Source organism: Rheinheimera sp., assembly GCF_037442525.1.
In the GTDB taxonomy this organism is placed as follows: domain Bacteria; phylum Pseudomonadota; class Gammaproteobacteria; order Enterobacterales; family Alteromonadaceae; genus Pararheinheimera.
Genome location: NZ_JBBIQD010000019.1, coordinates 1 through 46,690, shown reverse-complemented (window position 1 = coordinate 46,690; position 46,690 = coordinate 1). Strand labels below are relative to the sequence as shown.

Sequence of the window (46,690 nt, the reverse complement as noted above, 5' to 3'; positions counted from 1 at the left end):
ACGTTACCCCGTACTAATTTAATACGTATTAAATTAGTACGGGGTAACGTTACCATTTGTCTAACCTGGCTAGTGCTTAGTTGCGCGGTAACGTTTGGCTGTAACAATCCGGCTTTGTTGGTGGTTGCTTCTGTGGTAACATTTTTAATTGGTTAACTTGTCCGCCTGTTCTGGCTGTTGTGATATGAAGTTGTTGTGTGGTCTGCTTTTGTGGGTTACCTGGTTAAATATTGTTAGTTCCGGCAGCACTGCCCTGGTTAGATAAACCCTTATTTATAAAGGCTTGCAAAGGCGGAACCAGCCGGAACCAGCAAAAACACATGTCAGAATAAGGATAATGGGAGGGGATAAGGCTGCGGGGCCACATGCGTTGCCCCGCGCTTTTCTTCCCCCTCTTGGCTAGTCTTGTTTAATTTTTTATTGCTTTTTTCCGTTATTATATTAAAGTGCTTACAGCCTCAAGGCTTAGCAAAGGTAAATTAATATGAAATTACATGAAGACTTAGCCCAGTGTGTCAGCGCTGGCCTAAAAATATTTGACGACGTGGCCCAGCGCCAGTTCGGTGACTTGTCAGTTACTGCCAGGAAGGTGCAACGCACCTGGGGGCTGTTACAGACGGCAGAGCTGGCAGGCGTTAGCCATACAGCCATTATCAACGCAGAGAAAGAAGGCAAGCTGCCTTACCCGCAAATGACGGCACTAGGTCGGCGCGTTGGTTATACCATTTATGAAATTGACCGCATCCGGCAGCACTTTAAAAGCTACCCAGGGAAAGGCGGCGATATTTGCCCGGTCATTTCTCTGACTGGCGGCAAAGGCGGGTCTAAAAAAACATCGACCGCGGTACACCTGGCGCAAACAATGGCCATCAGGGGCTATAAAACGCTGTTGGTGGATATTGACCAGCAGGGCCATGCTTCCATGTATATGGGCTATATACCGAACAAGGATATATCCGACGACGAAACGGTGCTGCCCTGGATGCTGGGGAAAGCGCAAGACCTGCGCTATGCAATCAAGCCGACGGTATGGCCAGGCCTGGACGTCATACCGGCCAGCCTGGGCCTGCAGCGCCTTGAACGTGAAATGCCAGACGCTGATCTGCCTTTTGACGATCACATGATGCTGCGGGCGGGCCTGGAAACCGTCATGGCTGATTATGACTGTATCTTTGTTGACTGCCACCCTGACTTAGGCCTGGCCACTATCAACGTGATGGCCGCCAGCGACTTGATCATGGTGACCACGCCAACAGCTCTTTATGATTTTATGTCGTCTATCCAATTCATGGGCGCGGCCTCTGACCTGTTCCGCGAACTGGATATGGACGATTACGAACCAGTGGTGAAAATTCTTTTGACGATGGTTGTTCAACGGGAGGCCAGCCAGAATATTGTCGCAAAACTGCGGGATGGTTACGGCGCCAGGGTGATGGAATCCGAAGTGCTGGAAACTGACGAAGTGCGAAAAGGTCAGGAAAAAATGCGAACCATTTTTGAGCAGTCGAAGGACGAACGCAGCAGCCCGGCAACGCATAAAAGGGCTGCCACCATGTACGAAAGCCTTGCCGATGAAATTATGGCACTGACAGGAATTTAAGGGGGAACGATGAACAATAACACCGAAGCGCTGACCAGTTCTGTGACTATGGCAAGCGTCCGCCGCCGTGTCGAACAAAAAGCAGACGCCCTTTTTGTGGTCGTAGCAGGCAAGAAAATCCCAGCCAGGCGGGTGGTTATTCCACACGCTGAAATTGAAGAAAAGACCTTTGTCTTTAATGACAACGAACGGATCCAGCGTTTTTTAAACCCTAAAGCCGTGGCCGACATACTGCCAAGCATAACAGAAAGCGGGATTGACAAAGACGCGACCGCCAGGGAAAACAACGGGCGCTTTGAAGTGGCCGACGGTTCCAGGCGGCGTTATACCGCCATCCTGGCGGGCCAGGATTACCCCATGCTGGTGGCTGACCTGACGGACGAACAGATGCTGCAGGCGTCCAGGACTGGCAACAACTACAAGACAACAAGCGAATACGAAAAGGGCCACACGCACCAGACCGAACTGCTGACCATGAACGTGTCCCAGTGCGCGGAAAAAAACAACGTCCACCGGAACATTATCACCAGGCGCGTTAAAACCGCGTCACTGCCGGACAACCTGGTGGCCTGCTTCCCAACGCTTAACGACTTAAGCGCCAGAATGGGCGCTGATATTTATGATCTGATATTTGCGGACAAAGACGTGCTGCGCCCTGGTGCGACCGCGGCCATTGCCAAAGTTGAAGCGGAAAAGCAGGAACGGGAGCTGGAGCCGGACGACGTGCTGGCCATCATTAAAGACGCAATGACACAGCCGAAGCCAGGCGGCAAAGTCGAGCCAGAAGCCATTACCCCGAACGTGAAAATAAAGCACGACGCCGACAAAGGGACCGCCACTTTTCAGATGAAAAATGCAGACCCTGGGCTGGTGGAGGAAATAAAAAAACTGGTGCTTTCCTGGGAAGGGAAACAATAAAAAAAGGGGCCGACTGGCCCCTTTTTACATTTTTACAAAGTGGATTTCTTTGCGGGTTGACTGCAGGGTCAGCGTGAACAGCACGACCAGCAGCACGTTATTTAAAAACATCTTGATCCCGGTGAAGTTGTTAAACACCCACCGCGCATTCTCGTAAAAATACTGGATCACGTCCTGGGGTATCTCAACCAGGAAACTGAACATTTCCAGGTGACGCAGCACATGTTCGATAAAACCAGCCGCGGCCAGTATCGCCCCCAGCACAAAAATAGCCGACGCGATAAAGTCCTGCATTGTGTACTTAGCGGACGCTATACCCAGGCGGTTTCTGAACACCGGCACCCGAAAAAGCAGGGCTGCAGCGGTGGCGGTATCAATGGCCATATAATAAAAAAATGCAAAGTATGCGTTTAAATACGTGGCCTTTTGCGCCCATATATCGACCAGGTGAAACAGTAAAATCAGGGCGCAGATGCCCACGGTATTGGGCGAACGGTAGCTGACCAGGGCCGTGTAACAGATGGCCGCAATTACCAGGGCATGTTCACCGGCTGGGCTAAGTTCTGGCCAGAAAATACGCGCTGAAATAAACAGCGCGTACACCAGGAAATTGACCAGGGTCATGCCTTAATCGGCAGGTTGCCGCCTGACTGCAGGCTGGCTTCTTCGGTCAGCGGCTTAATAGGCAAATTGCCACCTGATAACGGCTGAACCACTGCAGTGTCGCCCACCACAGGATCAACTGGCAGATTGCCACCTGATAACGGTTGCACAGTGTCTTCGGCCAGCTTCGCAGTGGCTTCCTGGCTAATCGTTACCTGGTCGGAAGTGGTGGCCAGGCTGGCGCCTGCTGGCTCGGTCTTTTGCACTGCTGGCGCCTGGTTAATTGGGGCCTGAATAGCTGGGGTCTTTGTATCAATTTTCATCGTGTTTTACCTCGTATTTGTTGGGCGCTAATGATACCTTAAAACGGCACAATCAGCGACGCAAAAAGGCAAGCAAAAGCTATAATAATCAAAGTTTTGCAGACTTTTCCTTTGCTACGCCCCCACCTAGCTTTTTTATTGTTTTTGTTATCTGTTTTGTAACAAAATCAAGGCTGATTTTTCCCTTAAATACCCCTATGCAGATCATTATGTACTGTTCGTAATCAGGCGAACCACCGCGCCCATTTTTCCAGCGCCCGTAAGTGTCCTCACTGACCCCGGCCCAGGTGGCCATCTGTTTGTCTGACGCATTGGCTTGCGCCTGCAGCTCTATCAATATATCCGGCGTAATGAGCGGATCTCGTTTTGTTCTCACTAATATCAATCCCGAAAGTTAACTGCACACAGGCCGGGCGCCGGTCATGCGGTTTTACCGTCTTCTTACCAGCTGGCCTTGTTGTGTGCGAATAAAGCGACGTGGCTTGTAAGACATATCTCACAAACTGTAACTTTTTGTAAGTCCTGATTATTCGCGCTGTTCCTGGCGAAAAAAAACACGGCATTTTTGCCGGTCCGATGTGTGCATAATCGGGGCAAGCTGATTGTACAAGGAATAGGAAATGGATATAAAGCGACAAATTTTGATCGGTCAGATCGAAATGTTAGTAAATGGATTACAGCCGGGTGAAGTGATTAGCACCGAACTGGCAATGGCGGCAGCCGATGTTCTATCAAGGGCGTGTAATGAATTGAAAATGGAACAGCCAGCCAGCGGATTGCTTACCCTGGTTTCAAAGTCAAGTTAAAACCCCGGCAGTGTCAGACCACCGGGGGGCCACAACTAATAAGCAAAGGTAATTCAGCGCGGCCAGCATTAAGTTTACCACCCACAGCCGCCAAAAAGTAAGCCTGCACCTAGCGGGCTTTTTTTTGCTTAAACGGTAAATAATTGCTTTACTTTGGTAATCTATTGGTTTACTATAGCTGCATGTTTAAGGTTGAACTATCTAAACAGGCAGACAAGGCACTGCGGAAAATGCCAAGGCCAGAGGCCGAAAGGATAGCCAAAAGGCTTTACCAGTTAGCGGAAAACCCCGACACCGCAACAGACGTTAAAGCACTATCCGGTCGAACTGGGGAATACAGGTTAAGGGTTGGGGATTGGAGAATAATTTACAGAATAGTCAGGGATAAGCTTCAAATTCAAATCGTAAAAATAGGCCCACGGGGCGACGTCTACAAACACTAAACAAGCCGGGGAAACCCGGCTAAGGAATGCAGAAAATGACAACTAGCGCGACCGTAACCATTCCACTGCAGGAACTGGACGCCATGCGCGGCCAAATAGCCCAGCTGGAAAAGCAGCTGGAAGGCGAAGTATACCTGCCCCTGGAAGTGACCATGGCCAGGGTGTCCGGCGCGGGCTGCCTGGCGGCCTGGATCGAGTACAAGAATATTAACAACGTCGAGCTGGCCAGCCGCACCGGCTTTACAAAGCAATACATTGGCACCCTTAGCAAAATGCAATCACTGAACGACCTGAAATATTCGACGGTGGTTACCCTGGCAAAAGGCCTGGGCGTGAAGCCTGCCGCCCTGCTGGACGACGACGAAGACGAAACGGAATAAGGCGGAAAAGATGAACGACGACCAGCTGCGAAAAGCATTAGCGGAAGGGATAGCCAAGGCAAACGCCAATAAGGCTTTATGGATCGCCAAGGTGCCAGGCGGTTACGTGGGAAGACATATCAGGACGGTGAAAAGCAGGCAATCAGCCTTAAGGATGGTTACAGACGACCTGGAAATGTGGGCAAAATCGACCCTGGTCGAGCGGGCCAGCATCGAGCTGGTGCAAGTGCGGAAAGCCAGCTAAACGGGGCCGCCTGGCCCCGCCTCTTTGCTCCTATCAAGCGGCGGTTATATTCATCGAATAGCCGCGGTCGTTTAAGTTGTGTTGCACCCGTTTGCAGATATAGCGCCCGTCAATTTCAGGGTGTAACGCCTGGACAACCAGCGGGCGTTCTGCGAACACGTCCGCCGAACCAGGCATGGTTAACGTCAGTTCCCTGCCCTGGCGCTGCAGCCTGGACAGCTCCGCTTTTGCCGCGGCCCTGGCTTCGGCTTCGGTCGGGAACGGGGTGTGCAGTGTTTTCCCTGGCAAAGTGTCGTCACCTTCCAGGACTTCCACCCGCTTGGCCTCTGCATCTTTGCGCCAGTACGCTTTAACGTGGCCAAATTCGCTACGCTCTGCAGCCCCATAGCGATAATTGGTTATTTCATTACCCTGCACCACCTTTTCCGGCAATTCCTTCCCTGTGGCCGTTCTGGCTGCGCTCTGCAGGGTAAAAAGCAGGTCGTTTGCCACTGGCTTGGCCACAGCGTCATATTGACGGGCCAGCCGGGTTAAAAAGTGCAGATCGCTTTCGTCGGTCTGGTCAATGTGTTTGATCGCCTGCTTTCCCAGGCTTTCGTCCATGTGCAGCGTCAGACCGTGGTCGCCTGCAATGATGCCCACAATGTCGCCCAGCGTCTTACCGGAAAAGCTGCGCGTCTTATACCCCTTAAGCGACGCGGTAAAGTCTGCAGCCCTGCCGGTAACCTCTACCTGGTGCGGTGGCCCTGAATAACAAACGTCGTCCACTACAAACCGCCCGACGTCGTGCAGTTCTGGACGCTGGCCTGGCTTCTGATAGCCAAGCCGGACCCGTAGCTTTACCCCCTTTTTAATGTTCGTGATCTGCTTCTTAGCGTCCGCAAGCGTGATCCGAACCGTGTCGGATTTCTCGCCCGCTTCATCTGTGACCGTCAGGGAATTGAACCCGGTCATAAACCTGTCGGTCACGTCCTGGCCGTCTGCTTCTATGGCAAAAATGGGTTTCATCAGTCAAACAACGTAATAGTGACCGGCGCTTTGACCGGCGCCGGTGGCAGGTTAATAATAATCCCGGACGGGAAAACCGGACCTTTTGACGACAGGCCACGGTTAGCCTGCAGTACAAATTCGGTCAGGCCTTCCCGCCCGTAGTGGTTAAAACAAATTTCGTCCAGGACGTCGCCCTGCTTCGTTCTGTATTCCGTCAAAATAACCCCCCTATGGTGTCCACTAGCTGGTCGGCCAGGCCTGCATAATCTTTTCCGACCCCCAGCTGGTTGGCCAGGGTTTGGAACACGTCACCAAAGCCAGCGCTGGCCGCTTGCGTGGCCGCGTCGTTACCTAACAGCTGCTGTATAAGCGTGATCTGTGAACTGGTGTCGAAGTTCTTAGACACGCTTTTTATGTCGCCCAGCAGGTTGGCCATAGGCCGCAGGTTTCCGGTGCCGTCGTAAAGGTCAATGCCAAGCGATTTAAAGGCGTTTTCAATTCCCGCCTGGGGAAGTTCCAGCCGGTTGGTGATCAGCTTCAGCGTGGACGTTATGGCATTCGTTCCGCCGTTTAACTGGTTGGCAATGTCCGGGCTAATCGTCGCCGTTTCAGCCGGGCCGTAATAGCTAAGCTTTAGGCTAAATTCGATTTTCCGGGGCGCTCCATTGCCCAGGAAAATGCTGCCGGTTTCGCTGATAGACTCGATCACCCACAGGCCCAAAATTGAGCCGGTGCCGGTGACCAGCAGCAAGGGTTCCCCCTTGCCTGCCTCGTCTTCCATTTTTTTCATCTGGTCAAAGCCGCCCTTATATCGGGGGTAAATAACCCCCGGCAGGGTAATTTCCTTTGAACCAGGCCCCACATACTGCAGCTGGGCATGTTGGCCAATCCGTTGCTGGCTTGGCCACAAGTAAGCTGTCGTTTTCTGGAATTGCTGATAAGCCGCCGTTTCCAGGGAAAAGCGATATTTCCCCAGGCCCAGCATTACTTTAGAAGTCATAAAGCATTCCGTTTTGATTGCGTTGTGATTCAGCCATTAAGCTTTCCAGCTGGCGCCGGACCTCCTGGCCTATGTCCTGGGTTGATTGTCCTGGCGCAGCCTGGACCGTGATCTGAACCCCGCCCATATCAACCACCGACTGACGGCTGACCGGGGCCAGCTGCGAACCTAAGCCCACAGGGGCCAGGCTTGCCGGTTGGCTGCTGTCGCTTCGCGGGCTACCTGACGCAGGCACCAGGCCGGTGTCAGCGGCTATCTGGTTCACGTCATTGGACACCCTGGAAAGCTCTGCCAGCGCAGGGGCTTCCGGCGGCTGGAAAGCAAGCGGGGTTACAGGTGCAGCGGGTAGCTTCGGATCCGCAAGCAAAGACGGCGGTTTAACCTGGCTAACACCTGGCGGCGTTGCCTGGCGCGTCACCGTTTCCACCTTGTTGACCTGGGCTGTCACTTCGGCTTCGTCTTCACCGAACAAACTGTGCCAGACCTCCCGCGCTTTGCTCAGGCCTCCAATAAGCTGGCGAACCGGCCACAGCAAAGCATTAATTGCCTTGCCTATGACTTCGCCCACCTTGTAACCAGTGCCACTTAAGGCGGCCAGTTCTTCGCTGGTGGACGTGACCGGCGTCAGAAACGCGCTGAACACTTCGGCAATTTTCGACCCCACCCAGCTGAACATGTCCCAGATCCCTGAAACGATAGGCTTTAACGGGGCCAGCGCTTCAAATACCGGCGCCAGGCCCGCCACGAATCCGTCCCAGAATCCAATCATTAACGCTTTGAGCGGTTCAAAGTATTTGTAAATCAGGATCCCCAGGACCGCGATTAGCGCCAGGACTGCAGCCACGATCAACACAATGGGGTTAGCCAGCAAGGCCATATTCAGGCCCATGGTGGCGCCCCTGGTGGCGGCCAGTTTTATGCTTAGCAGCTCAGCTGCAGCGGAAAACTTCGTAAACCCGAAACTGCTGATCGCTATCAGGGAATTAAACCCGGCAATGGTGAACATCAGCGGCACCATGATGGCCGCTATGACGCCAAGGCCAGCCCCGGCCATCATCAGCGTTTTTGCAAGCTCTGGGTTTCGCTTCGTCCAGTCTTCCACCCGCCGGGTAATATCCGTTGCTTTTCGCCCCAGCTCGACCAGGGTCGGCAGCAACAGGTTGCCCATGGTGATCTGCAGACTTTCGACGGTTGACTGGAATTCTTTGTAACCCCCGCTGGCGTTGTCGCCCATCTGCTTGGCCACGCGGGCGGCCTCGCCTGACGACTCCTTTAAAATCTTGGTAAATTGCGTTATACCGGCAGCGCCTTGCTGTTTGACCAGCTCCGCAACACCTGCCGCGGGTTCTTCTCCGAAAATATCCTTAAAGGCCCCTAGCCGGTCACTGGATCCCATCTTTTCAGACGCCAGGGCAACGTCTTCCAAAATCTCCAGGACGCCGCGCATATTCCCGGCGCTGTCCTTGGTTTCAATGCCCAGGTTTTTAAGCTGCTTCGCTGCCGCGCCAGTTGGTGACGCAAGCCGCTGAACAACAGCCCTTAACGTTGTACCGGCCTGACTGGCCTTAATACCGACGTTAGACAGTAAGCCCGCCATGGCTGCAGTCTCCTGCAGTGACAAGCCAGCTTCCCGACCGATAGGCGCTACATATTTCATGGTATCGCCCAGCATCACCAGGTTAGTGTTTGCCCTGGTGGTGACGGCGGTCAGGACGTCGGCCACTTCCTGCATTCTGTCGGGGCTTAATCCAAACCCGCTTAAAATGTCGCTGGAAATGTCTGCCGTGGCGCCCAAGTCCGTGGCGGTGGCTTTGGCCAGGTCTAAGACGCCAGGCATGGCCGCCATGATCTGATTAACCTGAAAGCCAGCCATTGCCAGGTACTGCATACCCTGGCCCGCTTCGCTGGCGCTAAACTGAGTCCTGGCGCCAAGCTCCCGCGCCTGGGCTGTCAGCATGGCCTGCTGTTCGGTTGTCGCTCTCGATACAGCGCCCACCTTGTCCATTTGTTCTTCAAACGACGCAGCCACCGCTATGGGGCCAGTAAACGCCTGCTTGATATTCTGCGCCGCCTGGCTGGCTCCGAAGCCGACAACGGTCGCAGAGGCTGAAAGCTGCATTCTGTCCTGGTAACGCTGCCTGGCGTCACTTACCGACTTTTCAGCCGCAGCCACCCGTTTAAGCATGGCTGTCTGTTGGTCCAGCGCCTGGTTAAGCTGTTCGGTCTTCCGGCGGGTTTCGGCTTGCTTCTCTCCCATGTTCTGGGTCGAATTACCAGTGGCCGTTAAGCTCTGCCGCAGCTGCTGCAGTTCGTCCCGTTCCTTGGTCTGGGCCGCTTCCAGTTGGTTGGTTTGCGCCGTCGTCCTGGCCAGCTCCCGCGTCAGGTTTCGCTGCTCAGTGGCGGCGCCCCTGGATTCCCTGCCCAGGCGGTTGGCCTCGGCTTGGGCCTCTTTAAAGGCCAGCTTTAACGACTCGCTGGAACCGTCCGCCTTGTCCATTTCTAAGGCCAGTTGCATGACCTTTAACTGGGCGTCTTTGTGGGCCTGGCCTAAGCTCTTGGTCTTTTGCTTCGCCTGCTCTATCTCACCCGACAGGCTGGCCGCTTTGGCCTGTTGCTCCTGCAGGGCTGCAGCTGTCTTTTTACTCTGGGCGGTCAGGTCACGAAAAGCGGTAAACTGGTTCCCCTGGGCGTCCAGCTGTTTAAGCTGGCGCTGGGTGGCTTCGATTTTTTCCAGCAGTGGCGTGGCGGCCCCAGCTATGTTTTTTAGCGGTTTGGTTACCCGCTCAATGGCCGTTATGCGGGCCTGTAACGATAACTGCTTGTTCACGAAAACCCCTAAAACGAAAAAAGCCCGCTAGGTGCGGGCTTCTGAGTTCAGTTTTTTGTGCCGGTCGATGGCGATTGAATGCCAGCGAACCAGGTCTGGGATCGACATGTTGGCCATTTCAGACGGGGGCCAGTGGAAGACTGCGGCAATGTCGCCCCAGACTTCCATCACGTCGTCCACCTGCAGTTCGCCTACAGCGCGAAAAAACCCGACACCTGCAGGCCGATGCTAAACATGTCTTTAGGCTCCAGGTTCAAAAAGTCATGCTTAGTAAAGCCATTCATAGCAATGCGAGGCACCACCAGTTCCAGGCTTACCGTGTCCATGTTGATCAGGTCCAGCAGCTTAATGCCGCGCAGGTCTGACGCTGACGGGTGGCGCAGCGGAATGTGATCCATGCCGCGCACCGGCTTGCTTAAATCGACCACAGCAGCGGCACCCTGGGCCATCAGACGGTCCAGGCGTGTTTCCGCTGCTTCTTTCAGGTCTTCTTTTACTTCTGTTGCTACTTCATTAGCCATTCTGTTTTACCTTCGCTTTTGTTTCGGTTGTCTTTGCGATTTTGCCACCGGCCAGCAAGTGGGCCGCGGCGCGTTCTGTCAGGCTGACCGTTCCGTCAGCCACCATTTTTCCGTCCAGGGGGAACGGCTTTAACACTTTGTAATCCTGCTTAACAGGTTGCTTTTGCTTCGTGCTCATTAGCCGATAATCCTTGCAACGTCTGATAAAACATCTTCCCCGTTAATGCGACGGGTCAGGGCTTCAATGTCAACGTGGATCGCTTCGTCGCCGTCAATGGTCAGCGTGTAACGCTTCATTGAAATGCTGATCGAAATCTCCGCCAGGCTGCCGCTTTTCGCGGTGCCCTGATCAATTTCCTTCCAGGTGCCCGTCATGTTATGCACGACCGGGATCACCTTGCCGTCGTCCTGGTAAGCGCCGCGCACCGAAACGGTGATCTGCTTACCTGGTGCCAGGCCAAAATGCCGCAACAGGTCTTTATCAAACCGGCTGACTTTAAAGCTGGCTTCCAGCTTTTCCATGCCGGTTTCCAGCTCTATGGGCGCATCCATACCGCCGCCCCGGTAATCTTCCGTTTGCAGGGCGATTTTAGGCGGTGAAAACTCGGTGATTTCGTTCACGTAACGGTTACCGTCCGCGAACAGGGACATGGCCCGTAATGCTTGAGCTAATGACATTAAACAATCTCCGCTAAGTAGTTATTGACCAGGTGGGCGCGGAACTGCAGCTTTTGGGCTGGGCTGAATGCGCTGAAATCGTAATCAATGTAAACGTTACCGGCCTGGATCTCGCTGGCTGTGTTCAGCTCAGGGTCTGCCCATGCCTGACCGCCCGCGATTACGCCCTGGGCTTTTAAAGTGGCAATAAAGTTGTTAACGCTGCCCACAACGTCTTCCAGGTAAGTGCTGGTAATGTTGCGGTCAATCGCCCACATGTGCGCGTCCACGATGCTGGCCGCTATGATGTCGTTAATAATCACGACGTTTTTAAACTTCCACTTGGGATCGTCCGACAGGGTTTCATTACCCCAGACCCGGAAGCCGTTGCGGCGAATGGTCGTGGTGACCTGGCCACCGTTCAGCACTTCGGCGTCGGTCGCAGGGTTGCCCAGCTCAAAACTAACCGGGCGGGTTGTGCCCACGATGCCGCGGATCTCCTGGTTAGAGTTGGAATGATGCGGGCCTTTCTCGTTGTGAATTCGGGCCATTACGCCAGCCATTCGGGACGATGGCGCCACAACAATGTCCTGGGCGGTTTCGACGTCGAACACCACATGCCAAGGGTCGCAAACTTCGCCGCGCCGGCTGCCGAATTCTCCGCGGTATGCCAGGGCCGCCGCGTTGGTCGTGTCCGGGCCATCCAGGAAGAAATAACCGCCCATCTTGTCCGCTGCAGCGGCCAGGGCGTCGCCAACTGATTTCTGGTTAGAGAAAGCCGGGGCAATCAAAATGCGCGGTTTCAGGCCGGTGATAGACTCCGAGGCGCGCAGCGCTTCCAGGCCTGTGGGGATGCCATCAACGCCCACTTTGCCAATGACGTTGGCCATGGTTTCTTCTGGTGTTGCGCCTTCGGCCACAACAACAACGATCACCAGGGCGCCGAACTGGTCCAGAATGCCGTCCATTGCCGTGGGCAACGTGCCGGTGGTGCCAAGCGCTGCAGCTGCCGTTCTGGAACCCAGAATGGCCACCGGCGTGTTTAAGGGAAATTTGGTGGCGTCTGCCTCCGGGGCGGTGCCCACCAGGCCGATAATGCCAGTTGTTGCCATTTGAACCGGGCGGGTGCCTCCGTCAATTTCAACAAATTCAATGCCGTGTTTAATCATTTTTTCCTTTCTCAGAAATGAAAAAGCCCCGCACAAGGCAGGGCTTTCAGGTGGTTAAAGTGGTTAGATTAAGCGGCTGGCCGCTTGGCTTTAAACTCCAGGCCAGAAAATGCAAAACGGTTTTCTGGCTCGGCTATGTGCATGTTTACCTGGTCTTTATCAATCCGCCACACGCCAGGCGTCGGAAAGGTCACTTCTGCAGTGGCTTTGCCTTCGACAAAAACCACGTCGATAACTTCCATTGACGTGCCGAACAGGCCAGGAATGGGCAGCGTGTAAGTTTGGTTTAACGGGGTCAAACCGCCTTCACCGTCCGGGATATGCGTCAACAGGTTGCCCCTGCCGTCCTGCACTTCCACGTCCACTTCCAGGGCTTCCCCAAAGTTGAACGTTAACAGGTTGAACGGCGCCTGGATTTCTACCGCTTCACCGCTGGCCTTTAGCCTGGCGGCGGTAGCAACAAGCGTTAACTGAAACGCCTTTTCTGGCTCAGTCGGCAGAGTGGCGATAAAGGCCGCGGCTTCTTCTTCGCCTTCCCACGGCTCCCCAGTGTTCGGGTTAATTGGGTTTAACGCGCCGCCAAAAAAGACGGCGTTCTGACCAGCATCGTAATAGGGTAATCGCATAATTTATTCCTTACGGTCCCATGTATTTTTTAAGCGAATCGGCAAAGGATTCCAAACGACAAACCCCTGTGTAATATGCGTCGCCAACATAAGCAGCTTGCGCCTGATACCACACGCCATCGAATGGGTTGTAATACGGGATCCCCGCAGTAATCACCCCACGGCTTGATCCTTCTTCACGCACCTGTAAAAGCTGCTGCGCTTCGGCCAGCTTTTCCTTGGTAACCAGGTTCGTTAACACCGTTCTTTGTTTAATCGCTGTCCAGTAGGACAAAGTGGTGACAGTTGCGTTGTAATCACGCAATTGACCGGGCACCACCTCGTAAAATGACTCACGATAAACCGGTGCCAGCTTTCTGGTCGCAACGTCCCATAAATACTGCTGCGAAACTGCATAACCGCTTGACGTACCATAATTGACGTGCGGGTCAACCGTGCCCCAGATGCTGCAAAGGTGACCGACTGGCGAACTGCCGGTGGTCGTGGATGATCCCGCCGCTTGCGACGGTCGGCTGCGGGCTTGCATGTTACCGGCTAAGGTGTCGTAACTGTTTTCAGTGCTTGATTTAGCCTTGTTCGGTCCGTCCGTATCAGAGCGCATAGGCGAATAAAGCGTGTCGCCTGTCATGCTCAGGAACGGGACTAAAAACATGTCTGGCTGTGCATCGACCCAGGTCTGGGCCTGGGCGTCCGTGCCAAAGGTTGGCACCCCAGGACTGACCCAGCCATTGCTGTACAGCTCCCACACGTTACCGTCCTGGATCACCACCAGACAGTTTTTCACGTTGTTGTAAAAAGCACACTCAAAGTAATTGTAACTGGTCCGGTAATCGATCCCCAGGGTCGAGGCTTTGCGCCCGTATTTGTCTTTGACATTGGCGTTATGATAGTGGCCGGTGACCACCCCATAAGTGCTGTCATAAAACAGGCCGATACCTCGGAACTTATCCGCCGCAATAGTTGCCGACGAAAAATCACTAATCAACGGGCAAAATTTAATGTCAGCTGGATTTAAAGAGCTGGCCAAAGGTAAAAACGCCCCTGCTGGATCCGCCGCAAAACGCTGGCTCCATAATGTGCGGGGCGTGTCAGTGCTGAAAAAGCAATAATTAAGCCGGGTAAAAAGGCCTGTTTTCGGGTCTACATTGGCCGCCTTGCTGTAAAAATTGTGGCACTGATTAAGATTGCCACTTGAACCAGACGCCCGGCCAATCGGCACTGTATGCGCGTACACGTCGCCGTTACTGCAAAAAATCATGTTAGTGACCGGCGGCGCTGTGGTGTATGAGCTATCTTCGAGCATTTCAGCTTCGGGGATAATCATCAGCAAATCCGACATGCTGCCGATCAGGCCGTCTTTGTTCTTCGCGTAGCCGTTTAACGCCGCAGGCACTGACGCCGCAATGTCTAACTGCGCCGCCTTTGCCAATAACGACGCCTCGGCGGTGGTCATGGCATTGACGCCCGCCAGGGTGGAAGCGGCCAGCTGGTCTTTGGCTGCAGCCAGGGCTGTGGTGCCAGTGTCCAGGTGTTCTTCCACCACGGCAACCACGGCTTTTTCCCATGTTTCATTGTCCTGTAAGGCGGACAGGGCCTTTGCTATAAGCAGCTGTTCTTCCGGTGTAAACGGTGTGCCTGACGTCATTTTGTCGGTCAAGTTTTTAACCATGGCTTGAACAGCGGTTGCAATAGTTGGCATTGCATGTTCCCTAAATCAAAAGGGGCCGCAGCCCCTGGTTGTTAAAGTGGCAGCAGGTCTTCGCCCAGCAGAGCGTTTAACCTGGCTTTTCGCAATTTCTCAGCATGGGCGGCCAGCGCGGTGTCCGTCTGCTGATTGTGGTTTTGTGCGGACTCACCGGCGGCGGCCATGTCAGCGTCGATTTTTTCAAACGCTTCTGTAACTCTGCCCAGGTCGTCGGCAAGGTTACCCACGGGCAGCGGGTAACCCTTATTTGCCGTTACCGGGTTGGCCATCAGGTCGTCACTGCCCGCAGGCGGCGAATTCTGGGCCTGGCGGCGGCTGTGCCGGTCAATGTCAGGCGAACCCTTACCGTGGCACTGGTAAAGTCTGCAAGGCTGTAACGACGCTCTAAGCGGCCATTATCCACCGGGGTGCTGCTGTCCAGCTGCAGTTCCGTCCAGGCGCCGTTAACTTGCGCTTCGACTTTGACGCTGGAAAGTGACGGCAGCAGGGCTTCAAACGTCACGGACAAGCTGGCGTTGTTGCCACCAGGGAAAGCATTAGTAACATAAGTTCCGCTGATTGCCTGGTTACCGCTGACCAACTGGACGCCCTGGTGCAGGACTGGACTTAACCAGCTGGTCCCCCGCAGCCGGGCTTTGACTGTCACGTCATTGCTGACGGCAGACGCCAGGTTAAGCGGCAAGTCTTCCTGTGTGACGTACTCTTTGCCCGCCGCATCCGTGACAATAAATTGCACGTCGGTTTCCGCGCTCGGACGCTCTACGCCCGCCATCGGCAGCAGGTCCGTGGCACTGCCCAGGCTGACCACTCCCAGGGGGACGTCTTTCTGGGTTTGCGTGAACTTGGCCGCGAACAGGCGAAAGCGCAAATCTTTGTCCTGGTGCGGTGTCCAGGTCACAGCATTGGACGACGACAGCAGGACGCCCACCTGGTACGGTTGGCGGGTCTGCCATTGGCTTGTATCAGCCGAATACTTGCCCAGCTCCGCAATGGCCAGCTCGTGCGTGGCGTCGTCGGTCAGGAATACCAGGGCATATTCGCGCCCGGCTTCCAGCGCCACCGGCGAAAACGAAAAGCGCGTGGCCGTCGGGGCCAGCTTTAATTCGTCGGCCCGCAGCTCCGATTCGGCAATGATCACCTGGTTAGGAATGCCCAGCGTCGTTTCACGAATTTGACAGCGCAGCGGCTCCACGCCTTTGGTTTTAACCCAGACGTCAACCGCAGCTATCAGCCTGGATTGCTCCAGGGTGAACGTTTGCGCCAGGGGGTCGTAACGCTGCTCGGTGACCGTAGTCACCCGGCGCAGCAATTCGGTGCGGATAGTGTGGCTACCCGTATAGCTGGCTTGCCCGCGGCTGCCGCCTTCACCTTGGAAAATAACGGACTTAGTGCCCGCCGGTACGCCCGCCGGGATGTTAAACACCCCGCGGACAACACCATTTTGATCTGCAACTGCAGCCATGTAATTACGCTCCGTTTACCGGCAAAACTTCGCCGTCAAAAACAACACTGTTCAGCACTTCACCCGGACCGAAACCGGCCAGCGTGAACTGCACCGCCCTGGGCCGCAACGTGCCGCCCGTTCGGCTAGAAACCACCTGGGATTCGATGCTGACCGACTCTGTGGTGGTGGTACGAAGACCGGACCCGACCAACAACAGGCGGGTGGTGTCGCTTTGCCAGATGCTGTTCGTTTGCACCCAGTTGTCCACTGCAGGCGACAGGGTGACTTTTGCCGGTACAGGTTCAAATGCCTGGTATGGGTTCACCTTCATAGCGCCGGTGGACGCCATCTGTTCCACAATGGGTTCCAGCTCATAGTCCAGCGTGGCGTTAGCATCCAGCAACAGGTCATGCACTGACGCCGCAATGTTTAACATCAGTTCGCCGTTAACCACTGCCGCGGTTTGCTCTATGCCTGCATCCCGTTTGCTGTCGTCCAGGAACGGGTCAACCAACACGCCCAATTTTGCGCCCTGGGTTTCCGTGTTCACACTGTTGCTTAATTGCTGCAGTGCCAGCAGCTGGTACAGGTCGCTGATCTGGTTTCGCATCCGGCCCAGCTCCGACATGGTGACCGCCCGAATGGCTTGATCCACAATCTGCGGCACTTCACCCAGGCGCCAGTTTTGCGTCACGGTGGCCAGGACCAGCTGATTACTTGGTGCAGCTGGAGCCTGTGGCCGGTACGGTTGGCTGACGCCTTTAATTTTCCGCACAGTGCCGTCCACTTCCAGGGTCACCAAATCGACCCGCGGCAGCTTCCACTGATAATCCAGGAACACGTCAGAGCCAGGAACCGCGCCAGAAATCACCAGGCCGTCTTCGTCCTGGGACTCCGGGGCAATGGCTTTGCGGTGGCGATAAGTCACGTTGTAACTGGAACCTGGCGCAGGCTCAGCGCCTGGCAGTGACCAGTCCACGTTATTGCCGGTCAGCTTAAAGTCCACGCCGTTGTTGTACGTGGTGCCGCCCTGGGTAATGCTGACAATAGACACCACCGACGTGTCCGGCAGTGGGTCCAGCGCTCCGGCATAGGCGCCATGGTTCAGCGTTTTGGTTGTCTCTGCCGCAATGTCGATTTTGCGTATGTCGTGGATCGGGCTAAAGTCGGTTTCAATCCGCATCTTGCCGTTACCGTCCGGGGTAAAAACATTCGGCTCCGATTCAATCAGCTGCAGGTCCGGGTCCAGCGCAAATTCCTTGCGTAACGACGCGGGCAGCTCAATTTCAAAGCCTTCAATGTGCGCCTTGCCTTCGGTGATGTTGAACACCTGCAGGCCGCCGCCTTCGCCCCTGAAAAGCACTTCTAAGCCATGCACCAGGTAACTGCCGCCGTTTGCTTCGCGGTCATAGCGGGCAATGGCTGCCGTCACCGCGTTAAGCTGCGGCGGTGGCTCGTTGATAATCTGAACACCCTGATCAACACGGTGGACCGGGTAAAAGTTGCCTGGCGAATTGTCCGTGGACAAACCCCAGCTGGCCGTCACTTCACGGCGACCGGCGCCGGGTTCGTCGTATGACTCCGCGCCCTCTGCTGGGTCGCGCAGGCCTGGGTCTTCCAGCTCGGTAATAACCCGGTCAACCAGCCAAATGCCCAGCACCTGAACGCTATCAGTGGCCAGCACCAGGTTGGCTTCGGCCACGTTATGCACCAGGCCGCGAATGTACACCTTAGCCGCGCTAACCGTCGTTGCTCCGGTGTCCCGGTCGATATTGACCAGGCCGCCGTCTGTCACGTCGCCGTCTTTCATAATGGCGTCGCCGGTGCGGGCCAGCAGGTCCAGGAACATGGCCTGCAGGTCGTTTAATTCACGCCCCTGCAGGTGGTTGCCCACACGAAACATAATTTCTTGATAGCGTTTCGCGGGGTCGTAAGTCTTGTAATAGTTATCCAGGCTCATAGCGAAATCACATATTCATAAGTTGATCGGGTGCCCACGGCTCGTTCGCGGGGGCCAAAGTTCTGCAGCAATGCAGCACGGCCCAGGCTTTCGATTTCATCCGGGACAAAATACTTTTGACCAGGTGGCAGGCCTTCTTTTACCTGGGTTCCGATATACACCATTGTTTCCCGCAGGGTTTCGCCCTGGCCGTCTGCAAAGTCGTAACGAAACTCAACATAAAGATGGTTTGTCGGCTCGGCTGAAATGGTCCATTTCCCGGACGACAAAACAATTTCGCCGTCAGGGTCTGGGACCACAAACTGGCTACGGGCGACCTGGCGAAAGCCCACCGGGTCAATTAACACCTTGCGGCCCCGTTCTTCCGGTGGCGGCTCGGTCCACGCGCCATCCCCCCGGCCCCAGGCCAGGAAGACAGGCTGCGCTTTTATGGCTTCGGCCATAAACGTGCGAATGTCATCAACTACTACTGTCACTGTGAATAGTTCCTATGGTGATATGATCAAAAGTATTCCAGGCCCGGTTATCCCAGGGGCCAATCCACTGCAGGCCTAACGACCGGACGGACAGCGACGCGCTACTAATTAGCGTCTGGCCGTCGTCAGTGTCGTGGTCAGCAGTAACCTGAACCGCGCTTGCCAGGGCGTAACCGTCCATTGCCTGCATGGCCTCGGTATAAGCCGCGGCGCCGGTGCTGGTTTCGGTGTACACAATGAAGATCGGGCGGTAACGGATGCGATAAGGCGCACCCAGGCGGGTGGCACCCAGGCGCATTGCTTCGCCGGACTCGACCGGGGTTCTTAACCCCAGATAAGACCGGTCACTGCTCAGCTTGCCGCCGGATAGCGTCATGTGGCTGAAAGCAAAGCGGCGGTGTACCGCGGCGCTGACGGCTGGGTCAATCGACGCATGATTGCCATGCAGATCAAAGACACCGGCGCCGCTTCTCACCTGGGCTTTATCACCCAGTTTAAAGCTGCCTAAAAGCATCAGATGCGGGTTGTACTTGGCCGCGAACGTAACGTGATCTTGCACTGCAAAATCGGTTTGCGCGTCAGGCGCAGCGGCATGGTCGCTGAACCTCTCCCCGAAACTTAATTTAACGCCGTTATGGCGCACCCCGCTGGCGTCAGAAAGCAGCGCCTGGCCTAGACGATGCTTAGACAAAATCAGCGCCCGCACGTCATAGCCGTGCCAGACTCGCCACAGTCTTGTCGCCACTGGGGCAGACAAATTACATACGCTGATCAGGTCTTCAATCTCTGCGCTTCGCGGGATGCGCCCGGCTTGAACCATGTAACGCGGGGAATTCACCCCAGGGCCGAACTGCTCAAATTCGGCATCATCAAACCCGACCCAGCCCAGGGCCATCAGCAGAGAACGGGGAGTGCCCCGGATCCGCATCCAGTATTTGCCTGTTCTGATGGCTTCGCGTTTGTCCTTGATATAGGGCGCGATTTCTTCCAGGCCGTAACCCCAGATCAGCCAATCCAGGAAAGCGTCAGGCGGGTTTTGTTTTAACGTGGCCAGGGCATTAATGCCCTGCTCCAGGTCGTCGTCCACCTGGTTGGCGTCCACCAGGTCACGGGACAGCTGGGACGCATTAGGCGGTAATAGCTTGCTGCTCATTCACGGCGCCCCACCAGGTTTAAGGTGATGTTGCCGGGGACAATGTGCTGGTTTTTAGTGGCCACCACATTGGCCAGCGGCAGCTTAATGTCCACGTCATAAACGCCGACTTTGTGCAGCCTGCTATCGAGCCAGGACAACGCCATGTCCCAGCCCAAACCGGCGGCAGCTTTCCAGGCTGCAATAAGGCCCGGTTTAAGCTCGTCAAAAATGACCTGGGGCGTGTCAGGCAACAAGGAAACATCTGCCACTACGTCCACCACAATGGCTTCGGCAGGGACCGCTGTCACCGTCTGGCCAATACAAAAAACGTCGTCCGCGGTGACCTTTGCCCGCACCTTGCTGACAATTTCGGCCACGTCGTAGCCATCCCGAACCAGGACCGACACCCGGACCGCGCCCTGCTTTGGACTGTCCACCGCAACGTCCCGGATGGCGATAGGGTCCACAGATATGGCCTTACTGCGATAATGCGCTGCAGGGCCAGCCGTAGACGACGCCATAAGGTCTTGACGAATTCGCAGCCGATAGCTGTCGTTGCTCTCGCCTTCGGCCCGGTACACCCTGGGTTCGCCTATCGCGTCCAGGTCGCTGTCAGTGGCAAAGGCCAGCAATTGAGCCAGGGCCACGTCATTGACCCGCTGGCGGTCATGTAACTGCTGGTAAGCCTCCACCTGAAAGGCCTGCACTATCGGGTCGCTGTCCAGGGCTATAACGTCGGCATAGCTCGGATTAAGCTGCAGCAGCCGGTCTTTTCTGTCCTGGATCAGTTGTTCCAGGCTCAGGTTTTCAAATATCTTCGGTAACGGATAATCCGGTATTGTTGTTGCTGCCATCTATAACGATCCCGTCAATGGTTAACGGCTGCCCGCCTGGCAGGTATTCGCCGCTGATGTTCAAAATAATGCGCCCTGGCTCCGGCTGGTTTAGCTTTACCGACTCCAGTCTAAAGCGCGGCTCCCAGCGCAGCAGGGCTTCGGCGGTGGCTGCTACCACCTCCAGCGCCCAGGCCTCGGTTACTGGCTGGTCTATCAGGTCGAACAACGCCGACCCGAACAAGCGGCGGCCCACACGGCTGCCGATAGGCGTCGATAAGATGATCTGAATTGATTGCCTGACATGGCCGACCCCTGACAAGGGGCGCCCTGTCTGGTGGTCCATGCCCGCCATAGGTTTATTCCGGTTGTAGTGTCTTTTTGTCGCCTGGGGTAACACCCAGGTGAACATGACTTTTTAGTGAAACGCTGCCCGCCTTTACGTCGGCGTCGCTGCTGATGTTCTGGGTTGCTGACACGGTGCCGTCCACGCTGGTGGCGCCCACAATCTCGGTTTTACCGTTAATTTTAACTTCGCCATTTATGGTGACCGGGCCGTTAATTGTTGCCCCGCCGGACACCTCAATAAGGATCGTTCCGTCTTTGGCGATTGCTATGTGCAGCTTGCTGGCTTCGCGGTCGTAACTGAACACGCTGCCGTCTTTGTAGCGCCGCGCTGTCACCTCCAAGCTTGTGCTGGGCGGTGCAAAAGCGGACTGGTACAGGCTGCCGATAATCACGCCCTGGGCAAAGTCGCCGGACGGGCACAGGACAACCACATAGGCGCCCACGTCAAGCGGTCGCCAGTCGATGTTCTCCGCGGCGTCGCCCTGCAGTGTCGAAAGCCAGGTGCTGGCCAGCTGGCCGTCGGTTACCTTAACCTTGCCCTGGTTTTCTTCGGTGCCCACTTCTGACACCTGACAAAAGCGGATCAGTCCCGCCAGGCGCCGTGTGATCTCGGCCATTTCAAAGCTATATTGCTTGTTCATGCTCTTGCTTTGGCTCCGTCGTTCCGTCCGTTGACCTGGCAACGAATACGCGCTGCGGCCTCACGGTCGAGCCATCCCAATGCGACGGCCCCAGGTGCAGCACCTGTTCAAAAAGGACCATCCAAGAGTCATAACCCGTATTCGGGCGGCTACTGAAATAGCCAGGGATGGCATAAATATCTGTCGGCGGGTCCGTCATGCGCTGACCTGGCAACCAGGATCCATTCTTGCGGACATGCGACAGCACGGCGGCAGACATGGCCCTGATCTCTATCGCCAGGTTTGGCGTTTCGTTTCCCAGGATGCAATGCAGAGCAAAGCGGCCCTGGATGCTGTCGCGGTCGTCGTTGTCGCCGGTCGCTGGCATCTGCTCCAGGTTTATCAAAATGGCCGGGGTCTGCAGGTCGCCGTTGTTGTTGCCCTGCTCGTCCGGGCTGGCCGGGTTGAACAGGTCCACATGACACAACGGGAACTTTGCCTGCAGCGACGCTTTGATGGCCTCCAGGACGCGCACCAGGCCATCGGCTGTATCTGTCATAGGTTCGGCTGGGTTAGTCATTAAAAAGGCTCACAAAGCGCAGCTCTTGCTGCAATTTCTTCATCAATTCGGCTTCCACCCTGGCGTAATATCGTTTAAAGATTTCTTCCGCTTCGGTGGCTATATCCAGCCGAACTTTTTTAATCGGCAGTTGGGTCCATTGACCATCCGGGCGTTTTTCATGCGGTCGGTTAGTAACGCCCTTTTGGCGCTCCCAGACACTGCTATGGCCGGACGGCATGGTGGCAAGAAAGGCACCATCAAACATTCGTTTGCGAATGGTTACCCCTTGCTTTGTTTGGCGACCTTTGCCCAGGTGTCTGGCTTCGACCGGGTTAATACCCAGCCAAATATTGACCGCTCGGCTTTGGTCCCTACTGGTGAAACGGTGACGGAATCGCACAGTTAACACCTTGCGCGGAAACTGCAGCGCCTGCCCCAGCTCCCTGGTGGTGGCCACTTCAAACCACTTCGCCGTCTTTTCGACAGCGCGGCGGACCGCGTTCTGGATTTTTGGCAGTGACGCTTCGATTTCCTGCTGGAATTCCCGCAGCTCACTGGTCAGGTCAATTTCAAGCCCTAACATGCCCTTATCTCCAGCCGGTGGTTTTTGCTTCCGGTTTTAAATGTATGTGCATCATTCCGTCACGGCTTCCCTGGAAGTCCGTCACGTAGCGCTTACCTTCTACGGTAACCGCCTGGCCGGTTTTGCCCTTTACGTCGCTATCCAGCACCACCAGCGTGGCCTGGCCTACGTTCAGCGGCAGACGCCCGGACCGTGGATTGTTTTCATTAAAGGCATTGATCCTGGAGTCCAGGACGGAAGCAAGGCCCCTGCCTGGCAAATCCCCTTCCGGGGTATGCCAAACAAAATCCTTGCCAACCCTGTCCACAATGTCTTTAAACGCCCTGTTTACCAGGGCGCCGCCAGACTCAGCCATTACGGCTTCGCGCCCATGTTGCATTCAATCAGAATGCCAGGACGGGCACACATTGGCAGGACGTTCGATTGCGTGTGAATGTCATAGCCGCGGTCAAACTTGCGCGGTGCCATTTTCGCATAATACTCCAGGCCCAGCGTGTTGGCCGTTTCGTTAAAATCGGCTGGCGCTACTGCAGTGAAGAACGACGACATGGTGCCTTCCGGGTACGCGTGGCCCTTGCCTTCGGCCACAAATCGCACCGGATCACCCTCTGCAGGGTAGTGCTTGCCGTTATTTTCACGGAACACCACAGAGCCAATCACCAGGCGTTCGCGTGGGTCGCCGCCGGTAATTTCAGCCGCTTTGACGGTGGCCGCGAAAATCTCTTTTACAGACTTGTGCTTGATCAGCGCGTCCATGAATTCCGGGCTAACGTCCACCACCACTTCGCGCATGATTTCACCGCGCAGGTTTTCTTCAATCTGGCGCTTTAACTGGCGGCAGGTCGTCGGAACGTCAGCGTTTGCGTTAGCCAGGTCAAAATACACCACCTGTTTAGTGATATTGAACTCCTGGTACAGGTCGTAAAGCACAGTGCCGTCCGCGTCCAGAATTAAGCCCTTTTTCGCACCCATACGCAGATATTCGTGGGTAATATCATGCGACGCTTTGAGCGTTTCCAGGCGGGACGTCACCAGCTCAGCGCGGGCCTGCAGGGCTGTGGTGCCAAAGCCGCGAATGCCGTCGTAATCAGACGGCAGCAGCACGTCGTCCAGTGGGAAATGTGGGATAACAAAGCTGCGGACCTTGCGCTTTCCTTTCTTCGCCTGGTTCGCTGGGCCGCCCAGGTCTTGCGACTGGATCAGCGTTAAAATGCCGTTGCGTTCTTCCACAATAATGGTCCGCACACGTTCGCGTTTGATATTGCTAAACAGTGGACGGCTTGAACCGTAAGCGTTTGGCAGGTGATTAATGGCGGCAGTCAGGGACGCGACTTTAAACGAATTGCCGCCAAACGGATCGATAGTTTCCAATGGTATTACCTCAAAAACAAAAACACCGGCGCGGGCCGGTGTCTTATAGGGTTAAACAGAATGATTTAGCGGGCTTTAACGCCCTTGGCGGCCAACTTGGCCAGATAGCCGTCTTTGTTGGCTTGGTTCACTGTTGCGAACCAGACCAGCTGATCTTTGGCGACAATCGCATGGTAATCCACCACCATGTTAGGGCCGACCAGGACGCCTGCCACTTCGTCGGTGCCGTCCACTTTGACTTTTTCACCGGCTGGGTTTAACACTGTGCCCAGGACGGTTTCGGCAGTCGTCAGCGCGGTGCGACTAATGGCGTTTTCGCCTTCAAACAAAAGGACGTCTGACAGCGCCTTGCCTTCGGTTAATACTGGCATGGCTCCCCCTTACGCTTTCATTGACTGGTGACGGGCAGCAACGGCTTTTACCGCTGCCATCATGGCGTTGCCGTTATCGCCGTCTGGCGCATCAACATGGTTGCCGCCTTGGCTGGTAAAAATGTTTTCCACATTCGACGCTGCAGCAAACAGTTTTGTTTTTGCGTCTTCCAGGCTGGCGCCGCTGGCAATCAGCTGCAGGCCCATGTCCGCGTTGCCCAGCTCTTTGGCTGCATTGGCAATACCCTTCTGGCGCGTCAGCTCGGCCTGTGCCCATTTGTCTTTCTCAGCGGCCAGGGTTTCAGCAAAGGCAGTTTCTGCCTGCTGTACCAGACTGGCCTGCTGGGCAGCCAGGGCCTGTTCGTGTTCGGCTTTGGTCACGGTGTCACCCGAACCGCCAAAAAGTGATGGCTTTTTAAACATGTCGTTAATCTCGGTTGTTTTCAGATATTGATAAAACTGGTCTTGTGACATCAGCTTGTCAGCAAGTCCGGCGGTAATGGCCGACTGGCCGGTGAAGGTGCCCGCTTCCTGGCTTTGTACAGCCTCTGGCGTTAAGCCCCGGTGTTCAGCCACCATCGTGTAAAACTCGGCGGCCAGTTCGTTGACTTCGGCTTGAATTCGCGCCCGTTCTTCCTTGGTGTAAGGCTTAAGCGGGTGCATATCCCCTTTAAACGCCCCCGCGGTAATCAAATCAACGTTGACACCGGCGGCAGCATATTGCTTTGTAACGTCCATCCGGCCAGCGATTACGCCGACAGAGCCAGCGCCCGCTGTTGCAGGGATAAAGACCTGGTGACAGGCTGACGCTATGGCATAGGCCGCGCTGTAGGCGCTTTCGTTGATATACGCCAGCACCGGCTTAGCGTCCCGCGTGGCGAAAATGTGCCGACAGAAGTCGAAGCAGCCGCGGGCTTCGCCGCCGCCGCTGTCAAACTCGAAAATGATTGCTTTCACTTCCGGGTCGGACAGCATCTTGTCATAGTCGCTTCGGATGGACTCGTAAGACGTGATCGGCATACAGTCGGCGTCTAACCGGTCCCGGTGGGATAACCCACCAATCACCGGGATAATGCCGAAACCTTCCGACACATACGCGAACTGGCGACGCTCGTACTTTTTCAGGTTCGCCAGCGCTTCAAACTGGCGGAAATCCTGGGTTAATCGCCCCACCAGGTAGGACGACACCAGGGCATGATCAGCGCCGTGCATCAGCATGGGGCTGTTTAATACCCTGGTTAATAAACTAAGGTTATTCACTGTTTGCTAACTCCAGCATAGTGCGTTGTTCCGTCCCGTTGTTGTTGGTCACGGACCCGTCAGTGTCCAGCAACAGCCCCGCGGCTTTGGCCAGCTCGAAAAAGTCCGCATTCTCCAGCACGTCTTCCATTTCATGGCCACGTTGCTGCTGCTTGTCTTTAATCGGTGCAAAACCTGCCCGGACTTCGCCTTTGTCGGCTAAAAACTTCTTGAGCGGGTCCACTTCATCCCAGCGCGGCATGATCCACTTAACCTTCCGGTATTTACGGCGGTTTTCGTAGTAATCCGGCACTGGCAACACGTCGGCAGCTGCCGCCACGTCACAAAACCAGTGCGATACCTTGCGGCAAAGCTGGAATTTCAACATGAAATGCTGCACCTGTTCGCACAGGCGGCGGAAGTCAATCAGGCCCGCACGGATTGAACTGTAACTAACGCCCCGCAGGTCGCCGGTTAGCTGCTCATACGAAAGGCCGTAAGCCTTCGCAATGGCCAGCAACTGGAAACGCAGCCAGGGTTCGTATGTCACGCCCACGTCAGCCGGTGATGAAAACTGCATTTCTTGACCAGGCCCCAGGCGCTGCATAAGGCCGGGGCGTAACTGGGCAAGCGGCGCCCGCTTGGTTGGCTTTTCGCTTCTCGGAATCGTCACGCCTGGAGTCAGCGGCGCCGCTCCTGGTGAAGACTCTTTGATAAACGCCGCGAACAGGGCCGCCGTTTTCTTGCGGACCAGCTCGGCGTCTTCGTAGGCGTCCAGCTCAGCCAGGCGCAGTAGCACAGACGACACCCAGGGGATCCCGGTGTTTTGTCCTGGCCGCTCCACTTTCATAACGTGAATAATGTCTGCAGCCGGGACGGCCACCTGGGCCATAGGGTCCGCCACAAAAAGCGTTTCGCTGGGGTGATACTTGTAAAACCAGTATTGTTTCAGCTTGCCGTCTTTGGCGTACTCGCGCCCGTTTTTGATATAGCCGCCATTGTCCAGGACTTCGTTTTTATCCCTGGCCAAGTAATCCGGCTCTATCACCTGCAGCTGCAGCGGCACCATTAAATCTTCTGACGTGGGACGGATGCGACGGCGCACAAAGCATTCGCCGCTGTTAACCACCGTCCCCATGACCAGCGCTTGTATGCCGCCGAAATCCAGATAACCGTCAAAATCACATTCCTGGATAAACTCGGCCCAAATACCCTCGAACAGGGCATTAATGGCCGGGTCGTCCGTCTGCCAGCGGGCGTTAATGCCCGTTCCGACAGCTGCAGAAACCCATTGCTGCACGGCATTCCGTGCCCAGGCGTTGTTCCTGGCGTAATGGCGCGACCGCGGTCGCAACGTGTCCAGGTCGCCGCTTATCGACTCGTCCGGGCCAAACTCCGGCACGTCCTGAATTCGTGACGTGCTGGCGCCCTCAAACGCCCGGTGTCCGCCGGTGATCTCAAAGCCAGACGCGGCCAGGAAAGGGGCTTGCATTGCTAAATACGCATTCAATCAAACACCCCCCTGGTAAAGCCGGGCACAAAAGCTGTGATCTGGTCCTGGTTCAGGCTCATGGAAATTTCTGCCGCCAGGTCCCGAAGTTTCCCCAGGTCAGCGGGTTGGTACTCGGTTTTATTGTGACTGCCGTCCGGGCCGTTAAAGCTGACAGAGACAGCACGGGCGCCGGTGGCCAGCTGCATAATGGCGTTTTTGACCTGCAGCAAGTCGTCTTCTGTCCATATACTCATTAAGAATTTATCCAGTCGTTTTCTTCGTAATAGTCGTCGTCCGGTTCGTCTTCGTCCGGCTCGTCGTCTTCGTCGGTGATACCTTCCGGCAGCTCTGAAAGGTCCGGGTTAATCAGCCACAGCAACGCCAGGCAATACACCAATAAGTCCCAGGCTTCGTTCCTGGCTTTCTTGTCATTGGTCCAGCGCTCATACGGTATGCCGCTGACGTCCTCTGTGGTGACTGACTCCGCGGTTAGCTGCTCGAAATAATCCATTTCAAAGTCGTTGCCCTTGGGAAAGTGAATAAAACCATTCCCTGGGTATTTGTATTTAAGACGACGCGCCAGGCGCGTTTTGATGTTGTTCACCCCCAGGGTGTACAACGGGATCCGGTGCATGTTGTTCCGGGTCGGTGGTGACGTCGCCGGGGCGTTGACTTTGTTACCGCCTCGGATAGCCACAAAGCGGTCCGGGTAGGTGGCAACAAGTCGCATCATGTCGTCATAGAAGTGGCCCTGAACGTCCACTGCCGCCATGGTTATGGGCAAGTGCATCCCAGCCGGGTGACGATACAGCCTGTTCATGGCCCGCAGCAGCTGGGCCTGGGTGTTTTCATCGTCAGGCCTGCCGTGAAACATGGTCCGGTTTAGCACCCAGCATTCCTGCCCCTCGCCAAACCCGACCACTTTCATTTCCAGCCGGTTGTCCTGGGTATCTACTGACGCCAGCACAATTCTGACGCCTTCCGGCAGGGTGCCGCCGTATTCGTCGCCGTACTCCTCGCGCCGGTCATACAGGGGCTTGCCTTCAAAGGTCAGCGTTTCTTCCCGGTAGGTTTCCCCCAGGATAGTGTTGATAAATACCTGCAGTTCTTCCGGGCTGTCTTTGACGCTTTCGTAATACTCAGCCAGCTTGCCCCAGCGGGCATTCGGCAAGTCAGAATAAGCGGCCCAGATATGGAAGCCCGCGTGGCCGGTAATGTGCGGCAACTCGCAATGCTTGCAAATCGGGCGCCCCCGGTCGTCCCACTGCTCTGGCTTTTGTTCCTGGTCGCAGCAGGTAAACGCTTTAAGGGACCGCCATTGACCCGCGTCAGTGATCGCCTGCTTGTCCTTTTCGTGGATTGCTTCACCACAGGACGGGCAAACGAAGTGCGCCAGGTGCGGCTTACCTTCCGGGTATTTAAAGTTTTTCCAGTCCAGGACGTGACGGTGCTCACAGTGCGGACAGGGAACGTGGAAAAAGCGCTGGTCAGAGGCCTGAAAACTCTTATCTATCCGGCAAAAACCGTGCTTTGTCGGGGTTGAACCGGCCAAAATCTTGCGGTTAAACGCCGAAAAGCTCCGGCCTTCTGCCTGGCGAACCGGGTCGCCGTCCTGGCCAGTGTCTGCCGGGTAGGCTGAAACTTCGTCCAGGATAACAATGCGGACCGTCAAACGACGGAAGCCGGTAGCGCTATTCGCGCCAACAATGGTTAATGTTCCGCCTGGGTAGCGCTTTTTCGTCAGGGTGTTGTCTTCCCTGGCTACTTTGTTCATCAGCGCCGGGACGTCGGCCAGCATCGGTTCGATTTCGTCCTTGCTGAACCCTTCCGCGTCCGGGATAGTGGGTTGAACCACCAAAATGCTGCAGGGGTCGGCGTCCATGTGGTAGCCGATCACCAGGTCCACCATTTTGGTGTAACCGACCCGCATCGACTTTTTGACTGTCACCCGTTCTTCGTCCGGGTCACACATGGCGTCTAATATGCCGCGCTGAAAATTCTTTGTTGTCCACTGGCCGCCGCCGTGTTCAAGCGGCAGCACATAATATTCGTCACCCCATTGGGCTATCGTCAGGTCCGGCGGTGGCGCCCAAATCGCCTGCAAACTCTTCCAGGTATGCGATAAGGCGTGGTGGAGGGGTGTCTGCATCTTTCAAATCTGCCAGGGCTTTATGCAACAACTGCCGGACCTTGGCCACGTCGGACTTACTCAAATCTGGAAGGGCGACCAGCAGCTGGCCTTCAACCGCAAGGATTTTTCCGCGGGCTGACGCCACCAGGTCGCCGTATATGGCGATCACCACCTCAGTGGGCAGCAGTTGCTTTAAAAGCTGTTCGTTTTGGATCTGTTTGCCTCGCCGCTGTTCTCTTACCAGCAAGGCGCGTTCGTGATTCACTTCGGGGGAGGCGGAACCGGAACCGGGGAAGTCCTCAGAATCGGGGGGGATTTCCGCCCCGGTCTTTTTGGACAACTCCCGCAAATAACTGATGTATGCGACCCGATTATGATCTAAGTCCCAGCCCTCTTTGCCCTTTGGACGCTTGAGAATTCCTAAGTTTGTTAGTTCGCGCACTCGACGCGCTGATAAATCCAGGTGGCTGGCTAAATCTTCCTGTGTTGCTGTCGTCATACCGGAACCGGAAACCCCTAAAAAAAAATTTCATAGACGGTGGAAGGCCGCGAGTTAATCACCCGCAACGCTGGGGAGGCCCCCAAAGAACCTACCATTGCCCCGCCTGCCCCTCTACCCGTCCGGCATCAGCCCGGCGTGGCCTTCGTCGTTGCACTGAGCGCCAGGACCACGCCGTGGTCCACGCTCTCGATGGCTTCTTTAATCTTCTGCTGCTGCTCGGCATCGACCGGCAGGCGCTGCAGCAAGTCCAGCAACTGGTTGCCTGTGTTGATAATGGTTTGACGAAGCATGTTAGCCCCTCGTTGAATGTTCTTAGGTAATTGCTACCGCGGTAGCAGTTGCCTAAATACACGCAGAAAAAGGACGGGGCACGAAGCCCCGCCAAAGAGATTGGAGAATGAAAACTAAGTTAGCGCTTCGAGTCAGGGCGCTATAAGTTGCGCTTTGCCTGGGTCGTGGTCTTTGCTGCGCCGTAGTTGGCCGACAGAACATCATTCAGCAACTTAGCGATAAACGGCAGTTTGCTGGTGACTGATTGCGGGATCCAGGCGTTAGCATGGGCCAGGGCATACAAGCTGGCCGCCACTGGGGTGATTAAGTCCCAGATTGAACCGGTTGCAACCGCTGTTACAGTTGAAAGAATATCAAACGCCATAGCTGGCGCTGATACTGCCAAGGCCGCCATAGTGGCCAGGGCTAATGCTACGAACTTCTTAAACACTGATGTGTCTCCTATTGTTGGCGCAGGCCCATTGCCTGCTTTAGTAACCCGTCAACATCGGCAACCCGGCACTGACGGATAAAGTGTTCAGGGGCGCCCTTACCTTCGCTGCTGTTGTAATGCAGCTTCCAATAATCGTCCCTTTCTTCCCGCGTGGTTGGAATCGGGCTTGTGACAACCCAGTAACGCAAGCGGGTAAAAATCATGCAGGCCAGCGGGCTATGTGGCAGGCTGCTATAAGTCAAATCGCCCAGGCGAATGCCAAAGGCCTTATAAATCTTGTCGTCAATGGCTGTACCGGCATACTTGCCCTGCAGCCACTTAAATGTCCCTTCGTCTACCTGGCCACCGCCGACGCCCAGCTTTTCCGGGTGCCTGTCCTGGTACTGACCCAGCAGGCTTTCCGCGGCCCAGGTTTCCACGCACATTTCCACCGCGTAACCACTGGAGCCGTGGCCGATAACGTCACAAACGGCGATTGCGTACCGCACTACGTCGAACGGGGAAAGCAGGCCGTAATAAATCGGTTTTTTCATTTGTCAGATTGTCCCTTTGCCACAAGCTGCATAAGTTGCTGTTGCTGGGAAGCAATCAGCTTCATGCTGTCTTGCAGTGGTTGAATGGCCGAATCCAGACGCTTTTCGAGCTGGGGGCCGGTGATATATTCCTTTGCGATTTCCACGCGAAGGTTATTGAATTGTGCGTTTGAGTCTTTTAGTTCGGCCTGCAGTGCAGTGTGTGCCGACCACAAGACGCCAAGCAGCCCGCCCACCACCAGGGTGATCAGCGTCAGCAGCCCGGTTAGGTGCTCTTGTTTCATGGTCATGTCTTCTTCGGTGCTGCTACCGCGGTAGCAACTTGGTGTAAATCGTGTGGGGTCGGGGCTGCTGATGTATTAATGGGGCGCCAGGCCAAACCTAACCCCTGCCTTATGGCCACATGCGGGGAACGGTACGATCACATGCCAACTTAACTTATGAAGTGTGAAGCTGGTTTAACACACTGGGAACAGCTTTAAACGTCACATAAAAACCACCTGGCCAGAAATGAAAAAACCCCGCTATTTAGCGGGGTTTAGTTATGCTGTTATCTGCAGGCGAATTTCTACCTACAACATATAATCGCCTTTTTCTCATAGAAAAGGGGTACTTGTCAACAATGCCCGATAATTTATTGCAACTGATTATCCGGCGGGGCGGGGAAATATTGCACTACTTTGACCAGGCCTAAATCGCTAAGCATTTTCTGGGTCGGTGACTTCTTTCCGTTTACCACGGCAGAAATAAACGACGCCGATACACCATAATGATCCCCAGCATCTTTCTGGGTTTTAAACTTGCCTCGAAAGTGCCAGAAAAGCTTTTCACAAACCTGGGCTTTTGTTAGCGCTTCCCCTGTCATTATCTGCCCTGTGTTGTGTGGCGTTGTTGGTGGCCCTGGTGCTGGTGCTGCTGGTAACCGCCTTGTGGGGCCGCCTGCTGATAGCCGCCCTGGGCTGGCGCCTGGTAGCCACCTTGCTGGTTTTGGCTATCCCAGAATATCCGGCCTTCTTTGTTGGTGTCCAGAATGGTGAAGCCTGGGTAAAACTCCACGCTGTCATAACTGCCGCCGTTCTCACCTGGCCAGCGCGTCACCTCGCCTATGGTCATATATTTGTTTGCCATAACGGGTTTATTGCCGTTGTAAACCTGCTGGCCGTTTTCTTTCTTCGGGTATTGGCCAATGACAACGCGCAGCAGGCCTTTGTCCAGCGGGTAAATGGTTTGATTTTGCATCGGTTCTTCCTTCGTTAGTAAATCAGGCCGCCAGGCTCGGCGGCAGGGTATTGGTTCGGCGCTTTAATTCGCGCAGGATGGCGGACACATAGCGGACCTGGTGATAAGCGTCGTCCAGGGCGTTATGTGCCACGCCTTCCATTTTCAGTTCGTTTTTAGGGTCAATGTTCAGCAGGTCGCGCCCCAGGTCCACAATGTCACGACAGCCGCGGGCAGCATAGCGACCCCATGGCACCTGAAACCCTGCCGCCTTGTAACCGTTCGATAAAATCACCGGGTCAAAGTCGCAGCCATTGCCCCAGATGCGGCGCTTTTTGTACTCGCAGACAGTGGCCAGCCAGGCGTCAAACTCCAGCAGCACTTCCAGGAAAGACCGGGCTTTTTCGTCGCGGAAAACGGCGCGGGCTTCGTCGCTTTGCTTCATCCACCAGACCACCGCGCCAGGCTCAATGCCTGAACTGTATTTGACGGCGCTGGACAGAGTGATGGTCATATAGAATTCGGATCCGGTTTCGCCGGTGTACGGGTCGAAAGCAACGGCGCCAATGGCAACTATCGGGGCGTTTGAACCTTCCCCGGCGCTTTCCAGGTCAACCATAATATGGTTCATCATGCAGCCCCCTGGACGGCGCCCTGGGCGGCCTGTTTCAGTTCGGCCAGGTAACCGATAGGCCACCAACGGCATTGCCCGCCGCGGCTGTTCTTCGCCAGCAGGTTGGCGTTTTCCGCTTTATCCAGCAGCGTTTTAGCCTTGGCCATGCCGACACCTAAACGGCGGGCCACGTCGCCAGTCATGGGGCCATTGCTGGCAAAGAGTCGGTCACAGGCGCAGTGGGTTTGTGCTGCCCACTCTTTTGTCCTGGTAATCGTGGCGGCCTTTACCGCGGCCACCACATCGGCGCCAGTTATTGGCTGGTCTTTCATGGTCTTGCTTTCCTCGTTCATGGCCTGGGTTAGTTCATCAGGCCCAATAGTGCTTTTTTAATGGCAGCGGCGTGGAGTTCAGCCGCTTGCTTGTTTTCAATCATGTTGGCTGCAGAGCGCAAGGCGCAGACGGCATCTGATGGCGACAGACCAAGCTTTTTCTGCTCCAGGTATTCGACCAAATCATGGGCCAGCTGGGCATGTTCTAAGCTGTTCATGCGGCGACCCCGTGGCGGTAAATCATCATGTCCGGGATTGTGGTGCCTGGCGTGATTAAGTGGGACATGCCCAGCGGGATAGTCGGGAAGCGGTTGCCGTAGTCCCAAATAAACCACATGTATTCGCAGCTATCGCCTGACTTGCCTTTGCCTTTGACAAAGCGCGGGCGCGGTACGATTACCGGGTGCTTGTTCGGGAAGCCGACATGCTCCCAGAATTTGACCCGCTTCACCGTGCCCAGGTAGTTGGCCCGCTGCAGGTAAACCATGGTTCCGTCTGGGGCCAGTTCGGCTTTTGACTTCTGGATAAACTGCTCTGTCAGCGAAAAGGGCGGGTTTGTAATAATGACGTCCTGCTGACCCAGGTCAGCAGTTAAATAGTCCACGCCCAGGCGAATTTCGGCCCAGCTCTTTTGCTCTGCCGGTAACAGGATCCGGTCGTATATGTTGCCTTCGCCCTTGGCTGGCTCTAGGAAGCGGTCACCAGGGCGCAGGACCAAATGACGCAGCAGGGATTCCACCACGCCCACCGGCGTGGGGTAAGCTTCATTGTCCAAAACGTTGCCGTTCGTGCTGCTCATGCGGCGGCCTTCTCTTTCATGGCCTTGTGCTTGGCCAGGCCATAAACCTGGTCATAGCTCACCAGCGGGAAGCGTTCGCGCAATGCCTGCAGGCAGTCTTCGCGCAGGGCCGCAATGTTGCCCACCTTTGCAGAAATAGGGCCGTTTCCGTTTGACTCTGGGACGCCCTGATTTAAATAGAACTGGCGGGCAAAGCGGAAGGCCTGGCGGGCTTGCTCCGTCGGGAAGAAAAACTGATAAGGGCGGCCAACATACGCCAGCATTCCGCGTTCGTGGAAACGCTTTAAACGCGACAGCAGTTGGTGGCTGCTGATAATGTCTGTAATGCGGACCCGCTGGGCAATGTAAGACGCCAGGTTAAAATTAAACTCAGTATCACCACACACGGCGTATTCACCGCCGACGTAATGGTGCAGGGTCCGGTTAGCGATTTCGACCAGCTGGCGTTCAAAGATTAATTGCAGCAGGGGTTCGTCATACAGCTTCATTCGTTTTTTCCTTTACATCTTCCCAGGTGATCAGCCCGCCGAACGGGTAACCAATAGCGTTAAACAGTTTGATCAGCACACTGCTGACCAGGTAAGTGGCGGTTTTAAACTCGTGCTGGCCGCCTTCGTCGTCCAGGTCGTCCACTTGCTCCATAAACAGGCCGGGCAATTCCAGGCGCGACACAACCAGGCCCTGGGCATGTTTAGGGATATGAAAATTAAACGTCAGCGTGGGTTCGCCCGCTAACGGGTCGGAAAACAACACCAGGTCAATTTCGACCGGCAGCACGTCCAGGTCTTTAAACACCGCCTGCATAACCTCGCCGCGCAGGTCGGCGTTTTTAAACTGCACCATTTCACCGTCGCGGCCTTTGGCTTTCACGTTGCCAATGCTGCAGCGGTAAATCTGTTCGTGTTTTTCGTGGGTGTGGTTGCCACGCAGCCAGCGGGCCAGGATTTCGGCAGGCAACGCTTTGTAACGCGGAAGACGAACTGGCAGACTGCCTAAAGACTTTCGCAGATACGCCAGGGCTGATTCGGCCACCTTGTCGGACTTGGTAAGCACAATCAGCAGCTGGTCACGGTTGGAAATAACAAAAGTCGTGCGCTGGATTTTGACCGGGGCAAACGGCATCAGCTCTTTAATGATGGACTCTTTAATGTCGTTGCGCTGTTTCTTTGTCACCGGGTTGCCGGTGCTTTCTTCGATGTTCTTTACCTGCTTTTCCAGGCGGGCGTTAACGTCCGACATTTTGACGTCACGGCTGGCCTGCAGGAAAATGCCAACGGTCTGGCCTTCGTGCTGATACGTCAGCGGGGTGTCCGGGTCGTCGTTCATCGGGTAGAAGCCAGCGCCGTTGGCGGTATGCTCCCCGATAGGCTTATATCTGAATTGCTCCAGCTGCTGTTCGATGTTGTCCAGGGCCAGCGGCTGCTGCAGCTGGTAAAAGTTGGCGCCTGGGAAAAGCTCTTTAAATTTTCTCATTGTCTCCGACCTCTAAATGCTGAAAATAGCCAAGCCGTTAGGGATTGTTTTTTTACCGGCTCAGATACCTGAATGATTAACCCATGCTGCATACAGACAACAAACGCCTGGATAAGCTCTTGTTTTCTGACCGTCGGCTGGCGCTTGGCTGCCCGGTCCTGATTAATCTTAATAATTTTCGCTTCAAAGTCATGCACCTGGAACACATGACGGTCGCACAGCTCCACCACGTCCGGCAGGGCATAGTCCGGCTTTAAACTGTCCAGCGCTAATTCGCCGCAAATGTCGCACGTCGCGGGGTGGTATGCTTTACGCACTTTTTCTTCTCCTGGCTTCGTCCTGCTGCTCCCGGTAGTCTTTTAACCACAGTTCGGCAATGTGGGCATTGCCTGGCTTGTTCGACAGCGCCCACCAGGTCAGTGTTGCCTGTGGGTTGTCGGACGGGCCGGTGAAGAAAAAGCAGCGCGGGCAGACTAAAACATGCTGACCCTGGCGGGTGATCCGGTGCTGTGGGTAGCTGGGTTCGACTTTCTGGGGCCAGGCAAAGCACTGGCCACACAAACAAGCCACGTCGCATTCGATAGTCTTAACGTTTGACATTTTTCAGCGCGTCCAATGCTTTGTAATCCAGTTCGCGGTAAATGGCGTTTAACGCCGCCCAGCGACTGGCCCAGTGTTTTTTCCAGGTGTCGGGTTTCTTCTTTGCCAGCTCCCGCACGTCCTGGGGCTTGTAACGCGGCTGACCCTCGCGGACTTCTTCGCGGACATTCTGCAGCGCCAAAAACACCAGGGCCTGAATTTCTTTCAGCGTTTTTGCTGTCAGCTTTTCGTCGCTTAGGGCTGTAAATAGGCCATAGCAGTAATGGGTCAGGGCGGTGATAGCTTCCCAGTCGGTGCCGTCTTTGTACGCATAGTGGACCCAGTGGCGGCTGATGTCGTCCAGCTGGTTAATAGCCCGCACCATACGGGCGCAGGTAAAGGCGTTGTCCAGCAGGGGCATGGATGAGGTCATAAACCGGCGGCCCTGGGCGCCACGGATTGGCTGTACTTCAATTTCAACCGTCGTTACCTCGTCAATTTCTATTTGACGCTTGGGCTTGTTTTTAAAGCGGGGGCTGCTGTTGTCCGCGTAATCGGTTGTTGAACGGCCACGGATGGGCACAGCAAACGCCACCACAATTTCTTCCCGCAGACCTTCAACACAGAACCCCATGCCCGTTACTCCGTCGCAGGGGAAGCCAGCAGCATGTTATGAAACCGGCTTTTAAGGCCTGTCCCCTGGGAAAGGCGGTGGTATTCAGCAATAGCCGCGGCGATCAGTTCGTGCAACTCGTCCAGCATCTGCAGCACTTCGTCCGGGTTGTCGTTGCTGTCGTAAACGCCATCAGCGGCAGGGGCAGAGCTGCCCAGCACGTCCGAAAACTTGCGGGTCAGGTGTTGCAGGGTGGCTTTAACCGGTTTTTGCGACCGCGGTCGCACGTCCATCGGCACAAAATAACTGCCAATGACAGCCGCCAGGGCCTGGTTAATTTCGTCGCGGTATTCAACCGGCAGGGCTGCCAGCCAATGTAACTTTAGTTTCAGCGGCATGGGCTGGGCGCCGGTTAAAATGCGTTGGTACTTTTTGACGGCGGCGCCCACAAACTTTTCGTACTGATCAGCGTCTGAGTCTGGGGCGTCTTCTTCAATGCCTGCCTGTTGCAGCAACGGCAGCAGGCGGTCGCGGACAAACTCGGCGGCGCTGGTGCCGGTCGCGTCCATATAGATGCGCGTGGCTTCCAACAATAAATGTTCTTCATCTGTCCCCATGTCTGACACGGGACATTGTGATAAAGCAAAGTTACCAGTTAATATAAGTTCGATTCGACGCCACAGGGCCTTATAAGCTTCTGTTGCTTTGGGGTCTAGCTTGTCCAGTGCGGCAGCCGTGTGGTCAGAAGTCAACCTGCCAAAGGTTTTTACCTCTAATTCATATTGCCGCCCATCTGGCACATTCCCCCAGCCGTTAACGGATACGTGAGAAATGCCAAGAAAGGCCCCGGCTTTATGTTCAGAACCGAAATAAGCTATAAGGGCCGATTTGTCCATTTTTTGTACTTTCCTATTAACTTTAATTAGAATGCAGTGTAACTTTAGTTACAGCATAAGGAAAGGGTGACGGCGCTAAAAATTGTCGTTAAGCTGAACTAACAGGAAGTGTTAAGATATAGCCATGAAAATAATTATTCCGAACATATCAAAGCGTATTCTCGAAGAACGTACAGCAAGAGGCTGGGAAAGGCCTGATTGTTATACCCTTCGGAATTGGCCCCATGGCGAAGTCACGGACGACATGAAAATAGTCCCGAACCTTTGGACTAAATGGGAAGTACAGAACCCGGACATTTCACTGTCCAATTTAATAAAGATAGCCATGCTATTTAATATTTCATTGGACCAGCTGGTGTTTGGAAAATGCGGGGCGCCCTGGGCGGCCAGCACAAGCGAACGGCTGAAAATCACCGGCACCACCGGCGGCAGTGACTACGACGCCACCCTGGCGTTACCATCCCCGCACCCCAGCGCTTACGCGCTCCTGGTGGACACCAACGACCTGGGCGAAGCGGCCAAACAAGGCGACGCTTTAATGGTGGCGCCGCACCTGGATTTAATGCCGGGTGAACTTGTGGTTATAAAACCAAAAGACAAGGACAGATATATTACAAACTTGGTAGCAATTAGGGGCGGATCTGTATATTGTAGTGATCCAGTTGATCCGCAAAAACGATCCGTGCTTGCAATGGATGCGCTGGAATATGCCCACCCTGTTATTGCTCGCGTCAGTCCTTCCGGTATCAACCTGTAAACCTTGTAACTATAGTTAACTTTGGCATTGACTAGAGTTACACAATATCCGTATCATGCGTGGCCGATGATCAACAATCACGACGCCGCGCCGTATGATTAAATTTAATCAGGTAAGTGATTGATATATAAGATAAAAAACTAACATTAACCAAATTACAGACACAAAAAAAGCCAGGTGGTACTGGCTTGATTTGTAAAGCTTGGATAAGAGCCAAGCCGCTGAAAGAAGCAATTCAAAAAAAGACTGTGGCAGGTCTTCAGCGGCAATATTAGAGGCTCTTATGGCTTGTTGCAACCTTTTTTTAAGGTTGTCGTCTGTTTAATTAATAGACATGACAATGAACTATAAGAATGATGGCCTAGACATAAATCTAGTCCCGGCAATGCTGGACGTTTTAAGCCCGAACCTGTCTTATCAAGACTGGCAACTTATCGGGCGTTCCCTTTATTCCGAATTTGGCGATGAAGTCCTGGGCGAATTCCACGACTGGTCCAAGGGCGGAACTTCTTATTCAGACGAAGACTTTAACCGGCACTGGAAGAACATAGCCCGCAAGCACCAAAAGGTCACCATCGGGTCGTTTATCTATCTGGCTATGCAAGCGGGCTTTAAATTCCCGAAGAACGAATACACACCGGAACAGTTAGAAGAATTCAGAGCCAACAGGGAGCGGCGCAAGAAAGAGCAGGAAGCCCGCCTGAAAGAACTGTGGGCGGAACAAATGGCCACCCTGGCCAGCCAGGAAATTTACTTTAATGGCTTAAAAGACACTCAAACCGTCAAGCCGTCGCCGTTCCTGGTCAAAAAGAAAATGGAAGACGTCGGCCAGTATGTCACCGTAAAACGTGGCGCCGATAAATGGGGCCGCCCATTCGTTGCCCGCGCTATCTTCGACCAGCTATTTAACCAGGGCCGCTTCGGTGGCTTTGAAATGATCCTGGACAAGAAGAACAGCCACGGCAACGACAAATTTTCATCTGACGACGCAGACACCGAACACTGTTTTACGACTTTTGCTACCGCGGTAGCAAAAACAAAACCGGTCACCAAAATAATCATAGTCGGCGCCTTTGCCGATGCTTACGCCGTGTTCCTGGCCACCCAGGAAATTGTTGTGTCGCCGGTTGGTGAAGGCCAGATCCCACGTATTGCCGCCCAGCTGAAAAAACAGCACCCAGGCGCGGAAATCATCATAGCACCGGACAACGACAAAGCAGGCCGGGCAGTTATCGACGCAGCAGGCGGGCGCTGGGCGCTTCCAACTGCAGAAGGGGCCGACTGGTCAGACGTATATTTAACCGAAGGCCTGGACGCGGTAGCGGCCCAGGTTTCGCGTGTTCGTGGTTATGACCGCCAGGTTTCTGATGGCCGTTATATCCAGTGCCGGTTCACCCGCGGCATGAACCTGATTAAGGCCCCCATGGGGTCCGGTAAATCGACCAACGTTAAACAATTCATTGCTGACAACCCAGGCTTAAAAGTCCTGATTATCAGCCACCGCCGCCAGTTGCTTTCTGGTCTGTCTGGCGACCTGCAGGCGGACTACTACGAAGACATGATTACGAATGTTCGCGGCATTGACCCAAACATTTTACTGAAAGAATCCCGCCGCCTGGTTATTACCCTGGACAGCCTGCACCGGCTGCAGGGCAGTGAATGGGACGTGATTTTTTTCGACGAATGCGAACAAGGCCTGCGCCATTTAATCAATTCAGACATGGCCCACGCAGAAAACGCGCTGGCCCTGCTGGCTTACTTCCTGACGCATAGCCGTTACCAGATGCTGGCCGACGCCCGCCTGGGCGAATTGACCTGGTGGTTTACTAACTACATCGGCAAAGAGTCCGGCACGTACCACCTGAACACCTTTCAAAACGGTAAAGGCAAAACGCTGTATGTGTACGAAAGCCCGGCACACTTTAACGAAGACTGGCTGCAGCACACCATGGCTGGCGAGTGCAATTACCTGTATTCAAATTCAAAGCGCCAGGTAAAGACGTTCGGCAAAGAGCTGCAGAAGCTGGCGGCGCGGGTTGGCAGCAACGGCAAAGCCCAGTATTCCGGTAACCTGTTTATGGTTCACAGTGAACTGTCCGCCACGGCCCAGGTCCGCGAAACGCTGACCGCCCTTAAATACGTGGCCAAGCAAGACACTATCCGATTAAAGGCCCCGGTCGGCTCGGCCATCATGGCCAAGGTATTAAGCGGCCAGGCCTCTGTCAGCGTGGCCAAAGTGGACGAAGTGGGCGGCGTTGCTCTGTATGACCTGACCCGCGACCGCGCAGACGAAGACACAGTGATCGACCTGATGCTGGGCGCGGACGTGTTTATGCACCTGGACCGCCGGGCGACGTTGGAGCAAATAGGCTGGGAGCCGGTACACAATGGCCGCCGCCTGGTACTGCCTAAAGCCCTGGACAACATCATAGCGTCCCCGACGCTGGGAACCGGCTTTGATATTCCGCACCACCAGTTCGCCACCGTATACGGCCACCTGGTTTCCAACTCTGGCACCTCAGACGAAGCACACCAGGGCTTAAACCGCGCCAGGAACGTCAACACCATGCGCGTGTATTTAGACCCGGCAGAGCGTAACCACCCGACGGATCCCGACGTTATCCACCAGCTGGTTATTGACCAGTTAAGCCGGGAAACCTGCGACCTGCTGAAAATCGACTGGCGAACGGGCGAAGCCTCAGTGCGTGACCATTTCTTTGAGTCGCTTTACTGCCAGGCAAAAGCCCAGGTCAACAAGAGCCTGAACAACTTTAAAGGCGAATTCCTGCGCCAGGCCATCGAGGAAGGTTACAGCATTGTTCACGTTAAGAAGGACGACAAAAAGGCGTCATTCGGACAAGATGCCCTGGACGAAGCCCGCGAAACCACAAACCGCGAATTACTGGACGAACTGAACGACACCAGGCTGATCAGCGAAGACGAACTGACCGCGGCCCTGGCCAGCGGTTACGGCGCCACAGCGCTGGAAGTGGAAAAAGCCAAGGTGGTAAAAGACCTGAACTTGCGCGAAGCCAGCGCCCAGGACATTGACGAACTGCACAGCCTGGCCGTGGACGTTTACAGCCAATTTGCAGAACAAGGCCCATCACCAGAAGACACACCAGTGCCACGCCCAGAAAATGCTTTTGACGCGGTGGTAAATGCCCTGGCTTACAAACAGATTAAAGATCACTACGTTAGCCGCATCAAAAAACTGTCACTGCTGAACCTAAGCGACGACGCAGCCAAGGCGCTGGACATTAACAGCATCAAACACAGCCGGTCACGCACCAGCTGGCGACACATGAGCATCAAAAAGCGCCACATGGTCAAACTGCTGGGCGCTGCAGGCCTGGACGAACAACTGAACTACACCGGCAAGCAGTGGAGCAAGGGGCAGATTAACGACATTCTGCAGGCCTGGCTTAAACGCAATCAGGAATCGCTGTACAAATATTCCGGCGTTGCTCTGTCTGAAACCGCCTTTACTGACCCACTGCAGTGGCTGCATGGCCATTACCGCAGCTATGGCCTGATTGTCGAAGCCAAACCGAAACGACGCATTGCTGGCGCCCTGGTGAATCTCTACGGCCTGCAGGAACAAAGCCTGGCCCATGCAAAGGTCCTGGTTGAATTGCGTAACCGCGGTATTGAAGCGCACGTAAAAGAGCTGGACAGCCAGCTGGAAAATCAGCAACAGGAAACCGTCACACAGCCAGCTGCTGCAGCTGTGCCAAGTGTTCCACCTTGCCAATTATTTGTATATAACAATAAGGGTCAGGGTGGAACAGTTGAAGCCCCTCTGGATCCCTTTGCTGGCGCGGCTTTGGTGGTTGGATCCGAAGAAATCCCCAGCACCGAAAAACCCGGAAGATCCGCAGAGGCCGGAAAGCACCCCGGAACCCCAGAAACCCAGCAGGGCGTCGAAAGTGCGGGGCGGGCTGAATTTGAACGGGAGCTGCAAAAGGTTATGACGGTCAGCGGCACCGCCTGGGCAAAACTGGAAACGCCTGCAGTGGCCACTGTGGCCGACGTAGTGCGCCAGGCCCTGGGTAAGCCTGACCTGTCCACAGAAGACGCCCTGGGAGCTGCTGCAGGCGTGTTAAACGCACACGACGGGCATTACCTGGCGCACAACATCAAGCGCCAGCCAGTCCAGGCTGCGTTAAAAGCGCACCTGGAAGCGTCCCTGGAGCTGCCGGACGGTCTAATGGCCAAGGTGGCCACAGTTAGCCGCGGGGCAGGGGTTGGCGCCTTGCTGGTGGCGCACCAGCTGACCAGCGACGACTTGGCCCAGGTCTTTTTCGGTGATTTAGACGACGCCCAGCTGGGCGGCCTGCTGCAGGCCCTGGCTATCGACAACGCCAGACAGCTGGCATAACAGGAAGGTGACCGCATGGACCATTCAAAACTTAGCAACAAGTACATAAACCAGCTGGTGGCCGAACGGCTGGGCCTGACCGTCACCAGCTGGCCGACGGAATCGGACGCCGTGGGCACCAGGGACGGCGATATAGACTATTGCAACGTCCCGAACGACGCCTGGCCGGTTATGCTGGCCAACGCAATCAACGTTCGTTATGACACCTGTCAGGCGCACTTAGAAAGTTATTTTTACCCTGGGGCGGGTGTTGTTTCCTGCGCCAGGAAAGACATTTTCAGGGGTGCCATGATTCTGTTTTTGCGCCTGCCCATCCAGCTGCAGCACTCCTGGAGTCGCCCGGATGATGCCAGCGCCGGGGTGGAAGAATATCAGGCCTGGACTGGCACCCACGCGCTGAAAGTATGGGCCGACGGGAACGGGGCCTGGCACGGTCTAATCACGGAAGCGGAAACCTGGCGCCAGCAACGGCTTACCCTGGGGTCAATTGGTAGCCTGGCCGCCATGCGCCAGGTCGAACAGGCCTACTTAGCCGCCCAGGAATAAAAAAGCCCGCCAAGTGGCGGGCTGTTCTCCAGATTTACTTTACCAGCTTGGCCGCTTCGGCGCCGGTGGCATTTTCTCCAGGGTTTCGGTTTTGGCGCTCATGTCGTTGGCGTCAAATTGCACATTATCCACCGACAAAATAATGATGCCATGGGTTCCGTCCATCTTTGGCCAGCCCTCCACCCCGGCGTCGTCGTCCCAGTCAAAGCGGCTCATAACGCCCCAGGTGTTCAGGTCGTAGCTGACTTGCAAATTAAAACAGACGCCTGCCAGCATCTTTAAAACGGCCATCGTAATGTCGCCGTTTTCGTCGTCCACTCTCAGGTCGCTATCACTCCAGAAATTGTTAATTTCGTGCAGTTGTTCGTCCGTCATAATGCTGTGGTCTACAGCAAAAACCGCGGTAAAGTCGTTCCATTCAATGGTATATTTTTTAAACATAGTCAAACCCCTAATTTACTGTTAATTAAAGCCCACAATGGCGTCGAAAATGCGGCCCATGCGGCTGTTTCTGTTGACGCCAACCTGCCCGCGGATAAGCCACTGAAATGGCACCGTCAGCAGATACAGCGGCATAAACCAGATGAAGTTAAACCGCTGCAGCATTGTTCTAGCCGCCGGTTCGTCGTAACGATGCACCAGGTAATCGGTGTCGCTGTACTGGTCCCGGCCCATCAGAACGTCCAGCACGTCGTCCGCCGTCGGGTTCTCCTTGCCGGTGGCTTTCAGGACTTCCGACCGCGCCCACCAGCCTCGAAACTTTTTCTTTTTCTCTAACATGCCTTAACCTCAACAACTGAATATTTAAGCGGCTGGTCGTCGTCTTCCGGGTGGTCAACATCACAAACCAGGGTGTAAATGCCCTCCATGGGCTTGTCATGCTCTGGCAGGGATTCCAGCCAGTCTTCCGGGGTCACGTCTGAGATATGGCCATAAACCGCGTCCCATTCGTCCCCCAGCAGGCCTATGATGCAAACCCCGACCAAACCCACACAAAGGGTTATTTCTACTCTCTGAATCATGCCTGCAGCTCTCCTGCTGTTTCCATGGTCATTTTTACCCGGCGCATCTTGATCACCCCCTCCTGTACGGCCTTTCCGCCCAGGCGGTGGCACAGCGCCACCAGCACGTCGTCCGGCTGCTTTACTAACTGATAAAATGGCATTGCCCGTAATTGTGTATATAATGCGTCTGACATAATTGTTTCCTTAGTCGGTTTGATTGTGTGCTGGCCAGGCGGTTGCCGCCGCCTGGCTAACGTTCCCCTTTATTTCTTCTTCGCCTTACCCCCTTTTAGTTCGTCCTGATACATAGCCCAGGCCTGTTTCATTGCCGCCATTGAATCGTCAGCGGTGACCGTGTAAGTGTGCGTGGCGCCAGCCAGGTCAAATTCTGCCAGATAGGTGCCGTCGTCGTTTTTGTGCGGCGCTTTGAAGTGCGGGCGCTCTGCCGGTTGCGGCTTCTCCTGGGCGACTTTCTTCGCCTTCGCCGGTGTCGCTTTTACTGGCGCTGGTTCGGCTTCCGGCTCGTCGTGTTCTTCCACCTGGTCAGCACCCTGGGCCGCTTCCACGTCTTCGTCAGACGCCAGAATGTCCGCCAGGGAATAATCCAGACCGATGGCGCCCTTTACCACTTCCAGGTAACGGTTTGCAGAGTCCAGGCGGGTGCCCTTGCCGCGGCGTATGGTGTTAGAAATCACCTCGGCGGAAGGGTTTGCCCGGACGTAATCTTTAACCCACTGGTGGATTGCCTGCATGGCCTTTGAAGACAGTTCCGGGTGGTCGTCCAGCTTTTCCAGCTCGGTGAAGCGGTCTTTTTCTTCGTGTTCTATCGTCTTCCACTGCTTGCCCAGGTTGCGGAATTTAATGTGCTTGTAATGCTGCTGCGCGTTTAGCTCTGAGTGTCCCAGCAGTTCCTTATAAAACACGTCGGCGTCCATCTTTTCCCAGCGCGGATCAGCCTCAAAGAACAGGTCATAACATAGCTTGCCGTAAATGGCCCGCGTGTCTTTAAAGACCCAATCCCGCCCAGGGATGCCGGTTGTTAATCCAGCGCCCAGCATGAACCGGCGCATAAACTGATTTAGCGGACCCGCCACCCGATTATTGACCAGGCGGTTTTTTTCGTAGTGCCTGGCTTCGTCCAGCTCGTTCAGCGCCTTTACCGTCGAATAGTCGCGCAAGCGCTCGACCGCCTGCAGCACAAAGTCCGCATCGATCAGGCTGTAAATTTGAAAGCGGTTTTCATAGTCAACGCCGCCGCGCTCTTTAGCCTGGCCGCTGAACCAAAGCCGATGCTGGTCGATTTTTTCAAACTTACCCTGCAGCAGCACTTCAATGGGACGGCGCCCAGTGGCAAATGCGACCGCGGTCGCAATAGCTTCCCAGGTCCAAGTCTCGTTAATGATTTTAGGGTTAGCCAAGTATTCAACATGGGCCATCAGCGCCTTATAGTCGATATGGATAACGCCGCCGCTTTTCTTTCTGTCCAGCGCCTGGGCCTGCTGGTTTTCCACCTTCTCTTTTTTGACGACCGGCGGCTTTAGCCAGCGCATTACTTCATGGTCAATTTTCAGCCCGCTGACGGCTTCCTGCAGCGATTCCGCAGCGGCCAGCTTTTCCTTTAGCGTTTCCAGTGCCTGGGTGCGCTTCTCTAAGGTCCGCTGTTTTAGGTGCTTAACGTCGCTTTCCCAGTCCTGGTAGCGCTTGCTTAGGGTGGTCAGTTGGCTGGGGTAGTCGGCCTGGGATGGCTTCAAATATCCGAGTTCTTTTAACAGGTGTTCCGCTGCCTGGCACTTCACTTTCAGCGCCTGCAGGCCTTCACGAAAAGGCACCAGGGGCAGGCCGTTTAATGCTTCCAACTCACTGGCAAACAAAGGGTTACTTTCAATCAGCTTGGCCATGCTCTGGTCGAAGCTGTGGTGAAATAAACCAAGCTTTGTTACCTGTGCCCTAATTTTAGACGTGTAAACAATGCCGGTATTAGGCTTTATTTTCGCCCGCTTACCGAACAGGGCATTAACCGCTTTAGTTGCCAAGCCTTTGAATTTACGGCTTTTAACCGTGATAGATTCGTTTGTGGCTTCCACTTCTTTAATGCCATTAATCAGCGCTGTTACCACTTCATCCAGCAGCATTTTGCTTTGTCTGGTTTCAATCTCTGTCATGCCATCCACCTTATTTAAACGTTACCAACCAACTAAGCACAAGTGTAGCACAGATTAACGTTACCGCAAGTGCAATTTACAATTTATTTGTTAGTTAGGCGGTAACGTACTGTTTAGTTTAACGGTAACGTTTTGCGTTACCAAGTACTAATTTAATACGTATTAAATTAGTACTTGGTAA

Annotated in this window: 61 protein-coding genes; 8 read left to right on the top strand and 53 right to left on the bottom strand. The window is 54.9% G+C overall.

Features of this window, described 5'->3' with window-relative positions; genetic code table 11:
• The first annotated feature begins 484 nt into the window (after positions 1-484).
• Both WKJ03_RS17805 and WKJ03_RS17800 read left to right on the top strand, forming a co-directional pair.
• Positions 485-1,600: an AAA family ATPase gene (locus tag WKJ03_RS17805; RefSeq protein WP_337843594.1), complete on the top strand. Its 1,116-nt coding sequence runs from the start codon at positions 485-487 to the stop codon at positions 1,598-1,600.
• A gap of 9 nt (positions 1,601-1,609) precedes the next feature.
• The gene (locus tag WKJ03_RS17800) at positions 1,610-2,518 is read left to right on the top strand and encodes a ParB/RepB/Spo0J family partition protein (RefSeq protein ID WP_337843593.1); all 909 of its coding nucleotides are present in this window, start codon (positions 1,610-1,612) and stop codon (positions 2,516-2,518) included.
• 24 nt (positions 2,519-2,542) lie between these two features.
• Here WKJ03_RS17800 and WKJ03_RS17795 read toward each other — a convergent pair whose 3' ends face one another.
• From WKJ03_RS17795 to WKJ03_RS17785, 3 genes are all read right to left on the bottom strand, one after another.
• A complete protein-coding gene (locus tag WKJ03_RS17795; RefSeq protein ID WP_337843592.1) occupies positions 2,543-3,142 on the bottom strand; it encodes a hypothetical protein in 600 nt (199 codons plus the stop codon).
• Complete coding sequence (locus WKJ03_RS17790) at positions 3,139-3,444, bottom strand: hypothetical protein (protein WP_337843591.1); 306 nt, start codon at positions 3,442-3,444, stop codon at positions 3,139-3,141. Before WKJ03_RS17790 ends, WKJ03_RS17795 begins: the two co-directional genes overlap by 4 nt.
• A gap of 88 nt (positions 3,445-3,532) precedes the next feature.
• Positions 3,533-3,820, bottom strand: coding sequence for a helix-turn-helix transcriptional regulator (locus WKJ03_RS17785; RefSeq protein WP_337843590.1), 288 nt, complete (start codon positions 3,818-3,820; stop codon positions 3,533-3,535).
• A gap of 244 nt (positions 3,821-4,064) precedes the next feature.
• On the opposite strand from WKJ03_RS17785, the gene WKJ03_RS17780 reads away from it, so the two are divergent.
• The 3 genes from WKJ03_RS17780 to WKJ03_RS17770 all read left to right on the top strand — a co-directional run bounded on the left by WKJ03_RS17780 (position 4,065) and on the right by WKJ03_RS17770 (position 5,317).
• Positions 4,065-4,250, top strand: coding sequence for a hypothetical protein (locus WKJ03_RS17780; RefSeq protein WP_337843589.1), 186 nt, complete (start codon positions 4,065-4,067; stop codon positions 4,248-4,250).
• A gap of 478 nt (positions 4,251-4,728) precedes the next feature.
• Entirely contained in the window at positions 4,729-5,073 is a 345-nt protein-coding gene (locus tag WKJ03_RS17775; RefSeq protein ID WP_337843588.1) for a hypothetical protein, read from the top strand.
• 10 nt (positions 5,074-5,083) lie between these two features.
• Positions 5,084-5,317 (top strand): hypothetical protein, encoded by a 234-nt coding sequence (locus tag WKJ03_RS17770; protein WP_337843587.1) that lies wholly within the window; start codon positions 5,084-5,086, stop codon positions 5,315-5,317.
• 33 nt (positions 5,318-5,350) lie between these two features.
• Here WKJ03_RS17770 and WKJ03_RS17765 read toward each other — a convergent pair whose 3' ends face one another.
• From WKJ03_RS17765 to WKJ03_RS17545, 45 genes are all read right to left on the bottom strand, one after another.
• The gene (locus tag WKJ03_RS17765; protein ID WP_337843586.1) at positions 5,351-6,325 is read right to left on the bottom strand and encodes a contractile injection system protein, VgrG/Pvc8 family; all 975 of its coding nucleotides are present in this window, start codon (positions 6,323-6,325) and stop codon (positions 5,351-5,353) included.
• Positions 6,325-6,525 (bottom strand): tail protein X, encoded by a 201-nt coding sequence (locus WKJ03_RS17760; protein WP_337843585.1) that lies wholly within the window; start codon positions 6,523-6,525, stop codon positions 6,325-6,327. The genes WKJ03_RS17765 and WKJ03_RS17760 overlap by 1 nt, the downstream gene beginning before the upstream one ends.
• Positions 6,522-7,307, bottom strand: coding sequence for a phage tail protein (locus tag WKJ03_RS17755; protein ID WP_337843584.1), 786 nt, complete (start codon positions 7,305-7,307; stop codon positions 6,522-6,524). Before WKJ03_RS17755 ends, WKJ03_RS17760 begins: the two co-directional genes overlap by 4 nt.
• The gene (locus tag WKJ03_RS17750; protein ID WP_337843583.1) at positions 7,297-10,134 is read right to left on the bottom strand and encodes a phage tail tape measure protein; all 2,838 of its coding nucleotides are present in this window, start codon (positions 10,132-10,134) and stop codon (positions 7,297-7,299) included. Before WKJ03_RS17750 ends, WKJ03_RS17755 begins: the two co-directional genes overlap by 11 nt.
• 27 nt (positions 10,135-10,161) lie before the next feature.
• Complete coding sequence (locus WKJ03_RS17745; protein ID WP_337843595.1) at positions 10,162-10,302, bottom strand: GpE family phage tail protein; 141 nt, start codon at positions 10,300-10,302, stop codon at positions 10,162-10,164.
• 23 nt (positions 10,303-10,325) lie between these two features.
• Complete coding sequence (locus tag WKJ03_RS17740) at positions 10,326-10,655, bottom strand: hypothetical protein (protein ID WP_337843582.1); 330 nt, start codon at positions 10,653-10,655, stop codon at positions 10,326-10,328.
• The gene (locus WKJ03_RS17735) at positions 10,648-10,833 is read right to left on the bottom strand and encodes a hypothetical protein (RefSeq protein ID WP_337843581.1); all 186 of its coding nucleotides are present in this window, start codon (positions 10,831-10,833) and stop codon (positions 10,648-10,650) included. The genes WKJ03_RS17740 and WKJ03_RS17735 overlap by 8 nt, the downstream gene beginning before the upstream one ends.
• Positions 10,833-11,333, bottom strand: a complete 501-nt coding sequence (locus tag WKJ03_RS17730) for a phage major tail tube protein (RefSeq protein ID WP_337843580.1) — start codon at positions 11,331-11,333, stop codon at positions 10,833-10,835. Before WKJ03_RS17730 ends, WKJ03_RS17735 begins: the two co-directional genes overlap by 1 nt.
• Positions 11,333-12,481: a phage tail sheath subtilisin-like domain-containing protein gene (locus tag WKJ03_RS17725; RefSeq protein ID WP_337843579.1), complete on the bottom strand. Its 1,149-nt coding sequence runs from the start codon at positions 12,479-12,481 to the stop codon at positions 11,333-11,335. The genes WKJ03_RS17730 and WKJ03_RS17725 overlap by 1 nt, the downstream gene beginning before the upstream one ends.
• 68 nt (positions 12,482-12,549) lie before the next feature.
• On the bottom strand, positions 12,550-13,107 hold the full coding sequence (locus tag WKJ03_RS17720; protein ID WP_337843578.1) for a hypothetical protein: 558 nt from the start codon (positions 13,105-13,107) through the stop codon (positions 12,550-12,552).
• 10 nt (positions 13,108-13,117) lie between these two features.
• Positions 13,118-14,560, bottom strand: a complete 1,443-nt coding sequence (locus tag WKJ03_RS17715) for a hypothetical protein (protein ID WP_337843577.1) — start codon at positions 14,558-14,560, stop codon at positions 13,118-13,120.
• A gap of 287 nt (positions 14,561-14,847) precedes the next feature.
• Positions 14,848-15,081, bottom strand: a complete 234-nt coding sequence (locus WKJ03_RS17710; RefSeq protein ID WP_337843576.1) for a hypothetical protein — start codon at positions 15,079-15,081, stop codon at positions 14,848-14,850.
• Complete coding sequence (locus WKJ03_RS17705) at positions 15,081-16,235, bottom strand: hypothetical protein (protein ID WP_337843575.1); 1,155 nt, start codon at positions 16,233-16,235, stop codon at positions 15,081-15,083. The genes WKJ03_RS17710 and WKJ03_RS17705 overlap by 1 nt, the downstream gene beginning before the upstream one ends.
• 43 nt (positions 16,236-16,278) lie before the next feature.
• The gene (locus WKJ03_RS17700) at positions 16,279-18,216 is read right to left on the bottom strand and encodes a DUF4815 domain-containing protein (RefSeq protein ID WP_337843574.1); all 1,938 of its coding nucleotides are present in this window, start codon (positions 18,214-18,216) and stop codon (positions 16,279-16,281) included.
• On the bottom strand, positions 18,213-18,692 hold the full coding sequence (locus tag WKJ03_RS17695; RefSeq protein WP_337843573.1) for a hypothetical protein: 480 nt from the start codon (positions 18,690-18,692) through the stop codon (positions 18,213-18,215). The genes WKJ03_RS17700 and WKJ03_RS17695 overlap by 4 nt, the downstream gene beginning before the upstream one ends.
• Positions 18,676-19,845 (bottom strand): phage tail protein, encoded by a 1,170-nt coding sequence (locus WKJ03_RS17690; RefSeq protein WP_337843572.1) that lies wholly within the window; start codon positions 19,843-19,845, stop codon positions 18,676-18,678. The genes WKJ03_RS17695 and WKJ03_RS17690 overlap by 17 nt, the downstream gene beginning before the upstream one ends.
• Complete coding sequence (locus tag WKJ03_RS17685; protein ID WP_337843571.1) at positions 19,842-20,681, bottom strand: baseplate J/gp47 family protein; 840 nt, start codon at positions 20,679-20,681, stop codon at positions 19,842-19,844. Before WKJ03_RS17685 ends, WKJ03_RS17690 begins: the two co-directional genes overlap by 4 nt.
• Positions 20,635-21,015: a GPW/gp25 family protein gene (locus WKJ03_RS17680; RefSeq protein WP_337843570.1), complete on the bottom strand. Its 381-nt coding sequence runs from the start codon at positions 21,013-21,015 to the stop codon at positions 20,635-20,637. The genes WKJ03_RS17685 and WKJ03_RS17680 overlap by 47 nt, the downstream gene beginning before the upstream one ends.
• Positions 21,016-21,019: 4 nt before the next feature.
• Positions 21,020-21,649 (bottom strand): phage baseplate assembly protein V, encoded by a 630-nt coding sequence (locus WKJ03_RS17675; protein ID WP_337843569.1) that lies wholly within the window; start codon positions 21,647-21,649, stop codon positions 21,020-21,022.
• Positions 21,633-22,187 carry a hypothetical protein gene (locus tag WKJ03_RS17670; protein WP_337843568.1) on the bottom strand — a complete coding sequence of 185 codons (555 nt, stop codon included), beginning with the start codon at positions 22,185-22,187 and terminating at the stop codon, positions 21,633-21,635. The genes WKJ03_RS17675 and WKJ03_RS17670 overlap by 17 nt, the downstream gene beginning before the upstream one ends.
• Positions 22,188-22,200: 13 nt before the next feature.
• A complete protein-coding gene (locus WKJ03_RS17665; RefSeq protein WP_337843567.1) occupies positions 22,201-22,773 on the bottom strand; it encodes a phage tail protein in 573 nt (190 codons plus the stop codon).
• Between the two features lie 4 nt (positions 22,774-22,777).
• Positions 22,778-23,128, bottom strand: a complete 351-nt coding sequence (locus tag WKJ03_RS17660) for a hypothetical protein (RefSeq protein ID WP_337843566.1) — start codon at positions 23,126-23,128, stop codon at positions 22,778-22,780.
• Entirely contained in the window at positions 23,128-24,144 is a 1,017-nt protein-coding gene (locus WKJ03_RS17655) for a major capsid protein (protein WP_337843565.1), read from the bottom strand. The genes WKJ03_RS17660 and WKJ03_RS17655 overlap by 1 nt, the downstream gene beginning before the upstream one ends.
• A gap of 65 nt (positions 24,145-24,209) precedes the next feature.
• Positions 24,210-24,515 carry a head decoration protein gene (locus tag WKJ03_RS17650; protein WP_337843564.1) on the bottom strand — a complete coding sequence of 102 codons (306 nt, stop codon included), beginning with the start codon at positions 24,513-24,515 and terminating at the stop codon, positions 24,210-24,212.
• Between the two features lie 9 nt (positions 24,516-24,524).
• Positions 24,525-25,775, bottom strand: a complete 1,251-nt coding sequence (locus WKJ03_RS17645) for a S49 family peptidase (protein WP_337843563.1) — start codon at positions 25,773-25,775, stop codon at positions 24,525-24,527.
• Positions 25,768-27,264: a phage portal protein gene (locus WKJ03_RS17640; protein WP_337843562.1), complete on the bottom strand. Its 1,497-nt coding sequence runs from the start codon at positions 27,262-27,264 to the stop codon at positions 25,768-25,770. The genes WKJ03_RS17645 and WKJ03_RS17640 overlap by 8 nt, the downstream gene beginning before the upstream one ends.
• Positions 27,261-27,500 carry a hypothetical protein gene (locus WKJ03_RS17635; RefSeq protein ID WP_337843561.1) on the bottom strand — a complete coding sequence of 80 codons (240 nt, stop codon included), beginning with the start codon at positions 27,498-27,500 and terminating at the stop codon, positions 27,261-27,263. The genes WKJ03_RS17640 and WKJ03_RS17635 overlap by 4 nt, the downstream gene beginning before the upstream one ends.
• The gene (locus WKJ03_RS17630) at positions 27,500-29,350 is read right to left on the bottom strand and encodes a terminase gpA endonuclease subunit (RefSeq protein ID WP_337843560.1); all 1,851 of its coding nucleotides are present in this window, start codon (positions 29,348-29,350) and stop codon (positions 27,500-27,502) included. The genes WKJ03_RS17635 and WKJ03_RS17630 overlap by 1 nt, the downstream gene beginning before the upstream one ends.
• Entirely contained in the window at positions 29,298-29,876 is a 579-nt protein-coding gene (locus tag WKJ03_RS17625) for a hypothetical protein (protein ID WP_337843559.1), read from the bottom strand. The genes WKJ03_RS17630 and WKJ03_RS17625 overlap by 53 nt, the downstream gene beginning before the upstream one ends.
• Before the next feature lie 128 nt (positions 29,877-30,004).
• A complete protein-coding gene (locus WKJ03_RS17620) occupies positions 30,005-30,169 on the bottom strand; it encodes a hypothetical protein (protein ID WP_337843558.1) in 165 nt (54 codons plus the stop codon).
• A gap of 140 nt (positions 30,170-30,309) precedes the next feature.
• A complete protein-coding gene (locus WKJ03_RS17615) occupies positions 30,310-30,534 on the bottom strand; it encodes a hypothetical protein (RefSeq protein ID WP_337843557.1) in 225 nt (74 codons plus the stop codon).
• Positions 30,535-30,611: 77 nt separating this feature from the next.
• The gene (locus WKJ03_RS17610) at positions 30,612-31,136 is read right to left on the bottom strand and encodes a hypothetical protein (protein WP_337843556.1); all 525 of its coding nucleotides are present in this window, start codon (positions 31,134-31,136) and stop codon (positions 30,612-30,614) included.
• A complete protein-coding gene (locus WKJ03_RS17605; RefSeq protein WP_337843555.1) occupies positions 31,133-31,426 on the bottom strand; it encodes a hypothetical protein in 294 nt (97 codons plus the stop codon). Before WKJ03_RS17605 ends, WKJ03_RS17610 begins: the two co-directional genes overlap by 4 nt.
• A gap of 344 nt (positions 31,427-31,770) precedes the next feature.
• Entirely contained in the window at positions 31,771-32,001 is a 231-nt protein-coding gene (locus tag WKJ03_RS17600) for a helix-turn-helix transcriptional regulator (protein ID WP_337843554.1), read from the bottom strand.
• Positions 32,001-32,375 carry a hypothetical protein gene (locus WKJ03_RS17595; RefSeq protein ID WP_337843553.1) on the bottom strand — a complete coding sequence of 125 codons (375 nt, stop codon included), beginning with the start codon at positions 32,373-32,375 and terminating at the stop codon, positions 32,001-32,003. Before WKJ03_RS17595 ends, WKJ03_RS17600 begins: the two co-directional genes overlap by 1 nt.
• A 22-nt stretch (positions 32,376-32,397) precedes the next feature.
• Positions 32,398-32,988 (bottom strand): 3'-5' exonuclease, encoded by a 591-nt coding sequence (locus WKJ03_RS17590; protein ID WP_337843552.1) that lies wholly within the window; start codon positions 32,986-32,988, stop codon positions 32,398-32,400.
• Entirely contained in the window at positions 32,985-33,299 is a 315-nt protein-coding gene (locus WKJ03_RS17585) for a hypothetical protein (RefSeq protein ID WP_337843551.1), read from the bottom strand. The genes WKJ03_RS17590 and WKJ03_RS17585 overlap by 4 nt, the downstream gene beginning before the upstream one ends.
• Before the next feature lie 29 nt (positions 33,300-33,328).
• A complete protein-coding gene (locus WKJ03_RS17580; protein ID WP_337843550.1) occupies positions 33,329-33,517 on the bottom strand; it encodes a hypothetical protein in 189 nt (62 codons plus the stop codon).
• A complete protein-coding gene (locus WKJ03_RS17575; protein WP_337843549.1) occupies positions 33,514-34,098 on the bottom strand; it encodes a hypothetical protein in 585 nt (194 codons plus the stop codon). Before WKJ03_RS17575 ends, WKJ03_RS17580 begins: the two co-directional genes overlap by 4 nt.
• Positions 34,095-34,586 carry a hypothetical protein gene (locus tag WKJ03_RS17570; protein WP_337843548.1) on the bottom strand — a complete coding sequence of 164 codons (492 nt, stop codon included), beginning with the start codon at positions 34,584-34,586 and terminating at the stop codon, positions 34,095-34,097. Before WKJ03_RS17570 ends, WKJ03_RS17575 begins: the two co-directional genes overlap by 4 nt.
• Complete coding sequence (gene rdgC / locus WKJ03_RS17565) at positions 34,573-35,571, bottom strand: recombination-associated protein RdgC (protein WP_337843547.1); 999 nt, start codon at positions 35,569-35,571, stop codon at positions 34,573-34,575. The genes WKJ03_RS17570 and rdgC overlap by 14 nt, the downstream gene beginning before the upstream one ends.
• On the bottom strand, positions 35,568-35,888 hold the full coding sequence (locus tag WKJ03_RS17560) for a hypothetical protein (RefSeq protein ID WP_337843546.1): 321 nt from the start codon (positions 35,886-35,888) through the stop codon (positions 35,568-35,570). Before WKJ03_RS17560 ends, rdgC begins: the two co-directional genes overlap by 4 nt.
• Positions 35,881-36,171, bottom strand: a complete 291-nt coding sequence (locus tag WKJ03_RS17555; RefSeq protein ID WP_337843545.1) for a hypothetical protein — start codon at positions 36,169-36,171, stop codon at positions 35,881-35,883. Before WKJ03_RS17555 ends, WKJ03_RS17560 begins: the two co-directional genes overlap by 8 nt.
• Complete coding sequence (locus WKJ03_RS17550) at positions 36,158-36,784, bottom strand: bacteriophage antitermination protein Q (RefSeq protein WP_337843544.1); 627 nt, start codon at positions 36,782-36,784, stop codon at positions 36,158-36,160. Before WKJ03_RS17550 ends, WKJ03_RS17555 begins: the two co-directional genes overlap by 14 nt.
• Before the next feature lie 5 nt (positions 36,785-36,789).
• Complete coding sequence (locus WKJ03_RS17545; RefSeq protein ID WP_337843543.1) at positions 36,790-37,380, bottom strand: hypothetical protein; 591 nt, start codon at positions 37,378-37,380, stop codon at positions 36,790-36,792.
• 403 nt (positions 37,381-37,783) lie between these two features.
• Here WKJ03_RS17545 and WKJ03_RS17540 point away from each other — a divergent pair, with 403 nt between their 5' ends.
• From WKJ03_RS17540 to WKJ03_RS17530, 3 genes are all read left to right on the top strand, one after another.
• Complete coding sequence (locus WKJ03_RS17540; RefSeq protein ID WP_337843542.1) at positions 37,784-38,416, top strand: hypothetical protein; 633 nt, start codon at positions 37,784-37,786, stop codon at positions 38,414-38,416.
• Positions 38,417-38,801: 385 nt separating this feature from the next.
• Positions 38,802-42,797 carry a plasmid replication protein, CyRepA1 family gene (locus WKJ03_RS17535; protein ID WP_337843541.1) on the top strand — a complete coding sequence of 1,332 codons (3,996 nt, stop codon included), beginning with the start codon at positions 38,802-38,804 and terminating at the stop codon, positions 42,795-42,797.
• Between the two features lie 15 nt (positions 42,798-42,812).
• A complete protein-coding gene (locus WKJ03_RS17530) occupies positions 42,813-43,343 on the top strand; it encodes a hypothetical protein (protein ID WP_337843540.1) in 531 nt (176 codons plus the stop codon).
• A gap of 39 nt (positions 43,344-43,382) precedes the next feature.
• Here the strand turns inward: WKJ03_RS17530 and WKJ03_RS17525 are convergent, their stop codons facing one another.
• The 5 genes from WKJ03_RS17525 to WKJ03_RS17505 form a co-directional block, all read right to left on the bottom strand.
• Entirely contained in the window at positions 43,383-43,784 is a 402-nt protein-coding gene (locus WKJ03_RS17525) for a DUF2528 family protein (RefSeq protein ID WP_337843539.1), read from the bottom strand.
• A gap of 21 nt (positions 43,785-43,805) precedes the next feature.
• A complete protein-coding gene (locus WKJ03_RS17520) occupies positions 43,806-44,123 on the bottom strand; it encodes a hypothetical protein (protein WP_337843538.1) in 318 nt (105 codons plus the stop codon).
• Positions 44,117-44,365: a hypothetical protein gene (locus WKJ03_RS17515; protein WP_337843537.1), complete on the bottom strand. Its 249-nt coding sequence runs from the start codon at positions 44,363-44,365 to the stop codon at positions 44,117-44,119. The genes WKJ03_RS17520 and WKJ03_RS17515 overlap by 7 nt, the downstream gene beginning before the upstream one ends.
• On the bottom strand, positions 44,362-44,541 hold the full coding sequence (locus WKJ03_RS17510) for a hypothetical protein (RefSeq protein ID WP_337843536.1): 180 nt from the start codon (positions 44,539-44,541) through the stop codon (positions 44,362-44,364). The genes WKJ03_RS17515 and WKJ03_RS17510 overlap by 4 nt, the downstream gene beginning before the upstream one ends.
• A 69-nt stretch (positions 44,542-44,610) precedes the next feature.
• Positions 44,611-46,509 (bottom strand): protelomerase family protein, encoded by a 1,899-nt coding sequence (locus WKJ03_RS17505; RefSeq protein WP_337843535.1) that lies wholly within the window; start codon positions 46,507-46,509, stop codon positions 44,611-44,613.
• Between the last annotated feature and the right edge of the window lie 181 nt (positions 46,510-46,690).

Coding starts and splice junctions, on each gene's coding strand:
- WKJ03_RS17605 (WP_337843555.1), bottom strand. CDS start 31,426: ATGACCATGAAACAAGAGCACCTAACCGGGCTGCTGACGCTGATCACC.
- WKJ03_RS17610 (WP_337843556.1), bottom strand. CDS start 31,136: ATGAAAAAACCGATTTATTACGGCCTGCTTTCCCCGTTCGACGTAGTG.
- WKJ03_RS17650 (WP_337843564.1), bottom strand. CDS start 24,515: ATGCCAGTATTAACCGAAGGCAAGGCGCTGTCAGACGTCCTTTTGTTT.
- WKJ03_RS17715 (WP_337843577.1), bottom strand. CDS start 14,560: ATGACCACCGCCGAGGCGTCGTTATTGGCAAAGGCGGCGCAGTTAGAC.
- WKJ03_RS17795 (WP_337843592.1), bottom strand. CDS start 3,142: ATGACCCTGGTCAATTTCCTGGTGTACGCGCTGTTTATTTCAGCGCGT.
- WKJ03_RS17625 (WP_337843559.1), bottom strand. CDS start 29,876: ATGACGACAGCAACACAGGAAGATTTAGCCAGCCACCTGGATTTATCA.
- rdgC (WP_337843547.1), bottom strand. CDS start 35,571: ATGAGAAAATTTAAAGAGCTTTTCCCAGGCGCCAACTTTTACCAGCTG.
- WKJ03_RS17530 (WP_337843540.1), top strand. CDS start 42,813: ATGGACCATTCAAAACTTAGCAACAAGTACATAAACCAGCTGGTGGCC.
- WKJ03_RS17615 (WP_337843557.1), bottom strand. CDS start 30,534: ATGGCGTTTGATATTCTTTCAACTGTAACAGCGGTTGCAACCGGTTCA.
- WKJ03_RS17580 (WP_337843550.1), bottom strand. CDS start 33,517: ATGAACAGCTTAGAACATGCCCAGCTGGCCCATGATTTGGTCGAATAC.
- WKJ03_RS17700 (WP_337843574.1), bottom strand. CDS start 18,216: ATGAGCCTGGATAACTATTACAAGACTTACGACCCCGCGAAACGCTAT.
- WKJ03_RS17670 (WP_337843568.1), bottom strand. CDS start 22,187: ATGACAGATACAGCCGATGGCCTGGTGCGCGTCCTGGAGGCCATCAAA.
- WKJ03_RS17765 (WP_337843586.1), bottom strand. CDS start 6,325: ATGAAACCCATTTTTGCCATAGAAGCAGACGGCCAGGACGTGACCGAC.
- WKJ03_RS17730 (WP_337843580.1), bottom strand. CDS start 11,333: ATGTCATTAGCTCAAGCATTACGGGCCATGTCCCTGTTCGCGGACGGT.
- WKJ03_RS17790 (WP_337843591.1), bottom strand. CDS start 3,444: ATGAAAATTGATACAAAGACCCCAGCTATTCAGGCCCCAATTAACCAG.
- WKJ03_RS17570 (WP_337843548.1), bottom strand. CDS start 34,586: ATGAAGCTGTATGACGAACCCCTGCTGCAATTAATCTTTGAACGCCAG.
- WKJ03_RS17515 (WP_337843537.1), bottom strand. CDS start 44,365: ATGATTCAGAGAGTAGAAATAACCCTTTGTGTGGGTTTGGTCGGGGTT.
- WKJ03_RS17675 (WP_337843569.1), bottom strand. CDS start 21,649: ATGAACAAGCAATATAGCTTTGAAATGGCCGAGATCACACGGCGCCTG.
- WKJ03_RS17770 (WP_337843587.1), top strand. CDS start 5,084: ATGAACGACGACCAGCTGCGAAAAGCATTAGCGGAAGGGATAGCCAAG.
- WKJ03_RS17710 (WP_337843576.1), bottom strand. CDS start 15,081: ATGGCCAACCCGGTAACGGCAAATAAGGGTTACCCGCTGCCCGTGGGT.
- WKJ03_RS17660 (WP_337843566.1), bottom strand. CDS start 23,128: ATGGCTGAGTCTGGCGGCGCCCTGGTAAACAGGGCGTTTAAAGACATT.
- WKJ03_RS17590 (WP_337843552.1), bottom strand. CDS start 32,988: ATGATGAACCATATTATGGTTGACCTGGAAAGCGCCGGGGAAGGTTCA.
- WKJ03_RS17575 (WP_337843549.1), bottom strand. CDS start 34,098: ATGAGCAGCACGAACGGCAACGTTTTGGACAATGAAGCTTACCCCACG.
- WKJ03_RS17550 (WP_337843544.1), bottom strand. CDS start 36,784: ATGGGGTTCTGTGTTGAAGGTCTGCGGGAAGAAATTGTGGTGGCGTTT.
- WKJ03_RS17520 (WP_337843538.1), bottom strand. CDS start 44,123: ATGTTAGAGAAAAAGAAAAAGTTTCGAGGCTGGTGGGCGCGGTCGGAA.
- WKJ03_RS17600 (WP_337843554.1), bottom strand. CDS start 32,001: ATGACAGGGGAAGCGCTAACAAAAGCCCAGGTTTGTGAAAAGCTTTTC.
- WKJ03_RS17725 (WP_337843579.1), bottom strand. CDS start 12,481: ATGATTAAACACGGCATTGAATTTGTTGAAATTGACGGAGGCACCCGC.
- WKJ03_RS17735 (WP_337843581.1), bottom strand. CDS start 10,833: ATGAGCACGAAGCAAAAGCAACCTGTTAAGCAGGATTACAAAGTGTTA.
- WKJ03_RS17685 (WP_337843571.1), bottom strand. CDS start 20,681: ATGGCAGCAACAACAATACCGGATTATCCGTTACCGAAGATATTTGAA.
- WKJ03_RS17510 (WP_337843536.1), bottom strand. CDS start 44,541: ATGTCAGACGCATTATATACACAATTACGGGCAATGCCATTTTATCAG.
- WKJ03_RS17800 (WP_337843593.1), top strand. CDS start 1,610: ATGAACAATAACACCGAAGCGCTGACCAGTTCTGTGACTATGGCAAGC.
- WKJ03_RS17525 (WP_337843539.1), bottom strand. CDS start 43,784: ATGTTTAAAAAATATACCATTGAATGGAACGACTTTACCGCGGTTTTT.
- WKJ03_RS17780 (WP_337843589.1), top strand. CDS start 4,065: ATGGATATAAAGCGACAAATTTTGATCGGTCAGATCGAAATGTTAGTA.
- WKJ03_RS17775 (WP_337843588.1), top strand. CDS start 4,729: ATGACAACTAGCGCGACCGTAACCATTCCACTGCAGGAACTGGACGCC.
- WKJ03_RS17540 (WP_337843542.1), top strand. CDS start 37,784: ATGAAAATAATTATTCCGAACATATCAAAGCGTATTCTCGAAGAACGT.
- WKJ03_RS17740 (WP_337843582.1), bottom strand. CDS start 10,655: ATGGCTAATGAAGTAGCAACAGAAGTAAAAGAAGACCTGAAAGAAGCA.
- WKJ03_RS17755 (WP_337843584.1), bottom strand. CDS start 7,307: ATGACTTCTAAAGTAATGCTGGGCCTGGGGAAATATCGCTTTTCCCTG.
- WKJ03_RS17720 (WP_337843578.1), bottom strand. CDS start 13,107: ATGCGATTACCCTATTACGATGCTGGTCAGAACGCCGTCTTTTTTGGC.
- WKJ03_RS17595 (WP_337843553.1), bottom strand. CDS start 32,375: ATGCAAAATCAAACCATTTACCCGCTGGACAAAGGCCTGCTGCGCGTT.
- WKJ03_RS17545 (WP_337843543.1), bottom strand. CDS start 37,380: ATGGGGACAGATGAAGAACATTTATTGTTGGAAGCCACGCGCATCTAT.
- WKJ03_RS17665 (WP_337843567.1), bottom strand. CDS start 22,773: ATGTTAGGGCTTGAAATTGACCTGACCAGTGAGCTGCGGGAATTCCAG.
- WKJ03_RS17555 (WP_337843545.1), bottom strand. CDS start 36,171: ATGTCAAACGTTAAGACTATCGAATGCGACGTGGCTTGTTTGTGTGGC.
- WKJ03_RS17635 (WP_337843561.1), bottom strand. CDS start 27,500: ATGAGTATATGGACAGAAGACGACTTGCTGCAGGTCAAAAACGCCATT.
- WKJ03_RS17620 (WP_337843558.1), bottom strand. CDS start 30,169: ATGCTTCGTCAAACCATTATCAACACAGGCAACCAGTTGCTGGACTTG.
- WKJ03_RS17535 (WP_337843541.1), top strand. CDS start 38,802: ATGCTGGACGTTTTAAGCCCGAACCTGTCTTATCAAGACTGGCAACTT.
- WKJ03_RS17805 (WP_337843594.1), top strand. CDS start 485: ATGAAATTACATGAAGACTTAGCCCAGTGTGTCAGCGCTGGCCTAAAA.
- WKJ03_RS17505 (WP_337843535.1), bottom strand. CDS start 46,509: ATGACAGAGATTGAAACCAGACAAAGCAAAATGCTGCTGGATGAAGTG.
- WKJ03_RS17690 (WP_337843572.1), bottom strand. CDS start 19,845: ATGAGCAGCAAGCTATTACCGCCTAATGCGTCCCAGCTGTCCCGTGAC.
- WKJ03_RS17745 (WP_337843595.1), bottom strand. CDS start 10,302: ATGGAAGTCTGGGGCGACATTGCCGCAGTCTTCCACTGGCCCCCGTCT.
- WKJ03_RS17680 (WP_337843570.1), bottom strand. CDS start 21,015: ATGGCGGGCATGGACCACCAGACAGGGCGCCCCTTGTCAGGGGTCGGC.
- WKJ03_RS17585 (WP_337843551.1), bottom strand. CDS start 33,299: ATGAAAGACCAGCCAATAACTGGCGCCGATGTGGTGGCCGCGGTAAAG.